Here is a 57,671-nt window from a genome sequence, read left to right as displayed (position 1 = left end):
CTTTAGATTTTTGGGATTCAAGTATTTAAACAAGGAAGCTTTCTTCACTTTTTCATTCCGTACTGACATGTTTCACCTCCTCAGATTTTTAACGCTGATTCAAAAGGTGCACAGATTCCCTGATGTTCAAACTTTCTTTTAACATTCACTGGCATTTCCCTTGACACCACTTTTCCGTCCTCTACCACCATCTGGATTATATTTTCTTCTCCTACACGATCAAACAAGCAGATCTGATCGATACATCGTGTTACTTCTTGATTCTCAGAAACTCTCTTACGGAGCAGTACCCCTACATTTAGAAAACTGTAAATATCATTTTCTAGTCTGGATGCAGCATATGCATCTTGCATCATATTTTTTATGCGGTCAGGTATTTTCCTGGTGTCATCCGTATGGAGCGTTGTGAGACCGTGGAGTCCTGTAGAGAAACATTCCAACAGATATTTCACTTCCGCCGAACGTGCCTCTGAGAGCAGAACCCATTGCGGGTTTTGCCGCAATGCTGTCTTAATTGCTTTTGTATAGGAGAAAAATTCCTCATCCACCTTCATTTCCACACAATTTGCCCCAGGATTTATATCTTTATAATGGATTTCCAGGTTATCTTCTATGGTCATCACCTTTTCTTCCCTGGGTATATATTGAGTAAGAAACTTTAAAAGTTCTGTTTTCCCTGCACCTGGCTGTCCGCAAAAAACTATATTCATCTTCCCGATCACACAATTAGTGAGAAAATCCAAGATTTCATTTGAGCAATATCCTGTTTCCAACATGCTTTGAGATGATAATCTCATCACTACCGGAGTTTTCCGTATAGATATAGAATATCCGGTATTCGTCGCACTGGGGTGTATAATGGAAATCCGGAGAGTATCCGTTTCTGCTTCCAACACATTATTGTACTTATTGATCTGCTGGCTTACTACATTTGCAATACGAATACTAAATTGACTTACAAATTCCGGCGAAAGCTGCACAGGCGCTTTATATATACCTTTTTGTAAGTGTTCTACCCACACATCTGAGCCATTGTAATTAATATCCGTAATCATATCATCCTGTATATACGGTAATAGCTCACCAAAATTTTCATCCTTAAAGTCCCATTCTTTCTCTAGTTTCATTTCAACCTCCTGCTCACCTTTAAAAGGCAGCTCATTACAAGCTGCCTATTCTATGGTGCCACTGTAGTTGCAAGTGCAGACGTCAGTTTAGCTACTGCTTCTGTAATTCCGCTCTTAATTGAATTTCCAAGTGGAGACGCCGCTACAACGAGTATCATGATGATAATTGCCGCTACGATAATAACTCCATATTCTTCCATAAATGATTTCATATTAATTCCTCCTCGAATTAAACTTATTTGTCCTTTTATTCAACATAATTCTGTTTATGTACTTTTTCTTAAGTCACAGCTGAAGTTGGCTTATCTGTCTATTATTTTTTTGATTTAGCTTTTTTTCCTGTGTAATATTGGGGCTTTCTTTCCCTCTAACTGTCTATTTTCAGCAAAGCTATACATTTTTTTGTTGGTGCCGCCGATAATTACATGGTCCCTAACAGGAATGCCCAAAAGCTGCCCACATTTTTCTAATTGTTCTGTAACTACGAGGTCCTCATGAGATGGTTGCACAGAACCACTAGGGTGGAAATGTCTATGTTCCTTTTGGACAAGTTCATACAAACTTATCTCACCATTAGAAAAAGCCACTGTTTCCAGTAGCTTTTTCCAATATTCTGTATTTAGTTTTTTCAATTATTAACCTCCATAAATATTGATAAAAATTCGATACGTACAGCTATCACAGTTCTTAATCTTAGAACTTCTGACACCATTTTTCTGTATCTTATAATCCCAACCGTTAAATACATTGGAATTTTTCACTTTCTTTTATGATCATACTATAGTATTTTCATTCAATATCTTAATAATACTAGCAGAACAACATTTCTTTGTTGGACTTAATTCTTTACATTTACCCAAAGTACAAGCACCAGTCATATCCCTAATGTCTTGAAGCGATTTTGCTCCGTTTCCTATAGCTTCTAATATTTTCCCCTTACTTACATTGGAGCAATAGCATATTATTTCATCTTGCATACCTAACACCTCACTTAATATAAATACTATTTTGTTGTTGTATTCATTATACTATAAAATCATTAAATCTCAAAATTAATCTTGACATCTACCTCATTTCATAAAAGGCCTCAATTTAAAGCTTTATCTTTATAAGAACTTCTGAAAATTTGAACCGTGCTCAAGCCCTCCATAATTGAATTAAAATCTATTCCTTCCACACAAAGCAGATTTGTCGCATCAAATAGCTCATCTTCTACATCTAACGTTAAATCCATCTCAAGCAGAGCCTCGTGATACCACTTTGTAACTTCTTTGCTTAATACTTCCGCTTTTTTTATCAACGCATTTAGTTCTACAATCTTATCTTTGATATCTTGTGGTACAAATGATTCATCCATATCGATTACACTCCTAACTAAAATCTATTTCTTTCAATGCTTCTTCAACCAAATATTCTTCGTAAGATCCATATCTGCCAGCATGGGTTCCTGATATTCCATATGCTTCTCTCAAGAAATTAGGTCCATTTAGTGCGGCCATCTCCTGAAGGCAAGTAATCCTTAATGTTTGTGGTCCAAACCCACTAAATGATTGAACCGACTTTGTAATAAATGTTCTTGTTACTACTTGGTCAGGAAGGTAATCTCCTCTATTTCTTCTGATAAACAAATGACTGTTTGTTACATGATTCGGGAAACCTTCTCTTAATAAAAGATATTCTTTAAGCAGAACCATTTCCATTGACATTAGAAAAACATCAGGTATATTTTGCATATGAATAAGTCGTCTCTCAATATCTATAGATTCAATCTTTATTTCCGCTATTCGCATAGGCTGGATTGCGTGAAAAAAGCATAATGATGTCAGAAACGCTTCATATGGTGATGAAGTACCTTCCATTTTAATTTTTTGATATAATAATCTCTGCTCATCATTCGACAATGCTTCACATACACGCGGAATCGCTCTCGTCTTATAGTCTGTCATTGGGATTGTGAAAATACACCTTTTTCGTTTTGCAAATTTGAAGAATTGGTATAAATCTTTTCGCGTACATTCTCTATTTGAAGCTGGTAATGATAGTAAATAACGATTAACTATCGCTTCATTAAAATCAGTCCAATGTCTTACTTCCTCACAGTTTTCAGTTATCCATCGTACCATTCTATATAAAGAACATGCATCTGTTTCAATCGTTCTTGCTTTAATCGGACTACTTGCATTATTAGCAATTTGGCGTTCCTGCAATGCAAATTTATCTTCTATATACCAATTTATGCATTTTTGAAAGTTTTCCGGAAGTTTGATTACATACTTCATACACTGTTTTCGATATTTCGAATTTTCAGATGGCATTTGTATCAGTTTTTTTCTAACCAAAAATCCTGTCAGGCTTTTCCATGACTTTGCTTTTCCGTAAGTTTCAAAACTACTTTCAAGCCAGTCATAGGTTAGTTCGTTTGGAAAAATATCTTCCATTGCAACAAACACCTTTTCCGAATTTCTAAGATGGTGAAAAACTGCTTTCTGCTCATTATGATAGTCCATCAAAAAATCTCTGTACTCCTCGATAATTCTCATTACCCATGATTTCTTGACTGGTATGATAAGCGAATTATAGACAAACATTTATAGTGGTGGCATCTTCCCATTTGCAACTTTTTTGATGGGAATAACCTTTTCTTGTTTCTTTTTTACATATGGTGTCGGAGTAAATAACCATAAATCACTCGGAGTGCATTCTAAAGCCATGCAAAGAGCATCCATTGTTTCTGTTTTAACCTGCTTCGGTTGCTCATTAATTAATGCACTTATTGAAGGTGCCGATAGCTTGTAACCCGCCAGATCTAAAAGCAATCTTCCAAGTTCTGCTCCCGACCAAATATTCTTCTCTGCCATTACTTTTCTTAATTTCCATTCCAATGACATCTTTACTTAGCCTCCTGTTTTTTCTTCATACGTTTCCAATTGTTTTTGCCATTTACTCTGAGCCATGCGAATCCTCTTTTCTAAAAAATCATCACCTGGTGACACATATGCAAAAGTAGTCTGAATCTGACTATGTCCTAAAAGTGTTTTTAAAGTAAGTAAATCTACCCCCATTTCGGTAAGATTTGTGGCAAACTCATGACGCAGCTGATGTGGACTGAAGATTTCATCATCAGTAAATCCTAATTCCTTCTGTCTTCTTCGTAGCGAATTTCTTGACACATCACGTGATATTCGTCGTTTTGTTTCACTTAGAAACAAAGGACCAGTTATTTCCTCTGTAAATAATGGTCGTACATTCTTTAAATACCAATGCATCAACTCATCTAGTCCCATCAGCATTGGAACTAACCGCTCCTTATACCCTGTGCCATTTGACCCTTTTGCATATCGGATATGAATTTTACCCTTTTCTCCCAAATCAAATCGGATATCCTTCACATCAAGCATAACGCATTCAAATGATCGTAGTCCTGCTTTCTCCATTGTACGAAACATCATATAATCCCTTGCTATTGTCCCATATTTCCTTGCAGTTGACATTTCCTCCTTCAAGCCATTCCAAAATCGTTCTAATACCTCTGGTTCAGGTGGTAGCACGGGCATATCAACATCATCCTTACGGTGCATATGTCTATTGAACTTATCAATTATATTTGGAACATTAACACCATACTGCTTATAAATATCCTTGCTATGCCTTGCTTCTAAAAAATCTAAAAATGCAGAAACACACGATTGATATTTGCGTCTTGTGGAATAAGATAATCCTTTTCCTACAAGTTTTTCATAAAATAAATCCATATCAGAAGCTTTCAGTTCCCATATAAACTTTTCGCTTATATCCAAAATTTCATTCAGATTTCTCAGGTTTAATGCTATTGTTGCCTTTGTGTAACCGAGTACTTGCTGTTGTTGTTCCCATAAGCCAATAATTCTTGCTTGAAACCTTACAGATTCTTCATACGTTGGTTCCTCTCTTTGAGGGTGTACGCCACCATTGACAACCTTGATTCCATCGTTCATAACAGGAACTCCATTCTCTTAGGTATCCCCTAATATATTTAGGTATTACCTAATATAACATAGCAAAATCAGTATGTCAACATACCCTTTCTCCGATGATTATGTAGCAAAATGACATGGGACGCATTTGCTAAAATGGCACTTTTAAATATTTCCCTTGGGCTTATAAGAGTATGATTAATCGCACCCATACTAGCAATGTTCATATTAATACACTGTCCGTTCGTTTTCATATTCAGCACACACATAACTTCTCTGTCATATTTCGAGAGCTCATCCGCCATAAGTTCCGTAATTGCTTGAGGAGTATTCAATGGCGTTTCGCTATACAAAGAAGGCTCTCTTACTAACCTGACATTTACAACCTCCAATTCATGTTCATTTTGCATTGTCTATCTCTACCTCCAAAATCTGATTTTCCTCCATTATTTCCACCAAAGACCTCAGCTGCTGTGACGTCAACTCAAATTCTCGTTTCTCAATTAATGCCGCCTTTGTCTGCTGTGAATACAATTCCTTATTCTCTATACACATGAATTTAATGCTCCTTCCTGAGGACAACTTATATTCTTTTTCATTATTAAAGTTTTCTCTAAACACCCTTGTTGGACTTCGTATTCTCATATATCTTTTCCTCTTACTTAGAACTGCTGAACATATATGCACGTCGGTATTGATTCATTTTTTCTGCCGGCAGACAAAAATAGGACTTTATCTGCTTTTCACTCAACCCAGATTCAAGTCCCACCAATATCTCATTTAACTGCGCCTCACTCAGCTGCACTGCATATCTTTTTATACATTGAAACACACTGCCGGAAAGATCCCATTGTGTTTGCACTTCCGTACCGGAATCCGGTACGTTCTTCTGATCTCCTAAAAGTTTTACATCCTCTGGAAGCTCTTCCTCCTGTTGTTCATCATTGTTTTTCTCTGCTTTTGCCTGTTGGAATATTTCTGTTACTTCTTCTTCCGAAAGCGGCGGCTTCTTTCTCCAGTTCAAGTAAAGAAAATCCTCCTCATCCATTTCAAATACTCTAATGGTGGAATCGGTCTTTTCAGCTTCTTTAAAAAACTGTACTTCCCTTTTATCAAGAAATTGGATAGTTTTCTTTGTCTTCAAAGTGCGATAAGTCATGGTATTTTCATTATATATAACTCTTACTGGGTGTTTATAGCCAAATGGTAATGCCAGCGCTGCAGATTCTATCCACCGTTGTGTTCTAAATGGTAGTGCCTTCTGATCGTAGATTGGATATTGTCCCTCAATAAATAAGATACAATCTTTCCTGGACATTCTTTTTACCTCAGCCGGAGTCATAAGTGTTCTTCCGTCTCTACCATTATTTAGGCTGGTCTGCCCTTGCATTCCCAGCTGCCGGTTGTCATTGCGGGTATCAATTGTCATGTCCCCTAATAGATCTGAAATATATTTGTGTGTAGAATGAGCCATTGGCCCAGATCCCAGATAAATGGCGGCTGCACAATTTTCCATAAATATTTCCCATTTATCTTGTGGAAATATTGCTTTGATTTGTGAAACAGATTGAAGGATCGGAACAATTGACATGTTACGGCTTCGTATGGTACCCATAAGCTTTTCTGTATTGTTTGGTTTTGGCCCTGCATAAAACTCATCGGCCCAGAGCCGCACATGTATCGGCAGTTGCCCGTGACACTCATGATCTGCCGTATATAGTAGCACGTCAAAAAGCTGTGTATAAAACATGCTGATAAAGAAGTTGAAAGACTCATCATTGTCAGGCATAACAAGAAAAAGTGCCGTCTTTTTATCTGGATTTCCATTTATGCCCAGCCCCAGGGACTTAATATCCAGGTCATCATCAGAAAGTATCCTTTTTATTGAGGCTGTCTCGCACAAACGCAGCATTGCATTCACCATGATTACAATGCTGCGTACTGTTTCACTTGCTCCTTCTTTTAATTTCCGGTAATCACGTACCGGAGGATAATCATCGCCCTTTATAGCTGCAAGCCTATTCATTTCCTGCTGCAGTGCTGTAGTCCCTTCCTCATCTACGTGTTTGCTCTCCATATTTACAAGGACCAAAATATTATTAAAGCATGCTTTTCTTCCCTCATCCTTAGCCTGCAGCCATTCATAATAAAACATTGCCTGCAAATATAATGCTACTCCGTCATCCCAAAACGGATCCCCTTTCATTGCATCTGGAGGTTTTACCGATAATTGGGTATTGGTGATTAATTTAATCAGATCTGTCTCCCTTGCTACATAAGCAAACGGATTATACCGATCTGATTCCTCCGGATTAATAAAATTTAAAGACTTTACAGTCACTCCGTGCTTGATTAAATATTTTCCGTGCTTTCTCAGCAAATCCCCTTTTATATCTAAAATCACGTTTGTGCAGGAAGCCATAAGAATATTAGGGGTAAGTACAGAAGTAGTCTTATAACTACCGGAGCCACCAATAACAAGCATATTTTGGTTAGACAGTAATGAGTTTGAAATTGCAATATTTTGGCTCAGATACATGTTTTTCATTTCATCTTTGTCACGCAAGGTTTTGCTCAATTTTTTAACATTTCCCCATTCTTCTGTCCCCTTCTCTTTTCCGGACTGATAATTACGGTTATTATCCAGGTACCAGGCAACAAACATTACCCATATCAAAAATGCTACACCGATAAAGCCAACTGTCTTATCATTCCACCAATTTTGAAACGGATGAAGAAGGATATACAGCAGCTTATCTTGAAAATTTGTGAGGTTTACCCCTGACAACAGGAAGAGTCCACAAAGAAAATAAGCAAGCACACACAGGAACACAAGCACTGATAATAGAACTCCCCAGGGTGTTCTTTTTCTTTGAATCATATGTACCTCCTACTTTATTTTTATTGGAACAGAGGGTATTTTTTCTGTGGCCATGCTTTTTGCAGATTCCTGTACCTTATTGGCAGTATGCGAAAGTTGCTCCTTCTTATAGAATTCACGTTCAACTTTATCATAATAGTCTCGGAACAACTTCTCTCCATTCTTTCTTTCAGTTACTGATACAGGCATTCCATTTGCCAGCATCACAAGCGGAGATTTATCTTTTTCAAGAAAAGCTATATACGTCTTTCCATCGTCTGTCAGAAATACCTGTTCATTCGGTAAAATTAGTGTTTGTTCGTCCTTTCCATAGGTAGTTGGTATGCGGCTGGCAAACAGACCAGATTCCTTTATTTTTTCATTCTGAGCAAAAGAGGATTTCTCAACCAACGTTTCCTTATTAATCGTAATTTCGGTAAAGCCCGGATTGTTATGATATTGCTCATAGGCAACATCCTCTGTACTCCGAATTCTGTTTTCCTGCTTTATAACGCTGTTTTCAATTTCTCCATATTTCCGATTCTCATACTTTTCATTAGCCTTTTGCAGCTCAGGGCTGGCAGTATTGATATATTCCTCCTCGGTCATATTACCAGTTTGTGTGTAATCTTCCATATTGACATAATTCATATCCTTTACTTCATTTCCTTTTGCCAATTGATCATTCTGATACATGCCATACCAATACTTGACTGTATCAATATCGCTGCTGGCTACCATGATCTGTATTTCTCCATCTCCAACATTCAGATCAGGTAATATGGAATAGTTGATACCAAGTTTTTCAAAATCGTGTACCAGTTTACTTTCATTTTCCTCAAAGGGAATACTCACCAGGGTTGTTTTCCCATTCGTCAGATTCTGTAAATCCTGCGTTAGGTGTTCACCTCCCCGCATCTGCCTCTGCAAGTATCTCTCATACCAACCGCTGAAGAGCTCCATATCATCACTTTGTATCATAAGTTGTTCGAAGCCATCTGACTTATTTAAATCCGGCATTAACTGAACACGGACACCCATTTCTCTCAAACTATCCATTTCCTTTCCGAAGCCTTCTGATCCAAGCCACTTTAATCCGTCTGCCGTTGTTGGCACCGGCACATTCACAATATTATATTGGCCGTCCGTTGCCTTCATAAATTCCTGCACATTTTTAAATTCTCCTTTTTTTATTTTATGTTCTTTGACCATACGTGCCAGATATGTTATTAGCAGCGCAGCTCCCGCTGCAGTCAGCTTAAAAACAGGGTCCATAAGCACCGTTGCTTTCTGAACCGCCATGATGATCTGCTGTGTATCTCTCTCACTCATATATTTCCTTTCCGTACCGGAATTTGGTACAAGCTAGTGTTCCATCCATATCTACGAATAAACGGGGAGGGCCGGAATTCATTTTATTCTCCATAAAATGTTCCTCCTATATCCTGGGTGCAAGTGGAGAAGGGCGCTTCTCATTTGTCGGTTTACCTATATCTTTAGTTTCATTGACCGTCCCCACTTCTTCTCCTATCTCTGTCATTTCATTACTTAATGATTCTGCAATTCCTTCTGCCTCTTCCCGGCTCTCAGCTTGTATCTCCTGTCCATTCCTATCTGCAACAGTTTGACCAGTTACTTGATCATCTATCACATAATATTCCCTAACAGATTTATTAACTTCTCCGCTATCTCGTTTTAGATCATGGACCATGCTTCTTTCAGGCTCTATCCCGTGTTTTTCCATAAATTTTGAGAAATAATTATTATCATTCTTAATCTCTGTTACATACCCACTTATATCATGGAGAGCCTGATTTAAGTCTTCCCTGGACTTTTTAGGGACAATATTTCCGCTTTCCAATTCATTGGCGAATACACTAAAAATATTGCCAAATAACTGCAAGGTGTCTCTATCCGGATAAATAAGGCCTGCCTCAATGGCTTTCAATTCATTGCTGGCAATCAATACCATGCTGGAGAGAGATTCCATATCATAATTTTTACTTTCTCTGATTGTGTGAATAAGCTGTCCAAACTTTCCCTCGTTTTCTTTCGCTTTGTGGATACGGCCCACAGCGGACTCCATATCATCCCTGGACCCTCTTAGAACTTCATCGCCGGTATGTGACAAAATGTACTCATTGTTCGTCGTTTCAACAATACTCCAACTTTCAGGAACTTCAATATTTTCAATATTTTCTCCCATATTATAATCCGTCCTTTCCCTTACTTGATCTACTAATTTTTTATTTGTAGTACTTTTATCTATGTTCAACAAGGCGTTTAATTCAGATAAACGTTCCTGCATCCGGTTCAGTTCGTCTTCCTGAAGAAATGGTCTTGTAACCTCATCTTTAGCGCTTGCAAGCTGCTTTTCCGCATTACTCAAGTTTTCCTGTGCCTGATCCAATTTCTTCTCCATAGCGCCCAATGTATTGGTTATACGGCTTAAGTTGCCAAGAACATCCGTGCCTATCTCCAGGGAGTGGGTTAATTCACCTTTCAGGTTCAACGTGTATTTATGATAAAAAGTGTCAAACTCCACGCTCATCTTATACCCCATATATTCACCAATTGGCGTTACAACGTTTGGGGTTTTGACCTGTTTACAGAAAGCAAGAAGAGCAGTACCGGCTTCCTTCTTATCTGTATACACACGTTCTCCAATCTTCATGGAAAAAGAATCTTTTTCAGAAGGAGCAGCCTTTTTATAACGTTCCATGTCAGCCTGATATCCAGAAATCTTTTCCTTTAATGTACTGATTTTCTTTGGGTAATACTTTACAATATTATCTTCCAAATGATACATCTGACTGGTATGGTTGGATTTTAACAATTTCAATTTCGATACCTGTATATCCAGATCCATTTTTTCTTTGATAAAAGGATTTCCCGTAGCCAATGCTTTGACCTCAGCATAAGTTAAACTGGCTTCATCAATATCATCACAACTCCGAACCGGCGATTTACTGGTCATAATCTGAGATATAAATTTCTGTTTATTTTCGATAACTTGCCAACTATAGGTATCAAAGGTGCCTTCTGTCACATAGCGATAAACGTATACTTTTTCATTCTGATTCCCCTGCCGGATAATTCTCCCTTCCCTCTGCTCAATGTCTGAGGGCCGCCAGGGCACATCAAGATGATGTTCTGCAATCAGACTGTCCTGCACGTTGGTCCCAGCGCCCATTTTGGCGGTTGATCCAAGCAAAAAACGGACCCGCCCGCTTCTTACTTTTGCGAACAACTCCGCTTTTCTCAACTCTGTATTTGCCTCATGGATGAATGCAATCTCTTTTTCCGGTACACCCCTCGCAATCAGTTTCTTTTTTATATCTACATAGACATTTTCAAAAATATCCGCTTCTATAGTATTACCAGCTATTTCTACCTTCGTTTTCCCCTTAGGAGTAGACAGGTCGCAGAATATAAGCTGGGCGGATTTATTCTCTTTTGTCTGCTCCCATATCTGATACGATTTATTTACACAGGCACTAACTTTCGAGTTTTCATCATCCGGCAGCATATCATTGATCAATCTCTGATCTAGAGCAAGTTTCCTGCCGTCATTGGTTATCTTTAACATGTTGTCTACAGTGGCATCTATGCTACCGTTACGTACATCCTCCGCCCGAACAGCAAGGCTTTGTACCATTTCACGTTGATATTCACTAGGCTCCAACACCACATTTTCATATATGGCCTCAGGCACTGGCAGATCCAGCATGTCCGGTGTCTGAATATCAGCAGATTCCTTGAAAATAGAAATCAGTTCCGGCAGATTAAAGAACTTTGCAAATCTGGTCTTTGCCCTGTATCCCGTCCCCTCCGGAGCAAGTTCGACCGCCGTAACAGTTTCACCAAATGACGCCGCCCAGCTGTCAAAATGACCCAGCCCTAATCTCTGCAATGTACTATATTGAAGATATCTCATATTAGTATAAAGTTCTGTCATAGAATTGCTTATTGGCGTCCCCGTAGCAAAGGTTATTCCTTTTCCACCAGTTAATTCATCCATATACTGACACTTAGCAAACATATCAGAGGATTTCTGTGCCTCTGTCTGTGCAACGCCGGCTACATTTCTCATCTTGGTATATAGAAACAAATTTTTATAGTTATGACTCTCATCCACAAAAAGCCTGTCCACTCCTAACTGCTCAAAGGTAACAACATCGTCCTTTCTTGAATTATCATTTAACCGCTCCAACCGTGTAGACAAAGATTTTTTTGTCTTTTCCATCTGTTTAATAGTATAACGTTCTCCTTGATGTGCCCTTAGACTTTCAATTTCCATTGTAATCTCATCTATCTGGTGTTCTATCATCATTGCCTGGCGTTCTTTAGATAATGGGATTTTTTCAAATTGACTGTGGCCGATAATAACTGCATCGTAATCTCCTGTAGCTATACGTGAACAGAACTTCTTCCGATTGGCAGGCTCGAAGTCCCTTTTTGTTGCCGCCAAAATGTTTGCTCCCGGATATAGTGTTAAAAACTCACTGGCCCATTGCCCGGTCAGATGATTTGGAACTACAAATAATGACTTTTGTGCCAATCCTAACCGCTTACTCTCCATTGCTGCCGCCGCCATTTCATATGTTTTACCTGCCCCCACACAATGTGCAAGTAGTGTGTTATTTCCATAAAGTTGGTGCGCTACTGCATTTTTCTGATGAGTACGCAAGGTAATATTAGGCGCCATTCCAGGAAAAGTCAGATGATTTCCATCGTATTCTCTTGGTCTGTTAGAATTGAAAATTTCATTGTATCTTTCGCAAAGTACTTCTCTCCGATTAATATCCTGAAATATCCACCCCCTAAAGGCTTCTCTTATTGTTTCCTGCTTCTGACTTACCAACATAGTTTCCTTTTTATTAAGTACACGTTTTTCTTTGCCATCTTCTATGACAGTATCAAAGATACGACTATCACGTAAGTTCAAAGAATCTTCCAATATTTTATAAGCATTGGCCCTTCCAGTCCCGTAAGTAGTCTCTGTTAGCGGATTGCCAAAATCAACACCTTTCCCTTTAATATTCCACTGACCACTGGTTTCAGAATATTGTACTCCGATAAGGCCTCTATCAATTTTGTTCTGTGGTGTCCCAAATATTTCATGCATAAAGTCATTAACATATTCGGTGTCTACCCATGTTGCACCTAGCCGCACTTCAATCTCTGATGCATCCAGCGTTTTAGGCTGTACTTGTTCTAATGCTGTGACATTAATTGAATATTCTGGATGATTCTCTGCACATAGTTTGGCAATCTCCAGTTTTTCACGAACGTTTCCAGACAGGTATTCATCTCCTGTCATCCAGCCCGAATTGAGATCATCCAGGTCACTCAATGGATCTTTAAAGATAACACTGCTAAGTCCTTTTATCACTCTATCAGTATTTTCGGAGTCTCCTAACAGGAAAGCCATATATCTAATGTCTACATTGCCCTTCTCATTCAATGAAAGAGCCAAAGCTTCTGTCGGAGTATCCACTGAGGTAATGGCTTCCCGTCTTTTTATTGTGCGCTTGGTAAACATATCTGCTTTCCTATTTAGCGTACCATCTTCATTCAATACTTCCAGGGAACAAAGTAAACAATAACTAGAATCCTGATTAAATGCCCGCTTATTAGTATGAGAGTTTATCAGACCAAACTGTTTTATGAAATTATCATACAGATCAGATAGCTCTGACTGCTTTTCTTTTATAGCAGAATCATCGTATTCCTCTAATTGATAATTAATTACAGTCTGAGTAGCATTGCGAAGAGCAACCATTCCCTTGATTCTCTCAACCAAGGAGTCTGCCCTCTCCAAAGGCTTCATTACAGAATCTTCCCTGTAGTACACATCGCCATCCATAATGGTATAACTATAATTCTTAACGTCAGGATCTGCCGGAATCGCTGCTTTTTCCAATTCAGTATCCAATTCATATAAACCAGCATCTTCAATAGTTGCATGAATACTGCTTATTACTTCTGAGAGCTGCTCAGCAAGTGTTTTTCCCTCCAATGGACTGCAGGTAGCCTCCATTCCGTAAGGACCGGACACCAGTTCCATTTTTCCAAGGATCATCTCCGGATGAGTGATAAAATACTGATTCATGGAAATATTATTCTCATTCTCTCCCAGATGCACCCATTCAGGCTCCAGATCCATTACACGATCTCGTTTTTGAAAAAACAAGATATCAGAAGTTACTTCAGTTCCTGCATTCTGTTTAAATACGGTGTTTGGCAAACGAACAGCCCCTACAAGTTCTGCTCTCTGTGCAATATATTTTCTAACAGCAGGATTTTTCTTATCCATTGTTCCAGAAGATGTAGTAAATGCAATTACACCGCCAGTTCTTAGCTTGTCCAATGTTTTTGCAAAGAAATAATCATGGATAAGAAAATTGTGCTTGTCATAACGTTTATCCGTAACCTTAAACTGTCCAAAAGGAACATTTCCAATCGCTGCATCGAAGAAACTGTCCGGAAAATTAGTTTTTTCAAAACCTTGTACCATGATTTGAGATTTCTGATATAGCTGAGCTGCAATCCTTCCCGATATACTATCCAGTTCTACTCCATAGGTTTTACAATGGGAAAGTCCTTCTGGCATCATCCCGAAAAAATTTCCAATACCACAACAAGGTTCTAAAAGATTTCCCGTCTTTAAACCCATGTTTTCCAAGGTCTGGTGCATAAAGCGTATAACAACGGGCGGCGTATAAAACGCTGTCAATGTGGACTCCCGGGCTGAGCGGTATTCTTCCGCCGTCAATATGTTTTTTAATTCATAATATTCTTTGCTCCAAGAAGATTTAGTTTCATCAAAAGCTTCAGATAATCCGCCCCAGCCAACATACCCAGACAGGATTTCCTGTTCTTCCTTTGTAGCGTAGCGTTTCATTGCCTCACATTGTTTCAAAATCTGGATTGCATTTATATTTGCTTGAAATTTCTCTTTCGGTGTACCTACTCCCAATGAATCATTATGAATCTTGTACTGATATCTTTGTATTTGTTGTTCTTCTGAATGAGAAATACTACGTCCTTCTTGTATCTGCTCAAGATCCTTTGCTTCTTCATCTATTTTTGATTGTGAATCCGAAATAATTACTTTTTCTTGTTCTTTCGCATTTTTCCACTTTTCATATTGCTCCTTTTTCTGAGGAGTTAAAAAGCGGTCAGTATCAATCAGCTTCTGAACTCTCTCCGCAACCTTGGGCCAGGCAAATAGTACTTCTGCAGTTGGGTCACAAATACTTCCCTTTTTTAACTGAAACCCTTTTGAATTATAGTCAGCAAAACTGGATGTTGCGCCTGCTAAAGCACCTGAGAAGCCACCTATTCCATATTCATGCTTTAAAAAGGATGCCTGTTCTACCTTATCATGACTATCTAAAAAATATTCATAGATTCTAAAAAGCCCGTTTTCAAATCTGCTTCCTCTGCTCAAAGTATAATCAATCTCATCCTGCGTAATAAAAGTTTCTTCAGGTATATCAATTGATGCTGCAATAGGAAAGGAAACTGGTTTTCTTGTTAATTCTTTTACGGATTCCCGGATGTTCTCTGGCCGATATATTAGCCTAATCTGTGGTTCAACCTCCCCACTGCTTAATTTATCCATAGCTTTGTCTAACTCTTGTAAAATGCGGTTAATTCCATCCATAGTAGACAGGTGTTCTATGATTTCAGCCTGGGCTTCCGGATAACTATATGGCTGCTTTGTAACATTTGCCGGAAGAGATCCATATTCGTCACGAAAGAAGAAATATATTTTAGAAGAAAGTTCTTCTTTCTCTCGTAGCGGCACCTGCCATAGTTCTGCTTCATCCATGTATCTTCCTGAATTAATCAGATCGTAGGTACGTTGTTCCACCTCCGCCCATGTCAGAGTCCGCATTGGAGTATATCTCGCTGACGTTCCCCTTGAAAAGTTCATACTCTTTTCTTCATACCAAACACAAAGAGGATCCTTCTCAAAAGTAAAGCCTTTCCCCCCTAACCGGTATTCACGTTTCAAAAATCCTGTCATAGTTTTGTGGTCTAATCCCTTTTGATATTTTGAAAAGATTCTGGATCTGCTATTACTCTCTCCGCCTCCACTTAGCAGTACATAATCTATCATTTCATCAGATATCAAATTTTCCATGGACAAAGCAAATAAGTCATCAGCATGATCTAAAGTGATGTTTCCAACCTGTTCGTCCATACTCGGAAAAAGACTAATCTGCTGATATTCATCGACCTCCTCATTCTGCCGGTCGAAATGGTCAAAAAAATCGGGCAGTACACTACTGTCCGATTTTTTTATATCCTCAGTCTTTAATTGTAGATCAGTTCCTCTAAAATTATTTCCTCCGCCGACTGTCTGATATTGTTCATCATCTGTACCCAACGCATCTGATCCATGCTTTTTAGCTCCTCGTCCACTCCCGCTGTCTTTGCCATCTGGTTCGTCAACATTTCCATTCGCTGATCCGCTGCTTCCTGAACCTCCAACAAATGTTCCATCAGTTTGCCTTCCAGCAGCATCCCCGAATAGATTCCTTTCTTGTATTCCTTCAGATAATTCTTTCTCATCAGCCCGTATTTTGTTAAGTCTGTCTGTGGCTGTTCGTCCATTTTGATATTCGGAATGTAATAATCTCCGTTCTTCTGATACATCAATTCTTCGCTCATTATTTTCTTCCTCCTTCTCCTCCTGCCTTTGTCCTTCCAATAGATGTGGTGTTTTTCTTAAAATAGGCTGCCGCCCTTCACTTTCACGCTTTAAAGCATTATAGCTCTGGTTTGTAGTATTTGCAATACTTTTTTTAGATATTTCCAAATCATATGCATGTATGGTCTTGCCTATTTCCATTAATACAGGTTTGCACTGTTCGGTGATGCTGGTGCCAAGCTGTGACAACACCGGAACCGAATTGAAGTCAGAAATGTATTGGAAATTCATTTCATCTGCATAGATATCTGGTTCTACTCCGCATCGTGACAACAAAGTGTAAGCAATACTCGCCTGCAGCGTATCTCTCAAGCGAACCTGTAACGAATGTTCATCCAATTCTTCTAAAAAGCTGCCCTGCGTCAGATAAGCCATATCATCCGCAGCGTCCTCATAGCAATCATAGGCAATCCTCTCTGCTATTTCCAACAATCTATCAGGAAACCCGTGTGACTGATCCGTGCTGCCATAGATGTTTTCCAAACGAGCTATGATTGCATCTGCATGTTCCTCCCGCATTTTCCAAAGATACGGAGTACGTCCTATACGCTTGGCCTTATGTACATCGGCCACATCAAATACATACTTTAATTTTGGATATGGTGACTCTTCATCGATTAGAGCGATTCCGGTAGCTCCTTTATTTACCCAGCAGTTCATTTTACCGTTCCAGATTTCAATACTTGCACAAGCTGCAGCATTCGGTCGTTGAGCATAGATTAACAGTTGTTCCTGAAATGGATACTTATAAAGCCTTGCAGCTGTGTCCAGATACTGCTTCCATGCAGCCTCATTTTTAATAATATTTTTTGCTGTTTTATCGGCCAGTTTAGATATATATTCAAATTTTCCTGCCAAATATATGTACCTCCTTCATAAGTAATAAATTCTATGTTCTGAGTAGCTCTCCATTTATAAAACGGGTTTTACAATACCTTATTTACTGTTTTCAAAGGCGTAGCTGTTTTTATTTTGTCTTTATACACACTTAAGATTGCTTTTTCCATTTTCTGTTGTATTGCTTTGGATGTTCCATATACAATATCCTTATATCCTGTATCATTTTGATATTGTGGCATATTTATAAAAAGGCCCTTTTCGCTCTGCTTGATTGTAATCCCATGAATGGTAAGTCCACTTATCTTTACAGTCGCCAAGCCACATATTACCGCCTTTGCACCGGCTATATTTTTAGGGGTAACAGGCGTAACAGAAACAACATCCACCTCCGGCAGATACATATCCTTAGCAAGCTCTTTCTTAATTGCATTGCCGGCAGAAGCCGTAATTTTCTTATGCAGTTCTCGCTCCGGATGCACTGTGTCTTCCCACTGTCCCTTGACCAATCTTCTAGGATAACTTAAAAAACTTTTTTCTTCCCCACTTTTTTCATCCTTATATTTTCTTAATTGCACAGGAAATTTAATGCAGTTATCGATTGTTACTGTACCATATGCTAAAACATTCCCCTGCCTTGCTAAATGCATCTCAGTCTGGATATCCCACTTCTGTTCTTCATAATTTACATATGGAAGAGACAGCTGAGATTCTTCTAAAGTATCCGGTTCTTTTTCCCCGTCTTCCAAAACATCAAGCAGCTCAACCAATGTATCCCTGCACCATTTGTTATCGTCCACCTTAACGGAGATATTATTGGCTGCTTCCAAAATAGCCTCCCACTCTTCATCCCGTAGTTTCCTGCCAGAATATTTTAGATAGATGTCGGACATTTCGCTCACAGCATCCTCCAAGCCCCCCTCAATCATGTTCTCTGGGGAGGCCAACATGCTTAATAGAAGTGGGTGGTTATTGTGTTTTTCGAGCAGTGCTTCCCTGGAGCAGCCTTTGCCTGCAATGTACATCTTATAATCTGCAAATATCTCCTGTATCTCTTTTTGGGTATTCATCCGCTCATTCCTCCCCGTAATCCTTTTGGCTAAATTTCTTAAGACGACTCATCATCTCAAGCGAAAGCCCAGGAGCTGCAAAGGCCTCTATATCCTTAACACTCATTCCCTCTTCCAGACAGTCAAGTAGAAAATTCGTCTGCTCTGTGGACATCTTGTCACTTTGTATGTAACGTTCAATAAATTTCTTTGTTTCCGCATTCCGGCGTATGAGAGACAGGAGTTGTCCTGCACCAGATTTTTTCTTTGTTCTATGTAATGTTTTTGCACCAACATCCAGAGCTTCTAACACTGTATTATCTGTACCGGATTTCGGTACAATTTCTTTTTCAGATGGAAACGCTTTCCTGTCCTCCTGTAAATCCAGAACCTGATTTTTCAGCATTGCAATTATTTCATCTTTTACATGGATAGTTTCAGTCTGCGCCTGGGCCTGCTTCTTTAAAGCATCCTCTAAACCATTTTCTATTGTAGACCGGGCCTGTCTGCTTTCCTGGCAGACCTCCTGAACTTCCTTTTGCAGTGTTTCAATTTTCAACTGCAGCGGATCTGTCTGTACATATCTATCTCTCAGAAAAACCATGCGTTCTTTCTTAATTTCCAAAACATTTGTTTTTGTCTCAGCAAAATTTTTCAGTTGTTCTGCCGGCATACCATCTACTGCACAAATATATAGCCATTCCCGAACATGCCAGTCAGCTACAGTGTTTAAAACATACAACACAGCTTTCTCCACTTTCATGCTTGATGCAATTGCAAGCTGCTGTTTTTTTACCCTTTCTTCTGGTCTGATTTCTTCTGGGTTTGTATCTTCTGCCATTTTTTTTCTCCTCTCGCTTTCTCCATAATCTGCTCTGCAGTGGGCAAAATATTTATTCGTTCCTGACGCTCTATTATCTGCAATTCACCATCCCTTTTCTTTATACGCCGGATGATATTTTTTTCCTTTCTTATTGACTCCAACTGATCCTTTATCTTGGTAGTATCTGCTTCGATAGTTTCTTCTCCCAAAGGCAGTTTTTCTTCCAGTGCCTCCAACGCATCCTGCACATCTTCAAAGCGATCATCCCATTCAGATATCTCCTGTAATTCCTGTTGCAGTTTCAGATACTCCGCATATTCTTTATCATCTTCCAGAACATGTGCAGCTGATATTAAAGCTGATCGCTGATTTTTCAAGGTCCTTTCTTCTTTTTTCAGTAGTTCTTCTCGCTGCGTCAACTCAGATTCATTTTTAATCTTCATTCGTAGCAAATAACGGCAATCGCCTGTAAGCTTTTCAATCTGCCGCATATTTTTTCGGATGTTAGACTGGTTGACCAAAAAAGGATTCTTTCGTGTATAAAAGGTTTGTACTTTATAGATTTCACGGACCTTTCGTACCTGGTATCGGGACGCCTGAGGTAATTTCTTAACCGTAAATTTCATAGTGCAGCTTTTTACTGCCGGTAGCTTTGGAGCCTCAATTCTAAACTTCACTTTTCCAATACGCTCCTTGATGTCCTTAAGCCTATATCCCGCTCCCAATTTGTTTGTTCTTCTTGCTCTTTCCTGCCCCGGAGCTGTCAGTGCAAGTTCGGGTACTCCGCCTATGAGTCGTGGTTCTATTTTGTACCCAAATTTTCCCATCACGCTCAAAAAGGAAGAGTAAGAATCCGATCTGGTAATAGCTGAATCAATATCGGCTTTAATAATTTTTATTCCCGTGGTTTTGCCATTCTTCTCGCTATACCATTCACCATAAGATTTCCCCTTACGATTAGACCCATATTCTAACTTAGGAAGGCCATGACTCATACACACTTTATCAGTGATAGGCTGGATGAACTTTTCCCAATCGCCTTTGATATAACGATATTTATAGCCGTCTGTTCTTCTGACAGAATTGAAAACAATATGCCCGTGCATATGTGCATGATCATCGTGTACACTAAACACATAATCATACTCTTCTCCTAAATATTCTTCACAAAATTCTTTTATAATCTGGACGGCATTTTCCTCTTCGATTTCTCCTGGCTTCCAGCTGATAACAAAATGGTATCCCTGCCTTCCATCCATCTTGTCCCAGACTCTTTTTGTCTCCATCATGACCTCATATACTTCATCGCACACAGCACCAGTATTGCCGCCCACCAAAAGGCCGCCCTTAGTCTTTTCCGGATTTAAAATATATTGTATTGAGTTGTACAAATGTCTGCCGGCACCATAACTGCTTGTCTTAATGTTCATCAGCTTGGTTATTGCCACAATGTGCCTCCCTCCAATGTGATTTTATCAATAAATTCGTCAAAGCTTTTAGTAAGATGAGCCATGTCAGCCTGCAGTTCCGATACTGCCTTTGCTGTACCATATCCGCTATTGATTTTCCTTGTAGCCTGATTGATATTTACACCAATCTTACGTATCTGGTATGCCATATTTTCAATTTCTTTTCGAATATGGATATCTCCGTATCCGGCTCCTTTTAAAACATAGTTTCTTATATAACCGGAAAGGTTTTTATCACCGTTTTTATAACGTGTATCAGGATCCTGTTTTGCTTTCTTACATAAGTACTCATATTCTTTCTGCGTCAAACGAACACCAATAATAACATTCCGGTTAATCAATCACTCTACCCCCTTATCAAACCCCTGACGTCACACCATGCTCCAGCATTTCTTTCTGTCTTAAAATTTCTTTTGACTGACCCTCCATTACCTTTTGGAAGAGCTCAAGATTATTCTCATCAACTTCCCCGAAATTATCTTTTATGATTGTGAGCACCTTTTCAGCTTTTTCAGCTTCTAGCTGCGCAATCTGCAATTCAATTTCCGTTTTTTTGCCAAGCAGGTCCTTTTTCTTCTCTTCATTTTTTTTAAGCTCATTTTCTGTTTTCTTTAACTGGATTCTTAATTGATCTAATGTCATTTTATTATGCTCCTTTTCTTTTAAATGGTTGGTGTAACAGGCAGGTCGAAAATGTTCTCTTCCGACCCCTTATTTACTCCTAAAGTATTTAAGGTCTCTTTTAACGATTCTATCTCCAGACGTATCTGTTTAAGCTCTAGGAGTATTTTATTGCTCATTTCTTCATCTGGTAGATCCATAATTCTCATCTCAATAAAATCATTGGCATTAGGATATTTACTTGTATCACGATTTTCAATTATGGAAAGTGCCTCTTTTGTCAGCCTATAAGTCCGTGATATTTTCTTGCTCATTGATTGTCTTCTCCTTTCCTATATCCAGGCGCAAAAAAAACACCTGTTTTCAAAACAGATGTTTCTATCTTTTTTCCCTTTTTACAATAACATTTTGTACAAGGGAAAACAAGGTTACTTTAGGGTACCTATATTTTTTTTGCTCCAACGCACTGTATTGCTATTTGTATTTCACTCCGATATAGTGTATTGCTGTATGTATTTCACTCTGATTCAGATGTATTGCTTTGTGTATTCCACCCTGATTCAAATGTATTGCTATTTGTATTTCACCTCTGTTTTCACTGTATTGCTATTTGTATTTCACTTTCTGTGAAAACGTATTGCTCTTTGTATTGCAAATCCCTTTGGGATTTGGCAAGATACGCATTATGTTAAACATAATGCCAAATCTTGTTAGGGAGCACCCTAAGACCCCGATATATATAATATGGTAAATAAAATAGTTGCGGAAAGCCATCTACTTTCCACATATAAAAACCCCTGGAGCATTAAATGCCAAGGAGTTCTGTCTGTGTTTTGAAACTCTTTTTGCTTCCTGCAGCCACTGTTTGTTAGCTAAAACTTCCCTCTAATGTTACCATCTCTTTTGAGGGTGAATTCTCGCTTGTGAAAATATAAAAAATTTGCTAAAATGAATCTGGCACTGCTTAAAAGCGGTAGGCGGTTGGTCCTTCAACAGAGGGACTGCACCCTCTGATTACATAGAGTTCTCTGACATGAGAAATCTAGGAAAGGAGGCTACTTTTTATGAGCGATTATGAAATGCTTTCGACCGTTCTGATGATTCTTGGAATCATCGTTACGATTCTAATAGCCTACATAAATCAAACAAAAAAGTAACCGCCTCTAGTCAAGGTCACGGTTACTTTTTTTAAACCCAAATCTGGACTGACCGCCTATCGGCAGTGTCTTTTTACAACTTCATCTTAGCAGATTCCTTCATAATTGTCAAACTCACATTTTGGGAACATATTCCTTCTTTTTGCCGGGCTTAATCTGCTGGTTTCTTTTTTTTACAAGCTCTTGAATCTTATTAATTGACTCCATCTCTCCCTTACATAATGTGTAGGTCATCAAGGAAATATCTTTGTTTTTGTCATATTGCCGGAATGCTTGGCGGTATTTTCCTTTCGGTTCAATTGCTAATGGTAACAGACCATGATTGATCAACTGTTGATTCAATATCATCCGGCCAACTCTTCCATTACCATCCTGAAAAGGATGAATTCTTTCAAACCGGATATGAAACTCTGCTGCTCTCTCCAATACCTCCTTTACAGAATTTCCTTCGCATGGAATATCTACAATAAATTGCTTCATTAATGCAGGTATTTCTTCATAGTCCGGAGGGTAGAATATAGCTTCAACTAGTGTCCCGATATATACAGGGCTTTCTCTATAATCACTCTTCTTGCCTAAGATGATTCCATTTGCATCTTTCACCCAATCTTCAGTGATTTCTTGTTTTTTGAAAGGGACAAGCAACTGACTAATGGCCTGATACAGGTTCTTTGCTTCATGGTACTCCGAATAGGTATGTCCACTTCTCACTTCATCATATTCAATGACAGAAACCGTTTCTTCCAGATTCAAAGTATTTCCCTCAATTGCATTACTGCTCCAACAGAACCGTAAAGAAAAATCCTTTGCAAAAGGCTCTTGAATAAGCGGATCACTCTCTGCCTTTTCTATAAGATTTAATCCCATTTCAATTTCTCGAATTTGATTTTCATTATCTATGATCGGCATAATAGCTCCTCCCTATTATAGCTTTGGGCCTACATTTGATTCTCTTACTTTTTTGAGAGAAGTGTCTTTTTGAAATCCCAATTTTCTCAGAATCTCAACTTCCCGAGTCTCCAAATCTTTGAAATAACTGGACATCGCTTTTAAATCACATGCAGCCAGCATCTGAAAATACTGACTTCTCTCCTCTTTTGGAATCACTATAGGCGCATAATTTTCTCTCAGTAATTCATAATTCAACAACAGCCTACCCGTTCTTCCATTCCCATCAGAAAACGGATGTATCCTTTCAAAGTTGATATGCATATCAGCCAGCTTAACGAAAATATTTTCATAATCCGTATGTGAAATATTGTAGACAAAATACATCATTGCCTGTGGGACTTTTTCCGGCTCAGGCGGAATATGCTCAACGCCTCTTATCATCACTGGCTCTTTCCTGTAGCCTTCAATCTCATTGATGTTTTTATTTACAATCTGTCCTAAATCCTTTATCATCTTTTCCGATAGTGGCTCACCTACATGATGAAACAAATAGTCTAATGCATATTTATGGTTGATTGCTTCATATAACTCTCTGGGCTTGGCATTTACTGTAAACTCATTGTCATTAAAAATGATAGCATATGTTTCCGCATAACTCAAAGTATTCCCTTCAATCCCGTTAGAATGATAGGTGCTGCGAGTAACAAAATTTTCAAAATAATCTTTGTTTCCTTTTATAAAATCAATGATTTCTCCCATATCCTGTCTCCTGTTTTTCTTTTCCTGATTATAGCACATATTTCAGTTACAGAGTATTTTATATTTCAGCTTATTAAATCCTATTCCCGACTGTAAACAGAATTACTCCCATCTCATCTAACCATTTTTGAACCACATTTTCCAGACTTAGTCCTAAGTTTTCATAATCCTTTGCATACCGGTATATCTCTTCCAAAATGTTGTCCAACTGAATTAGTTTTGCATAGGGGATATTATCTTCAACAAGTTTTTTTCTTAGAATGATTATAAGCTGCTTTTTCAATTCAATTTCACCACTTCTGGCATATACTCCCGACCTGCTTAACCTCATACAATCGAGAAAGAAAATTTCATATTCATACATAAGTTTTTCTCTTATTTTATCACCCATTCTCAGTCCTCCTGCAAAGCGAATTGGAAGTTCTTTCCACTTTTATCATATATGATGTGTAACTCCTTTTTATCCAGTCTTGGCGTATCAAATCCGCCCCAAAACTCTACTACTTCTTCTGTTTCTTTTACAGAATTTTGAATTGAAATTTCACGCCGAAGCTCACTATTTTCTTGTAGGAATTTAAGCATTTTTCCCCCCAGCAAATCAAGATTTTCTTTAGGAATTTTTCCGTCCAGCAATTGCTTTTGAGACAGATCCACAGGTACAGGCTCCTTATCTTCATATTCCCATTCACTAGGAAGTTTTTCTTCCTCTTCCCATTCTTTTGTCCCCATAATGGAATCTTGTTTTTCTTCCCAGCTTTGCTCAATTTCCTCGCCGGAAATCACTTCTGTCCAAAATCGGAATTTCTCACTGTTTCTATCATAAATTGCTTGTAAGACAGTGCTGTTTTCATCATTCAATATACAGTAAAACTCAATCCTATTTTCAGTCTGTACTGCTTCCTCCTTGCAAGTGACTGTTGTAACAGAATTATAGGCTACGTCCTGAGATAAAAAATCTGTAATCTCTTTCTCCAGCTCTATTGTCTGTACCTCAGAAAAAGAGGATTCTAAAAACGAAAATCCCTCGAAAGTGAGTTCTTTATTTTTCATCGGCGCCTCTGATTCCCCAGTATCTTTTGTTGCTGCTTTCTTTACTTCCTGCTTAGTCTCTTTTCTTGCAGCCTTTTGCGCTGAATTTTTTATATAAAAAGCGTTGCCAACGAAAAATAGAATAAGACATATAAAAATGCTGCTGATGAAAATAATTTCTTTCTTTTTAAGTCTCATTTCCTACAACCTCCGATCTGTTTCTTCACTTATTTAAAATAATTCTTACCCAGCTTTACCGCCTTAACCACTCGTGAATTCCATTCCGGGTGGCAGCCTGATGATCCCGGGTTTGCATGTATCGGATACCATGTACTTTTCTGTACTACATACTCAACAACACACTGACCATCTGCATGTCCATATTTGTTACAGCCCGGATCATTCTGGTTCTTAATATCTCCGATTACAGTGTGAACGATAGAACCATCTTCTCTATAGAAATCCACATAATCACCAACGCTACCAAATGTGGTTGTGCAGGCAATCACATAGCGCCCGTCTATTTTCGCAAAGCCCTCTGTATCGTAATGTTCTCGGCTTGCTTCACGCAGCTGGTACTGTAAGCTGGTTGGGCTTGTTATAGTCTGCCAGCCCATATATGTATGATATATTCCCATACCATCCGGTATCACAATCTGCGCACCTTCCGGATATTCTGGAGCACAATATCCTGTAATATAGGAGCTGCCAAGTTCATAGCTTCTACTATGTACTGCATCCGATGTATTACCTTCAATTGTTATGACTCTTCCGCCTTCTGTATATTGGACAATTCCTATATGTTCATCTGCTCCAAACAAGATTAAATCCCCAGTTTTGGGGATATAGCTTTTCTCTTCATGTAGTTGATTTTTCTCACGGAAAAATCTCCGGTATGTTGCAACCGATGCTGATTTCGGGAATGTACCCTCATCTAGGTAACCACATTCATTGGCACACCAGGAAACAAAACAGGCACACCATGGTGTTGCGTTTCCATCTGAAAAAGCATTTCCCATAGTATACGTCCAATATTTTGTTCCGTCTGTAACTCCTTCCTCAGCAAGTGCCACCTTTACAATCTGCTCTGCACCACCCGTTCCAGTCTTATCTAAACTAGATACAATAGCAACGATTATAGATGCCAGAACTCCAACAATAACGACCGCAACAACAACGGTTACAGCTACTGTTACCAGCACGGCCAGTAGAGAGGTTACCAGAGCCACAGCGGCCTGAACGATTACAGCTGCTACCGATAAAAAAGCAGCGGCCACAGCGGCACCAATATAGGTTACAGCCGAGGGCAACGTTCCCATTTCCTTATTCTGCGCTTTTACTGCCTGCATTTTTTGCTGGGCTGAGTATATAGCTTTATCTGCAACCACGGCATGTGCTTCTATAGATTCTTTGAAGGCTGACGCTGCCCTTTTTCCTGCTTCCAGAGCAAGATTGACACCTCCTGTGGCTGCTGCTTCACTTGCCTGAACCGCAATCGCACCTGTCGTTTCAGTTCCGATTATTTTTGACGCAGCCTGACCTCCTGATTCTACAAATTTACTTGCATCGCCCTGTGTTGTAATACCTTGGGCAGGTATCTGTGAAGAAAGGATGTTTTGCTGCACGTTTTTTTTCCGTCCAATATCCGCTTTCTTTCCTGGATAACGATCCGCCCTGTTGCTTTTATGGCTTTGTGGCAGATGAGAAACAACCGCCATATCCGTTTCTAATTCTTTATCCTGCAGGTATTCCTGGAATAATCTGCTTGTTGTCTTACCTTTACTCTTAGCCCTAAAAGACCTCTCTGCCTCCCTTATACCATCTTTAACAAATTTATTCTTTTGGGAATCTGACAGCCTGTTCCACTGAGCCGCCTCCTGTCTTGTCATAAAGCAGCTGGGATCTATATTCAGGTTTCCATGCTCATCTTCTTCCTCCTCATCATCAAAGTCATTCCCCATATTTAGGGTTTTAAGATTCTGCTTTGCAAACTTTACACTCTTTCCTGCCACCTGAAGGGATCCATTTATTAACTGTAATTCCTTATCTTTGGATTCATTGATTTTCATTAGGCCGCCTTTCGGTATCTTCCTGCCTCCGTCTTATCTGCTATCAGAAGGTGCGTGTCCACCATGTCTGTCAGAAGTTTCAGGCTTTCGTCTTTAGACAAATGCAGAACCTCCATTACATCCTGCACATCAATTGCAGATAACTCGGCAATCTGCAATAGCTGCTGATATTGTTTTCTCCGTTCATCATTTTCGGAAGGAGCATCTGTATTTGGGGCTTTCTGCCTGACAGTATTTATCTCAGATATTTCATGCTGTGTACCGGAATCCGGTACATAATCTTTTACCTCCAGCGTACCGTAATCCGGTACATTCTTTCCGGCCTCCTCATGAAAGTTTGTCGTATATTGCGTAAACAAAGGATTATCCTTCTCAATCCGTGCATTAAACAATGCTATCCTTTTATTCCACACCATTACCCCGCAGCCTACTTTCCCGGAACCTAATGCCTTGTATTCCTTTGCACTTAATTCCTGTATGGCAGCAAGACTCTTTGCATCTACACCACCCTGATCCAGAAAACATTTGTAAGAGCAATTTTGAAACAGCTCCGTCAGCTTAGGATTCGACAGAGCCGCTGTTACATTCTGCATTGCTATTGTTACAATTCCGCCAAACTTACGGAACGTCAGAACCGCATTATTTAACTGATCAGCAGAGCCCGGCTTTTTTGATACGTACTGTGCTTCATCCACGATCAGATGCGTTGCTTTCTGTAGTTTTTTGTTATAGTCCATTCTGGTTGATAGGTAATGCAAAATGGTGACCATAACTGCTTCCCAGTTATTTTCCGGCACGTTCGCTAAACCAAAGCCCACCAATCGGTTGTTAAACTCAATATTTGAAGGATGTGCAAGCATGTCACAGCTCCCGGATGTATACTCTTCTAGGCAATTATAGATTGGCCTGATGATCTCCTCATCATGAGGATTTTCCACCTTTTTTAGCTCCTCACCGATTTCTTCCCTAAGCCAGATAAGAGTTGGTTGATTTTTTAGATTTTTCTGTTCAAAAACCTTTTCAAACATGCGCTCTGTACAACGGCTTATCACAGAATCATGTTCCTGTGTGACCTGAATGTTTTTCATAGCGGCTGCACAGAGACTTTTAGCATATTCCGTTTGCGTTGCAATAAACTCATTGCGTACTTTTCCCGTGCTACGAAATGCTTCCTGTGATACCTCAAATCCATTCAAGTAAATTCCGCTTTTGGGTGTCAGGTCAAAATACACGCCATTATACCGTTCTACTATATCCATAAATTCGTTTTGCGGATCGAGGATTACAATGTCATCTGATGTTGAAAGCAGCGTCTGGGACACTTCTGTCAACTTTATTAGCATGGACTTGCCTGAACCTGAAAAGCCGACAATAATGCCATGTGGATTAGGCAGCCCTTTCCGATTCCCAATGATAAAGCGTTTTGTAGTCAGGTTTAATCCTAACATCTGCCCTCCTGGTTCGATGATGTCCTGAGCGTGATAGGGCTGAAATGCAACTAAGGAAGAGGTAAGGAAAAACCTCATGTAATCTACCTGTCTTCCGCCCACCGGAAGCGCTGTGTTCCACGCTTTCAATTGTTTCCAGTCACAGGTTTCAAAAAGACATCCTTCCTTTTTCCCGAGCTCCTGCATTTCCTGGATCCGGGATGCCAATGTATCTTCATCCGGAGCTGTAATAATGAGCAGTAGATTCATAAAAAAACCCTTTTCATCATTTTCATCTACCTGGTCAATATAGTTTTCAATTTCCCTGCTTCGCTTTTTCTTTGGAAAAGAAGGCTGTGTAACTAACTGGCCGGCCTTATTCTTCTGTTCAAGTTCACCTGCGATCGCCGTATCATTATTCATTTGAGCCGCAATCAGCTTATCGTTCACGACTTCCGTTCCTACAGGAGCAAAATCCATTGTGATAACCGACGGGTACGAAACATTTGACAGATTGCGAATGAAAGTGTCGGAGTCGACAGTCTTTCGATACTTAGAACCAAAAAGTATCGAAACGTAAGTATCTCCCATGATCATAAAATTCTTATATTGTTTTATGCTTCTGGGTAGGACATCATTTTTCCAGTCTCTATGCTTATCTAAAGAGGATATATACTCTTTCTCATCTTCTCTGCCAGGCTGCGTGATCTTCTGTAATGTATAAAGCCTTTCCTCCGCAGATAATTTTTCAATTCGGCTGTCCCATCCTGAAAATGCCTCAAAAATTGTACTCTCAAGGGCGTTTAAGTATACTCTGGCATTTGCTTCAGTATCTGCCCGGCAAGTTACCGTAAGATACCGCAATGTAGTCACATTCGGATTTACTTCATCCAGATTATCTTCCTGCCATTTTCGGATTCCCTGTGCGATATCCGGATACTTCTCTCTGTTCTTTTCCGAGCGTATGGCTGCCAGAAAGTTCTCCATACTCTGATGTTCATTTGCCAAAGTAATTTTAAATTCAACATCAATAGAATTAAGCCACATCATCAGATCCAGTAAAAATGTTTTCTGTTCACCCTTATTTTTATTAATATAATTTATATCCTCGAATATATAACACCTGTCATATAGGGCCTGCCTGCTTTTAGGCTCTATCTTAAATATTCCGTTCCTAAAGGCACGATCTACATTAAAGGCCTGCTTAACATTCTTAGGTATTGGTACAGCAGGGATTGATTTCTGCTTTTTTGAAGAAAATGCTCTGTTTCCGTTATATACTGCCACCTATCGTCTCTCCTTTCTCCTGCGACTTGCCATTGTAAAAACATGTAAATCTTCCTTGTGTTCCTCTGCTTCAAATGGTAATTCACTGGTTTTAAAAAAATATCGGAAGTTTTTTACGAGTTCCCACAAAGATGCGCCCTGATATTTTACAAACCCCATTGCCGCAATCGGTAACATTATCGGTATGCCCATGTATATACATACGTTAGGAGGAATTCTGGTAAAGTACCAAACTGCAATGGCTACAGCCCCTGCAGTTAAAAGTGCAACTGTAGCGGACAGCAACTCCATGCCCCCCAGCCCCTTCCATATCGTGCTTTTAAAATCCTTTTCAAAATCTTTGTTCATATCTATCTTCAATTTATATCTTCTCCTCAAAATCTACATCTACAGGTTGAACGCTTTATTTATAAACGCCGGCGTTCCCTTTACGGATGTTGCCATTAGTATCATATATATAATGGAATGCATCCCTTGTTTAAAGCCATCAAAATTGCTTGCAAATCCTGCATCCGGAAGTGTAATGCCGCTGATCAGCCTGCCTGCAATAGACATCGTAAGGGCAATCGCCACAATCTCAAATACATTGGACAAGAATGTTTTTAACCACGCATAAGCAGTGGAGTCTACTCCCCTTCCAGCAACAATCGTGGGCATTGCAATGGGGTAGGTAATCAGTAGCATATACAGTTTGATATACCTGCCATAAAGCGTCAGGAAAATAAGAATTGCACACACCACTGCAACAAGAAAATACCCAAACCCAAACAGCCACCAAAATAAATTAGCACCTATATCATGATCCGAGGTAAAAAACTCAGGCTGCTGGAAACCAGCCACCTGCCCCGCCAATGCGGAAGCCATGGTAAAAAATGTGCTGATAAGCTTAAGACCGGCCTGCAGCAGCGCATTGACTGCTACAAGCCGAATCATCGCTTCCACACTCATCTCCAGTGTAATATTTTCTTTTAAGTTTGAAGATGCCTTTAAAAACCCGATGATAAAAAACAGATTCAGACAGGCTACCCCGATTGCCAAGGACCATGGATACAGTGTTTCCGTCACGAATTGCCACGTTTCTGCTGAAAAAGTCTGAGGGGATTTTGTCATGACTCCTGTGCATAAGCCCATGCACCAGTTCCAGATCCACTTTGCAGCCACAAAAAACGGTCCCATGAACATGTCATTTAAAAGTTCGCTTACCCATTCTGGCATAATTATATCCCCCTAAGCTTTTCCTATTGAGGAATTGATGATCGGAACCAACTGTGGCCCCAATGTGGCTACCAATCCTGAAGCAATACGCTTGAAGGCCATAGACTGTGCACCTCCATCCTGAGTATTAAGTGATTGCGCCCATTCAAACAACCCCCAAAGCAGAAGTAATGTACCTATTGAAGATACGAGGGCCGCAATAATTGTATAGATTTGGTCAAAACCGTTCGTTACGATTGACGCACCACTGCCTGCCGCAAAAACCGGCATAGTAAAAAGCAATGTAAGTGAAGTTGCCAAAAACAAAGCTTTTCCGGAACGTAATACTCTTTTCTCAAATTTTTTTCGCATGTATCTAGTCCCTCCCGATTCCCAGAATTTTCACTCCTACTGCAACAATCACAATTGTAATAATAGCTAATACTCCAAAAAAAGCCAGTCCGGTTATCTGCGGATGTGTTTCATTTATCGTAACAGCTGCAACAGCTCCTGCGGCAATCCCTATTAAAACCGCAAATACAATCAATACTTTTGATTTCCAATTACTTTTTCTCATATAATTCTTCCTTTCAAATTTTTCGCAATAAAAAACACCGAATGAATCGATGTCTTATGCTTCTATATTCAACCTTTGCAGACCAATCCTTTTTGTTTTCGCACCTCCTTTTCTAATATCTTCTGCAAAATAGTATCAACATCTGCAGACTGGTCAGATAGATAAAAAAAAGTTGTCTCATAGTCACGGTAACGGCTGTTTTCCAGATAGTCCAATGCTGCAGGTATTCTCTTCGCAGCCGTCCCTTTTTGCCATTTGCTCTGTAATAGGAGCAACATCCCTCTTATATCACCCGTTGTATGATATGACCTTCTGAGGGCATCTGCAAACTCTTTCGGGTATGGTTTCTTAGGTAGCTTTCTTAGATAGAGTGGCTTTTTGTTTTTGGTTTCGCTGCGTATAAGATTTAATAAACACACAACCATACAGCCGCCGGAAAGAAATGCTAAGAGTATACCCAGAGTTATATAATTATGTGCCATACTGTCCCCTCCCGCATTTGTCTAATCCTGGTGAAAGCAGTTGCTAATCTTCTTTACCCGTTCCATAAGCTCATACGAATTTATATCCTGGGTAAAATAACCTGTGGCAAAAACACAGCCCTCTGCCTCTGCATATCGGAACTGAACGCCTGGATGATCCTTGTTCAATTGTTCCAATACCTTTCGCAATTGAGAATTCTTTTTTCTCTCTGCAAAGAGGTCAAATTGGGCTGGCTTTGTAAATAAGAACCTATATTGCAGTCTGCCGCAGGAAGCCTGGAGCTGCTCACCGTCATCTGAATGTTTGATTGAAACATTTTCAAGTTCCGGTTCATTCTTCTCCAGATAATGCAGGAGTACTTCTGCAGTTAGTTCTTCATGGGCTTCATGCCCCGGATTCTGTGCCTCCTTAGGTTTTTCGCCCTGTCCAGTATCAGACTGTGAGGAACTTACCTGCTGTTGAGGGTTTTCCAACTCAGGCGTTGCAATTGATTGCGTATTTAACTCCACAATCTTTTTCATGAGAGTAGTTCTATCAGCATGTGCACCCTCCAGCTTCTTATTTAAATCAATAACGGTTTTCTCATGTTCTGTCAGCAGAGTGGATTTCTCAGCCTGTAAGCTTTGTATCTTTTTATTTAAGTCAGTAACCATTTCATCATGCTCTTTTAGAAGCATGTATTTTGTCAGATCTGCCTTATCCCCAGTGTGCTGCAAAGTTTCTACCATGCCTTCATCCAACAGAGAAAGTTTATAGTCATATTCTTCTGTCAGTCGCTTGAGCCGCATCTCTTCATTTCGTACAGTTTCCAGCTCCAAGTTATGTTTCATGATCAGGCCTTTTTCCTGTTCCCTGATTTTTATCTCCCGCTCCTGCACCTGTGATTTTCTGACTTCCAGTTCTTCCACTTTTTGCTTGAAGTTTATCTCTTTTTGGTTAATTTTCTCCTGCAGAGTATTCATTTCTTTTTCCCGCAGGTCCAGCTTATTCCTACTTTCTGCAATCTCTTTAAGCATACCTTTAAGCGCTGCATCTTTCTCCTGATGTGCATGTTCCCGGAGTATAAACTCTTCTTCACGCTTATCATATATCTCTCGCAGTTGTTGTAAAAACTCTTCTGGATTTTCCAGACTTGTAATCTCTTCCATATTGACCTCCTTATATTTTTTTGTAACTTACTTTACGATGCAAGATGACTCCAATTGCTGCGGAAGAAAAGACAATTAGAATAACCTGTAAAATCATCTTTCCTGTGTCCCCTGTTTTAGGTGCCCCAAAATTGGATATCGGTAAGTGGCTTTCGTTTAGCTTATCGGATTCTGGCACAACTTCTTCTTCCTGTGTACCGGATTCCGGTACAATTTTTTCATCCTGTGTATCTAATTTCGGTACGTTTTTTTCTTCCTCCACCCGGCACTTTATTTCTTCCTGATACTTTTTACCATCATTCCCTGAATAAGAATAATAGATTGGATATATCCCTGGAATATGCGTCTGTACCTTGCTTGTATCAACGGTAAGCTTCCTAACCGATTCTGTTGCTTTTACCCTGCTCACAGATTCAGGCAGAGAAGCCCCTGCCTGAATCGTAATGTCTGAAAGACCAACTAATTTTGGCTGCATAGCCTTTTCCCTTTCAGCTTGCACTGTATCGGTGCCTTGCCTAAAAAAGAAAAATGCCCCAATACCGCAGCCGGCACAGAGCATCAGAAAAAATATACTGATTATCCATTTTTTCAATTTTTCCTCCCCGTACCGGATTCCGGTACGTTTTCTTAATTCAAATAAAATGTCCAACAAAAAGGTAAGTCTCGTCTGAGCTTACCTCGCTGTCTATCCACTACTAAACTTAACCGGGACACCAAATCTTAAATCTTACCGTCATCTTTAAACCTCCTGTTATGCTTTATAAGTATTCCTGCAATCGCCAATAAACCCACAGCAATTCCTGCATATACTCCCGCATGGTTTTTAATGCCTGTTTCTACGGCTTCTGCAATAGTTGGAACCTGTACGTGTGCTTCTACAGTTACTTCCTCCGTATTGGATCCCTTTGCAATGGCAATATTCTTAATATCATCACCGGCATGAACATCTTCCAATCGTGTCTCATATACAACAGAGAGGGCTTCTCCCTGTTCTAGTTCTTCGTGGGTATTAATCTGAAAGTCTCTGTCATTTACAGTAATCTCGCAATCTTTTGTGATATCCTCCATATCTTTATCATAGACTTTAATCGTATCTTTTAAATAAACGACACCCTCATGCTCCAGTGAATCGCTTATGCTTACATTTTTTGCTGCCCCGTAGTTGTTTTTCTCTTTTACAGTCAGCGCGTATGTGACAATGTCCCCTTTATTTGCCTCAGATCTATCAGCTTCCTTTAGTAGTGTCAATGTTGGCACAGGCCGTTCTACCGATACAGTAAGCTTATCCACCGCTTCTTCCCCATTATCTGCATTGGCAGTCGCTGTGTTCGTAGCTTCATCCTTATAAATAGGTTGTCCAAATTTTACATCATAAGTAATTGTCAATATATCAGACTGCACCAGATTCACACCTGTTTCTATGGTATAACTGTTTTTTTCAGTATTAAGACTGACAAGCTGAGGAGTGATTTCCTGATTATTGACCTTTATTTGAATGGACTCTTCCACAATGGACATTCCTTCCCGGTCAAATCTGTCTTTTATGACAACCTGTTTGGCAACAGCATACTCTTTTGCCTGTTTCACAGTAATCAAGTATTTTGCGGTATCCCCTACCATGTAGAATTCTTTATCAGAAGCTTTCTCTACAGTCAGAACAGGTATGGCATCCCTTACCACTACAGAATGATCAGCTTGGCTTTCTGCTGCATTTGCGGCATTAGCTACAACCGTATTCGTGGTTCTTCTATCCTCTACAGCTTGTTGAAATTTTACATCATAGGAGAGCGTCATCACGTCCTGCTTTCCTAAATCCATACCCGTATCGACGACATACCCGTTTTGAGCTTCATTTAGAGTAATGGATTTAGGTGTAATGGATTCGCCATTAACTTTCATGACTATGGAATCTTCCTCTATTATCATCCCTTCTTTATCAAAGGCATCTGTTATGATAACCTGCTTTGCAACACCTCTTATTTTGGTCTGCTTTATCGATATAGTATAAGTTCCGGTTTCCCCTACTGTATAATCTGCTTTTTCAGAACCTTTATCCACTTTTAATACAGGGATAATTTCTTTCACAGTCGCTGTGAAGTCCGTGGTATCCTCATTACTGTTATCAGCTTTTACAACCGCTGTATTGGTCGTTTCTTCACTTTCTAGCGGCTGATTGAATTTCACATCATAAAATACTTTCATTTTATCCTTCCAGGATAGATCCACCCCAGTTTCAATCACAAAGCTATTTTTGGCCTCATTTAGGATAATGGATTTAGGTGTAATAGTCTCACCATTGACCTTCACAGTGATTGAATCTTCAATGATCGTCATGCCTTCCTTATCAAAGGTATCTTTTACCGTCACCTGCTTTGCAGAGGCTCCGTCTACCTGTTCCAATATTAGGAGGGTGTACTTTCCGGTATCACCCACAATATAATCATTCCTGTCCGCCTGCTTTACAACTTGCAAAGCAGCATCTCTTTCTGTCACAGCGACCTTATTATCGTCCTGGCTAGCGTTTGTATTACTCCCCTTTGCAATTGCTGTATTGGTATATTCCTCATCTACAGTATCTATCTCTAGGGGCGCAAATTTCACGTTATAGGTTATTTTCATCTTATCCTCATCAGATAGATCCTGTCCGGTTTCCATTTTGAACCCTGCATTATCCTCTTCCATCGTTACCACATCCGGTGAAATCACAGTACCATTTATCTTGACTTTGATTGTGTCTGCCAATATTGTCGCCCCAGGCTCCTGGATATGATCTGTGACTACCACATCTTTTGCGCTGTATCCTTCCCGTGTCTGACGAACCGTCAGTAAATACTCCGCAGTCTCTTCCGTCGTGTATGCTTTTTTATCAGAATCTTTCACAACATCAAGATGTGGCCCGTTTACCATAACTGTATCCTTATCCTTTACCGATACACCTTCATCACAGGAAGCCGCAGCTGTATTCTTAATTTCCTCCCCAGTGGCTTCATCATTGGTAATCTTCACCTGGTACTCAACTGTAAGGACAGATTCTTTAGTCACACCCTTTGGGTTAAGTTTACTGCCCTCTGACATATCTTTTGCATTGTCTATATCCCAGATTCCATAATATTCTTGTGGGCATACCAGCATACGACCGGTTTCAATCTTAAAGGAATTTCCCTCGACCGAGATTGTAGCATCCTCAATTTTCTTACCGTCCGAATCAGTTAAGGCAATGCTGTTCTTTTGCAGCTTCGCATACGCAGCGGCCTCATCATCCAGAGCATCCTCAATTACAACATTTCTTGCCAGTGTCCCTGCTTTCGTATTTCTAACCTTCACTGTGTATGTAATGAGATCACCGACTTTTACCTTGCCAATGTCTGCACTTTTATCAATTTTAAGTCCTGGCGTGTTAATCCAGATCTTTGCGGCAGCTTTTACTTCCACAGCATTATCAGCCTTTGTCCTTGCTGTATTTTGTATTTCAGTCCCATTTACATTTTTGTCCGCAGTGCAATGGAAGGTAATAGTCGCTTCCTGATTTGCTGCAAGGTCGGAAATGCTTGCTGTCCAGCCGCCTGTACTTTTCGCTACACTGCTGATTACCTGTTTGCTCTGTGTCTCCCCAGCAACCGTTTTACTGCCGGAAACCGGATTTAAAATGCTTGTAGGTGCTGATAATGACGGAGCGGTTTTCAGATTCAGTCCATCAGGCAGCGTTAAATCAGAAATCCTAACATTTCGTGCAATGGACCCGGCTGCAGTATTTTTTACCTTCACTGTAAAATCCACTTCATCCCCGACACGCCATTCATACATGGAAACATTTTTTCCTATCTGTAGTGTTGCCGTGTTCACATAGATTTCTGCCTTATCCTGTACTTCAGGAGCATTGTCCGCCCTTGCTTTTGCAATATTAACAGTTTCCTTACCATTTGCGCTTTCCATAGCCGTACAGTGATAGGTGACAGTGAGTGATTGTCCAGGTTCCATCCTTGCCGCTTTTGCAAGCCACCCATTCCCGGATTTTTCTACAGTTGCTCCGGATACTCCTGCTACGGAATAATCGGTTGCTACTAACCCGTTTGGTAACGAGATGTCGGAAACAATCATGTTCTTAAAAGGAACTCGTGAGCTGTCAATCGCATGTGTCACTTTAACGGTATAATTAACTTTATCACCAACCTGCCATTCATATTTAGAAGCAGACTTTGTAATAGCTAAAGTCGGCGGCTTGGCTGTGATCTTGATAGAGTTTGTATTGGCATCATCACCATCTACAATCGTTGATCCTCTGTTTTGGAAAGCACTTAAACCATAGGTGGATGAATTTACCAAAGCCTTTACAACAAGGGAATAGGTTTCTCCTTCATACCTCATACCATTTTGAAGAAAATTTGACGTAAATGCCGCATTTATGCTTTTCTTATCTTCTGAAATATTAAGTGTATAATTTGAAGCAGCAACCTTTTTACCAGTGCCTTCATCCAAAACGTAAGCTTCCTTGTAATCCAGTTCTATAGGTAAACTGTCTTTCAGAGAAAAAGAATCATATTTAGCACTCCCGTTCATGCCAAGAATTTCAACTTCCTGTTTCACTTTAAAGAGCAATTCGTCTCCTACATCGACATTATCTATATTAGTTGCTTCTTTACCATTTACAATGACTGCCTTTTCCGGCAGCGGTGCTACTGATGACCTCAAAGGCGAAAAGGAGATTGCATTCCAAAAATCACTATTAGGCCCATTCCCTGTTCCTGTATTTGGCTCCGTTTCCCAACTTACACCGTTTACAATCAGATCACTGTTCTTTATACTATTTTGGAATACCGTATACGATACAGAATTTCCTGTACATTTCATAGAAATTGCATTTGCGTCAAAGGGCCTTAATACTTGTCCATCAGTAGTGGTCTTAGTCTCTCCACCAACAGTATCATTAAAATAACTGGAATGGCCGCCAAAAACTCCGTCCGTTGGTTGGTAAATATTATTATCAGCTAGCACATATAATATTGTTGCAGTAGAAGGCGATATAATTCCTTCCCCTAAGTTCATTGAGCCATTATACAAATAAAACTCCGCAACGTTTGCCGGAGCACCGTCCTCATAGACAAACTCCATGTTGATGTGAAACTGTTTAAGAAACATACTCCAATATCCATCTGTAATACTATGTGAGATGTCAATGCACGGATAGGAATATCCCTGCCATATGACACTATTATAGTCATTAGTAGGCACAAATCCGCTGTATGTCACCTTGCAATCAACAGACTTTCCGTTTTGCATACCCATATTTTTATATGTATAGGTAATTGTAGAATTCAAATTTCTTATTTCAAACAGTGTTGCTGGCTTTCCCTCCCTTTTAGCCCGAGTAAAAATACTGTTATTATACATGGACTTCCACCTACTTAACGAAAAGTGATCATTTTGATCAATAAGCGACGGGGCATCCATACTATTCGTCCTAGTGGTTGTCACAATGTTTCCAGTAGTATAATATTCTGCCGAATTATTATATCTAAAGATTAAATCATTTAATCGCTCAAATGTTTTCTGGTTCATGGCAGTTACATCTTTTGCATGGCTAACAATAGGGCTGATGACAAACCCAATTAACATAAATGTAACTGTAAAAGACAATGGCAAAATACGAATCCACTTTCTCAATATTCTGTTTACATTCAATTTCACACCTCCTTATGTATTTTACGCTTTGTGACGGAAATAATAGGCGGGCTTTTATTGTTTTTCATAACTACTGTTCCTTTCCGCATAAGAAAAAAGAAGCAAGCAAATGCTCACTTCTCTCATCATGTTCTTACTATTCACTTTTTTAACGAATTTACTTACCAGCCAACACGATCTAAATCTGCGTTAACCTCAGCAGAACCATCTTCCAAATCATCCGTATTAATTGGATTAAGATTTCCCCAATCAATGCCATCGGTTACTCCCACATTTGACCCTGCTGTTTGTGCTGGGGTAGGAGTTTGTGTCGGTTCCGGAGTTGACGTGGGTGCCGGTTCTGGATCCGGAGCCGGAATTGATTCTACCACCGGTGTAGGAGCTGTTGTGGGTTCTACAACTGTTGCTGCGGCCGGAGCTGATTCTGTTGCAGGAGCTGCAGCCGGTTCAGAAGCATCATTTACAGAGCTAACAGCACTGTTTCCATTAGAAGCTGCTGTATTTGCATTCTGAGTATCTTTTGCTGTCTGTGTTCCAGTGTTGTCACTCTTTTTAGCCGTATCTGCCTTTTCCTTTGTTGTGTTTGTATCAGTTGACTTTACAGATTTTTCAGTTTTACTATTTGATTTTTTACTTTCAGAACTCTTGGCATCAGATTTTTTATCTTTCCGGGATCCTTCTGACTTATTGGTACTCACGCTCTTTTCGGATTGCACTGTTTTTGCTTTCTGTGCATTAGTGGATCCATTCGCTGCCTGTACGACACCGACCACCGCTACTGCAATAACAATTGCCCCTACTGACGCTCCCATTACCACTTTTATACTAAAGAAATTTTTCAACTCGTCTCCCATTCCCATTTAACGAATTTATTTACCAGCCAACACGATCTAAGTCTGCATTCACTTCTGCCGAGCCGTCTCCTACAGGCACAACACTGGTTCCACTTGCCCAATCAATATCGTCCGTTACCCCCACGTTAGACTCAGATGTTTGCGTTGGTTCTGGAGCCGGTGTTGGCTCTGGTGCAGGTGCTGGAGTTGATTCTGCTACTGGAGCAGGGGCCGGAGCTGAATCAACTACCGGTGCAGGAGCCTGTGCAGGCTCTGCTACTGTGACCGCAGCCGAAGCTGATTCCGCTATAGGCGCAGCCGCCGGTTCCGAAGCATCATTTGAGCTGACAGCACTGTTTCTATTAGAAGCTGCTGTATTTGCATTCTGAGTATCTTTTACTGTCTGTGTTCCAGTGTTGTCACTCTTTTTAGCCGTATCCGCCTTTTCCTTTGTTGTTTTTGTATCAGTTGACTTTGCAGATTTTTCAGTTTTACTATTTGATTTTTTACTTTCAGAACTCTTGGCATCAGATTTTTTATCTTTCCGGGATCCTTCTGACTTATTGGTACTCACGCTCTTTTCGGATTGCACTGTCTTTGCTTTCTGTGCATTAGTGGATCCATTCGCTGCCTGTACGACACCGACCACCGCTACTGCAATAACAATTGCCCCTACTGACGCTCCCACTACCACTTTTTTACTAAAGAAATTTTTCAACTTGTCTCCCATTCCCAATCCCTCCAATTTCCTTTTTAGTATATCAAGTTGTTTTTATTTCCTGTTATCTTTTTTTACAATTATATAATACCACACTTAATCTAGGAAATCTAGGTTACTTTGGGTTACCCTTTAAACTTTTTGTCTGTGATTTTTTTGAGATTATTTTATGTTTGGTTGAATACTTCTTGCCTCTGCTCTGCATAAAAGATTCTTTTAGAAAATTGCAGAATTACATCCAAAAACAGGATTTGGCTGCCGCCAAATCAAGGCAATTATATGATAGACTTATTGTACTAGGAAAATATATGTGTTAAAATCATTGTTAGGAACAATCGTGTTACAGGGTGGCTGACCTCCATTTTACAATAGAATGGGGGTGGTGCATATGAAGAACAAATTTAGTTTCAATGACTTAATGCAGTTCGGATTATTTCTACTGGCACTACTGACATTCATTCATTTGATTAGTCATTAGTTACATATAGAAAAACCACCCTTGAGACTTTGGCAAGTAAGAGGGTGGAATTTCTATCTCTACAGGTCAAACCACCATTGTGGGCGGTTGTTCCTTTTGTAAATTTAATATAACACTTTTTATTTCTTTTGTAAATCATAATCAGCTTGTATTCCCACCAAATGAATCACCACTCGGTCATTATTATTTTACCGATGCGTCAGTACCGTCACGCATCTCATCGATCGGTCACTTTTATTTTACCTATGTGTCAGAACCGTCACACATCTCATTATTAGTGATTCCTTTATAACATGGATACAAATATCTGTGATAGCTGCCTATCTGTTTCAAAGTATAGCTGTAAATAACCTATTTGTCAAGAAGCCGCCCGAAACAGGCATGTTTTAAAGCATGACATATCCTTTTATTCGTTATGATTGTATTTTTATACATTTGTCATTTTTCCCCTACTCGTTTTGAGATTACTCCTGTGAACATTTGTATGTGTTTTTACTTTCTGTGTTTTTCTATTTTCCTTTATCATAAGATTATATAGAGTTATGTACTACATATAGGATAAATCTACAATATAGACCCACTTGTATAACCGGCGCAGCCGGGCGTCAGTTTTTAATAGAAGATTGAATTTACTCGATAGAGAATGAATATAATAAGATATAATATATAGAGTATAAATATCTCTGAAAACCCCCGAAAATACGCACTTTTAATAGGTCCTGCCCCTGCATAGAATTAGACTGAAACTTGTGGTTTCCGTCTTGCTTTTTGGACTACTTTTGTCAGCTCACGGAAATATGACTGCAATATTGGACTGGAAAAATTTATAGGTGCACAAAATTAGACCGCTATATGTAAAAGAAATTCCGGGAAGACTTTCGTTTTCTCGGAATTTCTGTATGCTGGAGGTTCTGTTTTTTATTTTTATCTTGTGGCATTGTATTTTGCAGTTTAAAGCATGTTTCTTTTGTACGCCAAGAAATCCTCAAGTGCATCTGTCAAGAAGCATATGAGGGTAAATCAAGAGCTATGCGCACCAACTTGTGTATGTAGTCAGGTTTCAGATACCTTTCCTGTTTCTTTAGCTGGCTTACGCTGCTTTCGATGCAGGTACCCAGGACAAGCAGCATTTCTTTTGTGCCGCCCACTTCTTGGCGGTATTGCTGTATTAATTTTGCTGTGTCCTGTATGGTTTGCTGATCATATTGGATGTACCGGCGCTGACATTCTTTTTTTACCATGTGATCTAAATGCTGCAGTTCCTGTGACCTGGCATTGTCATCCTTAAAAACTGAAAACAGATATGTAATAAAATATTTACCATTCTTAATACCTATAGAAAAGAACTTTTTGAGGTGATGCAGATAGCTCCGGATCATTCTCTTTGTCACGCCCAACATCTTACAGTATTTAGTAAAAAAATTTTCTTTTGTCATCTGGTAAATGGACGCATTTTCATGTGTAATCTTCAAAAATTCCAATACCAGAAACTTTTCCTTTGCTTTAAGTTGCTTAAACCGTATTTTCCTGAAGATTTTACGGTTCAGCTTAATATATCCTTCCCTGAAGCTTTCTTGCGTCGGAAATTCATTTTCCAAGATGTGAATATCGTAATCAATCTCACTATTTTTACAGTAAGAGATAATCTTTTTAGTTTCAAGTCCTTCAAGGGCGTTATAAAAAGACTGTTTGCACATGCCAGTGTTTTTCATCACATCACGGTAATATACTCCCTCTACGCAGCCCATGCGGTCCTGATATCGGCCAATATAAAGCAGGAAATCCCATTCTACATTTGTTAAATTTGCAAGCTTACCTATGATGCTGTACTTAATTCTCATGCTTATCCTTTCCTGCAGGTCTTTCTGAATTTTTATATCTTATCTTCACTGCATTACTTTATCAGGGCATCATTTTTTTATAATCTGGTTTATGATGCTATGTACTACAAATCTATAACTGCCGGAATCCGTGCAGGTAGATAATGTCAGAACATAATCTTTTCCCCTCGGATCCATAACAGTATAATTGCTGTTTTTTGTTGTAAAGCTGATCCACTTCTGAAATTCATTCTCGTCAGCGTAGGTCATCTGATAGGTTTCTGTTCCATCCAGACATTCATAAGCACTGTATATTTCATACTGGATTGTCTTTTCCGGCAGATAAATATAAATATAAGGTTGTGCATCCCTGATATTCTGATTAGCATATATGGAAAGAGAGCCAAACATCTGATCATCCACAAGGTTATGGCCATATATAATTGTGTGTTGCCCCTCAAAAGCGGCATTTTCCGACTTCTGGATAAAAATGGCACCTAATTCGCTCCACCCTCCAGTAAAATCATGTGTTAAATAATAACTGTCATAGAGTGAATTCTGTAATATGGGATAATCAATTGCAGTTCCTGGTACAAATATCCAGCCAATAATGTCAGGATTTATAGCCTGCAGTGCTGTAAAATTAATTTCACGATCACGCTCCTGCTTCTGATCGGATACATAGTCCTTTCTAATATCCTTATTTTTTTCTTTTGCCTCGATATATGGCAACTCTTCTTTTATGGCCAAGTTCAAGAAAAATAACGCAGTTATTAGGATAATACTAATGCTCAGTTTTTTCACTTTGTCTCACCGCTTTTCCTGCTTACATTTATTTGTAATTGTCCTATCAAAGCACTTCCTATGTATCCAGTATCCAGTATTCATTATCCCTTTTCGTTTTCACGTAAATAATATGATTACCTGTTTTACTAATCTGCTCACCACATAAAAGGCAAGTTGACATCACTTCTTTTATTCCTGGCCGCTTTTTGGCTCTGTTTTGTATTTTTATCATGTTATTCCCAGCCTGTTTTTTACGTACCGAAATCCGGTACAAATATTATCTTCCAATCTACATATTTTTTGATGCCAAATAACTTTACATATTCGAAATATCCACTGCACAGTCAGATTCTGATTTCTTCATAAAATGTATTGCCAAGCATCCCATATCAGAATCAAGATCCTCTAACATGGCATCATGTGTCCAAACAATTTTTTCAATGTTCTTTTTCCCGCAATACGGGCAGCATGGGTATCCGCCGCTGCAATTCTCGCTTAATTTTTCCCCCATTATGAATTGTTTATCACAGGATAAACATTCATATTTCATATGATTATCAATATAAAATCCTTTTGACCAAGAATCTTCTCTATATGCCATTTGTATAGTTCCTCCCTATTTTTAACGTTTCAGTTTTGTTTTCCAACCAATCAGGATTTTTGTATATGTTCCCGACAACTTTTGCATAATCACCCATTGGTCCAACCGGCATGTGCGGATAACCGGCAGATTCTACATAAAATCCTATGATATCCATATACTCATTATCAGCTGGACAATATGCTTGGGATACACCATATTTCACTAGCATAAGGATATATAATATACATCACACATCTTTTTTTGGTTTTATACCAAGTTCTATATTCATATGTCATTTTTCATACCTCCTCATAATCTGCTCTTAAGAAAGCATAATTCGGCCTTACATTGAATCCTAATTCCCCTTTCAGTAAATTTTAAAATAATTAACTATCATGGGCAGAGTAAATTTTACATTTATAAAAAGCGTAAACACTATAATAGAAAATCCCACTGCTATGTGCAAATAAATGTCCACCAATGACCCGCTATCTATCCTGCTTTTGTTGTTCTTATTGATTATTACTATACAAATAGGAAACCCTATAACCCAAGCTATCCATGCATAAGTCATCCAATTTAGAAATTTTCCAAGATTCTCTATAATAATGCCCACTACATCATATCTCCTCCTAAATTTCAGTTTACTGACTAAGCCTTACCCTTACATGTTTGACATTTACTCTTGCCACATTCTTTATTTTTCTTATCGCTTTCAAATCCGCACCTTCTTTCTACTCACAACATTAAAATTTGCACTGTTTCTAGAACTTTACATATTCTATTATAGAGGTGATATCATGAATATTTATGATTGTGGGGATAACCCATTTGTTACAAATCTCAAAAGAGAAACTTTTTTTAACAATAACTTTCGTACTACCAGATGGACAGGAACAAATCTCCAACTTACTTTAATGTGTATACCTCCAAATTCTGAAATTGGATTAGAATCGCATCCTCATCTTGATCAATTTCTTTATATTGAATGCGGGAGTGGACTTATGCTAATGGGCGATCAAAAAGATTGCCTTAATTACCAGCACTACGTTTATAGCCAATCAGCCATTATTATTCCTGCCGGAACTTGGCACAATCTAAAGAATACTGAATGTTGTGATTTAAAACTTTTTTCAATCTATGCTCCTCCACAGCATCCATTCGGCACGGTTCATCACACAAAATTTGATTCAGATAACTCTGGGTACTAATCTTTCTGGCGCATCACTTTTATTTTGATGCGCTAATCATTAGTCACTCTTGTCCTAGTTTTGTTTTCATTTCTTCAAATCAGCTAAATTTTAATTTAATTACATCAATTTTAGATTTTGTATTGCAAACCCAGCACATTTTTTTATTTGTCTCATACATATCTACCTCTTTCCCCGGCTCAGCAGCCGGACGCTCTTATATTGCTTGTACATTTTTTGATTGAGTGGTACGCTCTACCACTCGATTCATGTCAAATCAGTTCAAAATTGGTGACATTAATATCCGCTACTGTTAAATTCATCCTTGGATTACCCAATCTATACCTAACCTCTTCAAGAACTGCTTCATATGCATTCCAGTATTCCGTTGAATTTGCTATTTCATGGGGAACTCTTGTACTTTGAATCGTAAAAATAATAGTGTTGTTAAGTTCTTCATCATCTTGACCAACAATATAACTTTCTTGTATCTCCCCTGAAATGCGAATACCGGTTTCTTCATAAACTTTATCTGCAGCTATATTCCAGATATTTCCGATTATAGCTATTGAGTAATATCGGGGATCAAGTCCAAAAAATGAAACAGAGTAATTTTCAGTAATCATAATTCACCTGCAATACGCTTTCATAACAGTATATGTCTCTCTGACAAAACGGTTAAATATCAGTGTAGTTTACAATTTCTTGTGTCCCAAAAGTCGCAACTACAAACATCTTTTCTGCATTGCTCCTCGCACTCAATTACCTCAAAATACTCAAGCAATCTTTCCTTTGATATTTCAATCCATTCAGTACCTGTAAGATTTTCTAAGTGCAAGTCAGCTCCGGTCAAAGTAATACAATCTTCTTCTAGCTCCCACATACTACCTTTTCTAACACGGCGATTGTTTTCGTGAGTACAGAATCCATTTTCATCTATGGTATCAACATGAAAGTCTTTTACGCAATTAAACTTCATTGATTTTTCCTCCTATATTTCAGTTTTGCAAATTACTGGACATCTCGAAGCAAATCATCAAGTCCAATCGTGTCGGCGGACACAGGCATGTCTGCTTTTAAATAATTCCACTTACTTTTTATGTTTGACAGTGTTCTTTTTAGCTCATCACACTCTCTTATTGTTTCAGGTTGTACCTCAACTTTTTCCTCGATGTGTAAAAATGCTTGGAGTTCCTCATATTCTCCATCTAACTTATCCATTTTTTTCTGATACCTGTAATATCCTGTATCGTTAAGCCAGTCACGTGCCTCATTATAGGCTTTTCGGTTTTTATCCATTGCCTGTACTATCTTCAATGTCGCATTTTCAATTACTTTTTGCATAAGTCGTCTCCTTTACAAAATTTTAATCTTGTGTTAGCATCCACATAAGAGCTATATCCATATCACACGACAGCTTTGCTATCTCTTGCCTCTATGTACGCACAAATTATATTATCTATTTCTTCTCTTAAGGCAATGGACTTAACTCTGTCCGAACAGTCTAAAGCATTTATCTGCTTAACTGTTGCTAATAATAGTTCACCCTCTGTCTTATTTTCAAATGCTCTTTTGTATTCCTCAATAACTTGACCTCTAGTTTTCATGATTCACCTAAACCTTTCCCTTCCTACAGCAAATTCTAATTTACCCGAGTATTCCAGACTTTTGCATTTGCCTTTTTATTCTCTGCATCAGTTCCCTCACGGCGATTATGCCTATATCCATCAGTACTGCAGTGACAGTCAGCACATTCAACATAGTAAAATTATTTAGGGTTCGCAAACTGCTTCATCAGTGCTATGCCTCCACAAAAGGGACATGGCTTTAATTCTGTAATTTTACTCATACAATCACCTCATCGCATTATTTTAATAGCCGCCTCAACTATTCCTACCGCTCTGTACCGAAATCCGGCACAATTATGTTCATACTGAAGATTTAGGTATTTCTTAGATACCGGCAGAAGGAGAACTTACTGCCGGCGATCAAAACATACGTGCACAACCCTGGAATACAGGTATGTGCAGTCCCCCTTGCGCCTTTGCGGCCACGGCAACAGGTTCTTAAAACGCATTCCGCAAGGTGGTATCACTCTTTTTAAGCATCTTTTCTTCTAAATTTCTTTATCTTCTTTATCTGATCCTGGCGGGGTGATAATAAGGTCTAAAAATATGCAAATCATTCCCCCGCCTAAAAGTAGTTTCAAAACCATACTCCACAATACATTTGTGAAGAAATGATCCAATAGAAGAAAAACAGTATACATCATAAGAGCTATTAGAAGTTTAATCAACTTTTTCATTGTCTCCCTTTTTATCCTTATAGTCATAACTGATTGTCCTTTCTGATATCCTTTAAATGTTCTTTGATTGAGGTCATATTTGAAACTGCATCACGGAAATGCTTATGATCCTGCTTAATTAAAAATAAATCTATCCCCCTCTCTTCCCCTTTACGCCAATATGACGTATAAGGATATTCTCTGACCACGATTGCACTTCCGTCAGGCAGATCAAATCTATAATAGGTTTCCTCAGTAAGTAAATTGCTTGTCCATATTGGCCAGGAGCGATAAGCAAGTACAAACTCCTCCCGCTGCTCCATATTACGCATATCAGGGAATTCAAAGCGGTTTATTTGCAATTCTGTTTCGATTCCATCCACTTTTGTACCGAAATCCGGTACATCTTCTATTCTTTCGCCATCCTTTTGCTCTGGTTCTACAGGTTCTAACGTTACTGCGACTTCTTTTGCCTGGGTCATAGGTTCCTGCGTAACCTGAAGATCTATTTCATCAAGTACTGGGGTCTTAACCTCCCAAGGGCCATAAATACTTTCCAACGACTTTACGAATTCTATGTAAGATAGATGCAGCTTTTGTTTCCCTTTTTCAAACTCAACGCCTTTCCCCCATGAAAGAAAAGTAGTGTAAAGCCCCAGTGGAAAATTTTGGCTGTGCAAACCACAAGGAGCAATGAATTCCTGTATCTTTTTTCCTCGAATATCATTTTTGCTGTTCTGGTTGCAGAGTTTAACGAATTGCTGCAGGTGAGAACTATTGTTTTCACAATATTCCGTTACAAACCATTGAGCGTCATGATATTCTTCCTCCTTCTCGCCCCGCTCCTCTTCCAAAACATATCTTTGCTGCTGCTTATGTTCTTTAATATCTTTATAGGATGTCTTTCCCTGATCCAATAGTTCTTCCTGTTCTTGCCTGGGAAGCGCAGCCAGTTCCACCGCAGCACTCTTTTTCAATGTACCGGTGCGGAATTCATCCATTGCCTTATCCCCAAGATTATTGGAAATAGTCTGGTATTCGCCAACCGTTGTTTTCTTCATGTTCATTTGTTTGGCTAAACGCTCAACCATACGACCGCATTGAAGATCAGGAAACTCTTCTGGATAAGTTTCTATCAGATGCTTCATCCCCTCCAGCTCACACATGATCTCATAATCTGTCTTTTTCCCGTAACCATTTGAAGAAAATAACTGAAACTCAGCACGAACATCAGAAATATCCTTTACAATACAGGGTAATAAAGCAAATCTTTCCATGTGTCTCTCTTCTACCAACAATTTACATGCATCCCGTCGTGTATGTCCTGCAATAATCTCATACTCATCAGTATCAGCTTTTCTCACAAGCAGATCCTGAAGTACTTCTCCGTCAAGCTCAATCAAGTCTGCAAGAGCCTCCACTTTCTCATGTACTCTTGCCTTTTCTTCCGGCGTGTTTCCGTTTTTATACTGGGCCTTATTCTCATGCAGTTTAGAGTAATGGATCCATTTGGTTATTCTTTTGGGATGTAAATCAGCCTTTTTAGTTTCTTCCTTGAAGATACGGTCAATTCTCGCCATGCTCCAACACCTCCAATAACTCTTTAGCCAGATCTATGTAATCCTGTACAAGTGGACTTCCTGATCTATGTCTGATAACAGGTTTATAATAATCCAGGGCATTGCTCATCACTGCGCCATTACTGATACAGCAGTCCAGGAAAGGCCACGCATGATATTCCACCATATCTTTATATATCTGGCGTTGTGTTCTCTTATTCTCCACCTTATTGGCAAAAATCCTCCATTCCAGCTTTATCCCAGTTGTTTGGAAGATACCGTCAACCTGTTCCTCCACAGCCAGAAGATTGTCCCGACAGAACTTATCAAGGCATACAGGAGTAACCAACATATTACTTACATATAAAGCGCTCATCGTAAGGTTCTCAAATGCCGGTCGGGTATCTATCAGGCAAACATCATACTTATCTGTTACAAGCTGCAATACAGTTAGCAGAGCCTTTTCATCTGCAGCATCGTTTTCTCTAAGACTAGTATCGCCCTTGATTATGTCAATGTCTTTATATTTGCTTCTGTAGATTGCTCTTCCGGACTTTTCAGGACTTCTATAAACCGACTTTATTGTATGTTCCCCATAGTTCACCTTTCTGAAGAAAGGTGTAAGGTTCGCCTGTGGATCTAAATCGACTACAAGAACCCGTTTGCCGAAGGCAGCCATGGTACACGCCAGATTTACGGTTGATGTGGTTTTCCCAACGCCACCTTTTAAGTTTCCAATTGTCAACACCTTCATTTTTGTTCTCCTTTTCTGTACCGAATTTCGGTACGTTTCATTTTTTCGTATGTTTTTATAGATAAAAATTAATAATTAATCTCATATAAATTTTATGTATAGATCCTATATTCGTTGCTATGCACCTTTTAATCCCGTATAATATGTATAAGTTTCCATACTTATTGAATTTTTAATACTAAGGAGAAAAAATGTCTGCATTCATTAATAAAATCTTTGATATATTTGCCCAGGAAAAACAGCGGCTTCCCCATGCTTTAATAGTTATCTTTATTTTCTCATACCTTTTTCCTAGTGAATCGCTCAAAATAGTACTGATCATTAGCTCTAAAATACAACTGCTGATCCCAAAAGCATTTGTGAATCTTTTTATAAAACTCCATTTATCTCATGCGGATCTGTTGGCCCTTTGGGCATTTTTATTAGTTATCTTTGCCATTACTGTTGTGTTGGACTTCGCAGGACAAATATTATCAGGGAAAAAAGAGTTAATTCTCCATCAGGGCAGTCAATTCCTTATGGAAGTAAATTCAGTTATCTTTTTGTCAATCCTGATTTATAATACAATTAATGATCCAGGAATAAGAATTCACCTTAACGCTTTTGATCCATACGCTTTTTTGGTAACAACTTCCGCCTTTATATTTTTCTTTATTTTTTTCACAACATACTGTGAAGGATTTATTATGATTTGCCAAAATATAGTTGCCTCAGATCTTTCAGATAAGATAAAAAATATTCTTATCTTTATTCTATCCACTGTAATTGCTGCGATTATAACAACAAATATCCACCTGCTTCTCATTTAAAGAGTAAAAAGTGAAAAACCAAAAAGCAGCACAAAAAACATAATGTGTAGTATAAGAAATACAATTATTGAGCGCTTAAAGTCTAATTCGTATCTTCTGTCAAAGATCGGTATGAACATACAAGCATTAATAGTTGCACATAGAAATGCAAAAATAATATTTTTACCAAAATACATTACAAGTTCCTCTACATTTTTTGTGAATGTTTGCAGCATTTTCTACTTCCTTTTCTGTACCGGATTTCGGCACGTTTTTTTCGTATGTTTTTTAACTTATATTTTCAGCGTAAGCTGCTCATATCTTACATGTGATGAACCTGTATCAATTGGCTTGTCTGACAGCTTATTACTGAGATTAATTATCTGCAGGTTACTGATTTCGCTTTCATACATCCTTAATATCTTTTTTAAGGCCTGCATTCTGACTTTCTCGAATGTTCTGTGACTTACATGGCTGTCTTCCTGCACTGCCTTGTATGGTAATTTCTGCACATATAAACAATCAAGAAGTATGTACTCTCTTCCACGCAGAGCATGAAAGCAAACCCATACCCTGTTAATACTCTCCTCCTCTTCCGTAAGACGAAACATTTCTGTCCTAAGCTCCAATTCACGCTCCCTAGCCAGACGCTGATGCATTAGCATGGCATCAGTCAGATCCTTTTTTATGCCACCTGAACCCCCACCCTCTTTGTCCCAATCAATTTTCTTAATAGAGAGTGATCGAATCAGACCATCTGTGTCCAACAGCTCACTGTGGATATCCAAGATTCGCTTATGTATGTTCTCCAAAAGTATTGTATGGTCACCCAAGATTCCCTTTATATAGACATCATTAATTTCTAACATGCATACCTCCCATATGTATCTCACCACTGCTTCTTGTGATAACAACGCTATCCTTTTATCAGTTCGGCAACAGAAGAATTGTTTAGTGCAATTAAAAAGTGTAACATTGTGCAACAACTTCTTTTGATTCTCATATGAAATTGTGCTGTTTTTTTAAACAATTTCATATGAGAATATACAGGGGTTTGGGGGTGTAGCCCCCAAGGTCTTTATTAATTGTATGTATATTTATATGCATTGCATTTTGTTACACTCTTACATTGCAAAAAACAAGAAGAATTCCGGTACATAAAAAATTACAGTTGAATTTTACTAGCCTGTATGCTATATTTAAGATACACAGGATATACCAATAAAGGTTGTCCTAGATGTTATAGAATTACCGCCAAACTTGCCAAAGTCTTATGGGCGGTTTTTCTATGCCTAAAAAATTGCTTTTTATTATATCTCATTAGATACCAGCACCTTACAATCAAGCCATTCTGCACCACAACGCCCGCATACATAAAATCCCGGATCATCAGGGTATTCCACTGGTCTGGTATAATCACAATATTTACATTCCCAATGCTTGCTTTTTTTAAAATTTTTCAGCTTCTCTCTCACATCCGCTAAGCACTTATGGTTAAAATTATGTATTTTCAGCAGTTCATCGTCTGACATGGTATCCAAAACTTCCACTGAATTCACTCCAGCTCTCAAAAGCACATTATGCGGTCTAACATTTAATTCCAGTTCATCTATTTTCATACAAATCTCCTCGGCTAAAATTCAGTTACCACCATTCCAAGTTCCCTTTGTTCACCCTGTAATGCTATCCAACCAGAGTTTGAAGAAATTCCTGTTTTAGCCGATCCGCCTTAGATGTTTTTCTTCTTACATGAGCAATTTCTTTCTCTTTGTGTTCTTCATAAAACTGGCTCATAGGAATCCGCAGGGCAGTACCTAAATTGGGAAGGGTTTTGATTCTCCCCTCTCTGATCCAGCAGTATACTGTATTCTCATTCAATTTTGCACGTTCTGCAAATTCTTTAGGGGTAAGAATCTCATCTGCCGATTTTGCTTCCAGAGATCGGATCTCCTGTTGCAGATTTCCAATTATTTTTTCCATCGCCTCTAATCGTTCTTCAAGATACATTTTATTTATCCTCCCTGGCTATTTATCTCATTTATTAAAACAATTTCCCTTGAAATCAAGGACATTCTACTCTATTATGGAATAGAATCTATTTCGATAGTATTTGTATTACGGTGCAGTTTGTTCGATTGGTCGTCTGGAAACTGCACCCGCTACTGACCTGTTTCTGAACTATTCTTTCTTGGCGGTCGGAATAGTTCTTCAACAGTCACATTTAATGAATAGGCTATTTTAAAAGCGTTTGATAATTTAGGATCCTGCCCATTTTTCTCAATCTCTATCAAACGTCGTTCGCTAATGCCTATTCTATCTGCTAATTCCTTTTGAGTTAGCTGTTTTTTATTACGATAATACTTAATTTTATTATTAATAGTCACCCTCTCCTTTTTACTAAACATGCACTTTAGTTCATGTTCTATATTATATTATCATGCACTTTAGTTCATGTCAATACCAAATTGTTTGGAGGCACAATTATGTCCATTTTTTCAGAGCGCATAATACAACTTAAGAAAGAAAAAAAATTATTACAAAAAGATATAGCGCACGATTTAGGCATTTCTTTGCGAGCTTATCAGCACTATGAACATGGTGAAAAAGAACCAACGTTAAGTAATATTGTCAAAATATGCAACTACTTTGATGTGTCAGCCGACTATCTTTTAGGGTTATCCGATAATCCTACTCGTCACTGACACTAGTTCGTTTCCGCATTTTGCCGAACCATTTTTTATATCTCTGAAGGAGCCGCTTTATGAATTTTTCGAATTTTTCCGAGCGTATTATTCAAATAAAAAATGACCGTAATCTGCTACAAAAGGATATTGCAAATGCCATTGAACTTTCAATTAGGAACTACCAACGGTATGAAAAAGGTGAACAGCAACCTACATTACCCGTTTTATTAAAACTAGCAGACTACTTTGATGTCTCATTGGATTACTTCTTAGGACGTTCTGACGATCCTACACGTTATTAGACCGCCTCCGCTTTTGCGGAATAAACATCCCTGATGCATTCTAATGAATAGTACTTATGCTGACTCCTCATCAGTGCTACATTTATTCCCTCTGGCACAGGGCTGCCGAATATGCTGCCCAACTTCTGCTCCCTGATTGGCAAGCATGAGTCCTGATACAGTAATCAACAGATATCTGTTGGCTGGGGTCAATTGTTTGTATAGGTCTGTTATATTTTTTAACTCATCTAATTTAAGGGTTTCTTTTTTTTTGCTCACATTATCATCCCTTTCTAAAGTTCTATATGAATACATTATAGTTTTGTTTGTATACTTTGTCAATATAGACCGTTCTCTTTGTATACTTTTATTGACTTATAATTTTTTATATGAGATAATACACGCTGAAAGGGTGGTGTGCTATGGCTGAAGAAAGAATAAACGATCGTTTTCGAGCATTACGCATAGAGTGTAATAAAAGTCAAGAGGAAATGGGACAAATTTTAGGTCTTTCTAAATCAGGTATTAGTAATATTGAAAAGGGAAAGAGAAAAGTTACAAAACAGCATCTGATTATGCTATCAAACTGGCAAGAAAGAAAAGTTAATATAAATTATCTTGAAACAGGCAATGGCCCTATGTTTTTGGAACCGGAAACAAACGATCTTGTAGCCAGAGCTGCAGCTTTACTTGGCACAAAGGATCCTCTATTTGAAGCTTTCATCATTACCTACAGCAAATTAACCGTTGAAAACAGAGAAATTTTATTTGATACATTCAAAGATTTATCGAATATAATTATAGATTTGTCAAAAAAGGAAAAACAAGAATAGTTCTACACTACTCTTGTTTTTTGCTTTTATCAGGAAAATTCATAGCAAAAGTACAAATGGCAATCAGATACTCAATATCATAACTTCTAGTTACTAAATCGAAAATAATTTCTTTATATTCTTCTATTCTCATAGCAATCCTCCTCGTACTCTCAACAATTTTACTAATTATACACTATTATTGTATGATTACCATGTGATTTATATAATTGTCCACTATAGTGGACACTTATTTAAATCTCGACTTATATAGATCCGCTATTGTTACCTTAAGACCACTGGCCAATTTTTCCATTGTATCCATCGTTGGACTTTCCTGATTATTGATAATTTTTTGTATTGCAGATTTCGATATTCCGGTCATCAGTGAAACTTGGCGGACTGACAAACCTCGTGTGTACATTATATCGCCTAATATTATTTTCATATATTTTCAGATAATCCAATCTATTTCAATTCTCTAAGCAATCATTGGAATCACGTATGAATCTTATGTAATATAATTATGTTACATGGTAAAAATCAAATAAACAAGATGTGCTTTTATATAAATGCCTTAAAAAACCCCATAAATCAAGGAAAACTACGTGACAAGCCCATTATAAGCCGTTATAATTAGAAAGATTGAATCGGCTTTACTCACTTATAATATATATTTATCTAAGTTACTCATTACAAAAAAGCCGATTAGAAAGGGTATACAATATGAGCATCCAGGAGAAAACACTACGACAGGGTGGAAAAAAAGTAACTTATTATTATCCCGTTATTTCAACATACAAATATACAAAAAGTAAAACCCCACTGTGGGGGCCTGGCTTTTTGAAAAAGAGTGATGCTAAACATGAGGAAGCAAAAATGCTGCGGGATCTGGAAAAAACACTTTCAGCCAATAAAGCAAAGAATAAGAAGTTAAAATTTAGAGATGTTAGAAAGCACTGGCTAGAGACAAGGAATACTAAGGAAAGCACAACTTATGAACGGGATGTGGATTACTGTAATTTATACCTCTCCGTGTTCGATGATATGCTTATCACAGAAATCACCGGAATCCATGTACAGAATTTGATAACCCTCTTATCTAAAAAATATAAGCCCAAGACTGTGAATATGGCCTTCAATTTGTTATCCCAAATAATAGACTATGCCGTAAGTCCGTTGAAAGCAATTGACTCCAATCCCTGCAAGGAAAATATACAACGTCCCAAAATACGAAAAAAGGGAATGGAATCAGACAAGTTTTGGACCGAAGAGGAATTGAAGTATTTCTTAAACCATCCTTACACACAAAATGATACCCTTTATTATAATATGTATGTAATACATTCCATATTGGGAATGAGGCCCGGTGAGCTTTGCGGAATTAGCATCTATGACTTGATTCTACCATTAAATTTACTGAGCTTAAACTATGGCCTTGATAAGAAGAATCGGCTAACTGACTTAAAAAACACAGGAGCCCAGCGCACTCTGAAATTCCCACATCATCTTATACAACATTTAAAAGGCCAAATACAACTTAGTAACCAAATCCGTGATAAAAGCCTAGATTATCCTTTCTTATTTGTGCTGGATAATGGATCGTCTATTAACCCTGATACCTATTGCCAGCATTTTCAAAGATTAATTGAAAGAATAAACAAAGACTCTGCGGATATGCAAATAAAGCCGATCACACCTTATGGATTACGTCATACTTTTGCTACACTATCACTTATGAAAGGTGTACACATAAAAGCTGTTGCAGAAGTAATGGGTGATTCTGTTGAAACTGTCATGCAAAATTATGCGCATATATTAGAAAATATGGCCGGAGACTCATTAGAAATGATGGCCAATTCTTTATTTTCCCTAAAGGAAGAAAATAAATATGGTACAAATGGGTATATGCAATTTTCAAAGCTTTGGGATCTTCTCAACGAGAAAAAATTAAAAAGTGAATGGCTAGAAGAAAATGGCCTAGATCATTGTATTGTTGAGCAACTGAAGAATAATAACAGTGTAACCTGTGAAACACTCTGCCTAATTTGTAATTTATTTGATTGTCAGCCAGACAAAATCATGGAATATGTCCCTGGTACTCAAAAACATTAATGCCTGAGATTAGGTCTTTTGAGCATAGAATAGCCAACAATAGAGAAAGAAAAGAGAATAATCGTATTCTAAATTATGTACCTCTGCATTTTCTGCTGCTTAATTGGGAAAGCAATCATAGATTATATCACTTATCCTAATTTTGAAAAAAATCTTAGGTAAGTAACTTGTGAAACCCTGTGTCTACTTTGTAACTCATTGGATTGCCAGCCGGATCAAATTATGTATTATGCCCCCATAAAATAGATAATGATATTATAATAGAAAACAGTTGAAAATGTTATTTGAAGTGTGTTAGAATAAAATCATAAAGAACAACCGCCACTGAGTGGTAACCATTAGTCTAAGTAAATTGCCTTAAGGCAACGACCTATCCTGTTGGCCGACAGGGTAGGTCATTTTTATTTTCGCTTATTATTCCTATCTATGTAGGTAAGCAATGCAATTAAGAATAAACCAAAGGTCAACATCAACGATATTGCATCTGATATATCCATTTGCACCACCTCCCCTCTTTATAAAAGTTTGGGAGGCTACCACCCTGTACACGGCTGTTCTGATGTATTATAACAAACAACCATCCAGTTGTAAATTAAAATTCTACTTGAGTTTCCGCAGTTTTATCCACATAGACCTGAATTAAACCATGTCTTTATAAACAACTTTCAAAAAATGCCCCAAATATAAGGAATCTAATTCCTTTTTGATGTAAAATTAAGCTATCAAAGAAAAATCTTACTAAACAAAAAAGAAGGAGATTCCCTATGGCTAATTATACATCAAATACCTATGCACTGAAACGAAAAATATTAACTTTTACAA

At 38.6% G+C, this 57,671-nt stretch carries 60 protein-coding genes (1 of these 60 running past the window's edge); 6 read left to right on the top strand and 54 right to left on the bottom strand.

Annotated features, from left to right (window positions below; translation table 11 throughout):
- The 41 genes from BN3456_RS05665 to BN3456_RS15825 all read right to left on the bottom strand — a co-directional run.
- Nucleotides 1-69, bottom strand: partial view of a hypothetical protein gene (locus tag BN3456_RS05665; RefSeq protein ID WP_242862811.1) — the start only. 1,455 nt of this gene lie to the left of the window's left edge; the window shows 69 of its 1,524 coding nt (coding positions 1-69); it begins with the start codon at nt 67-69; its stop codon lies off the left edge, out of view.
- 11 nt (nt 70-80) lie between these two features.
- The gene (locus BN3456_RS05660; RefSeq protein ID WP_089983171.1) at nt 81-1,127 is read right to left on the bottom strand and encodes an ATPase, T2SS/T4P/T4SS family; all 1,047 of its coding nucleotides are present in this window, start codon (nt 1,125-1,127) and stop codon (nt 81-83) included.
- Between the two features lie 50 nt (nt 1,128-1,177).
- Nucleotides 1,178-1,339: a hypothetical protein gene (locus BN3456_RS15835; RefSeq protein WP_176699110.1), complete on the bottom strand. Its 162-nt coding sequence runs from the start codon at nt 1,337-1,339 to the stop codon at nt 1,178-1,180.
- A 114-nt stretch (nt 1,340-1,453) separates the two neighbouring features.
- The gene (locus BN3456_RS05655; RefSeq protein ID WP_089983170.1) at nt 1,454-1,759 is read right to left on the bottom strand and encodes a JAB domain-containing protein; all 306 of its coding nucleotides are present in this window, start codon (nt 1,757-1,759) and stop codon (nt 1,454-1,456) included.
- A gap of 141 nt (nt 1,760-1,900) precedes the next feature.
- Entirely contained in the window at nt 1,901-2,104 is a 204-nt protein-coding gene (locus tag BN3456_RS05650; protein ID WP_089983169.1) for a (2Fe-2S)-binding protein, read from the bottom strand.
- A 110-nt stretch (nt 2,105-2,214) separates the two neighbouring features.
- Complete coding sequence (locus tag BN3456_RS05645) at nt 2,215-2,484, bottom strand: hypothetical protein (RefSeq protein WP_089983168.1); 270 nt, start codon at nt 2,482-2,484, stop codon at nt 2,215-2,217.
- 13 nt (nt 2,485-2,497) lie between these two features.
- A complete protein-coding gene (locus BN3456_RS05640; RefSeq protein ID WP_141654499.1) occupies nt 2,498-3,667 on the bottom strand; it encodes a hypothetical protein in 1,170 nt (389 codons plus the stop codon).
- 48 nt (nt 3,668-3,715) lie between these two features.
- Nucleotides 3,716-4,015, bottom strand: coding sequence for a helix-turn-helix domain-containing protein (locus BN3456_RS05635; RefSeq protein ID WP_089983166.1), 300 nt, complete (start codon nt 4,013-4,015; stop codon nt 3,716-3,718).
- Nucleotides 4,016-4,021: 6 nt separating this feature from the next.
- Nucleotides 4,022-5,101 (bottom strand): tyrosine-type recombinase/integrase, encoded by a 1,080-nt coding sequence (locus BN3456_RS05630; RefSeq protein WP_207644086.1) that lies wholly within the window; start codon nt 5,099-5,101, stop codon nt 4,022-4,024.
- A 68-nt stretch (nt 5,102-5,169) separates the two neighbouring features.
- Nucleotides 5,170-5,490, bottom strand: a complete 321-nt coding sequence (locus BN3456_RS05625) for a JAB domain-containing protein (protein WP_089983165.1) — start codon at nt 5,488-5,490, stop codon at nt 5,170-5,172.
- Nucleotides 5,480-5,635 (bottom strand): hypothetical protein, encoded by a 156-nt coding sequence (locus BN3456_RS15830; RefSeq protein ID WP_176699109.1) that lies wholly within the window; start codon nt 5,633-5,635, stop codon nt 5,480-5,482. Before BN3456_RS15830 ends, BN3456_RS05625 begins: the two co-directional genes overlap by 11 nt.
- A 103-nt stretch (nt 5,636-5,738) precedes the next feature.
- Nucleotides 5,739-7,961: a VirD4-like conjugal transfer protein, CD1115 family gene (locus tag BN3456_RS05615; RefSeq protein ID WP_089983163.1), complete on the bottom strand. Its 2,223-nt coding sequence runs from the start codon at nt 7,959-7,961 to the stop codon at nt 5,739-5,741.
- Nucleotides 7,962-7,970: 9 nt separating this feature from the next.
- A complete protein-coding gene (locus BN3456_RS05610) occupies nt 7,971-9,272 on the bottom strand; it encodes a hypothetical protein (RefSeq protein WP_089983162.1) in 1,302 nt (433 codons plus the stop codon).
- A 106-nt stretch (nt 9,273-9,378) separates the two neighbouring features.
- Nucleotides 9,379-12,648, bottom strand: coding sequence for a DEAD/DEAH box helicase family protein (locus BN3456_RS16235; protein ID WP_242862815.1), 3,270 nt, complete (start codon nt 12,646-12,648; stop codon nt 9,379-9,381).
- 3,620 nt (nt 12,649-16,268) lie between these two features.
- Nucleotides 16,269-16,568, bottom strand: coding sequence for a TnpV protein (locus BN3456_RS16230; protein ID WP_334159672.1), 300 nt, complete (start codon nt 16,566-16,568; stop codon nt 16,269-16,271).
- A gap of 1,023 nt (nt 16,569-17,591) precedes the next feature.
- Nucleotides 17,592-18,572, bottom strand: a complete 981-nt coding sequence (locus BN3456_RS05600; protein WP_089983160.1) for a septation protein SpoVG family protein — start codon at nt 18,570-18,572, stop codon at nt 17,592-17,594.
- 4 nt (nt 18,573-18,576) lie between these two features.
- Nucleotides 18,577-19,392 carry a hypothetical protein gene (locus BN3456_RS05595; protein WP_089983159.1) on the bottom strand — a complete coding sequence of 272 codons (816 nt, stop codon included), beginning with the start codon at nt 19,390-19,392 and terminating at the stop codon, nt 18,577-18,579.
- Entirely contained in the window at nt 19,344-20,822 is a 1,479-nt protein-coding gene (locus BN3456_RS05590) for a relaxase/mobilization nuclease domain-containing protein (protein WP_089983158.1), read from the bottom strand. The genes BN3456_RS05595 and BN3456_RS05590 overlap by 49 nt, the downstream gene beginning before the upstream one ends.
- Complete coding sequence (gene mobC, locus BN3456_RS05585) at nt 20,813-21,184, bottom strand: plasmid mobilization relaxosome protein MobC (protein ID WP_089983157.1); 372 nt, start codon at nt 21,182-21,184, stop codon at nt 20,813-20,815. The genes BN3456_RS05590 and mobC overlap by 10 nt, the downstream gene beginning before the upstream one ends.
- 16 nt (nt 21,185-21,200) lie before the next feature.
- Nucleotides 21,201-21,485: a hypothetical protein gene (locus BN3456_RS05580; protein ID WP_089983156.1), complete on the bottom strand. Its 285-nt coding sequence runs from the start codon at nt 21,483-21,485 to the stop codon at nt 21,201-21,203.
- A gap of 20 nt (nt 21,486-21,505) precedes the next feature.
- Nucleotides 21,506-21,778, bottom strand: coding sequence for a hypothetical protein (locus tag BN3456_RS05575; protein WP_089983155.1), 273 nt, complete (start codon nt 21,776-21,778; stop codon nt 21,506-21,508).
- Between the two features lie 957 nt (nt 21,779-22,735).
- Nucleotides 22,736-23,530, bottom strand: coding sequence for a Fic family protein (locus BN3456_RS05570; RefSeq protein ID WP_089983154.1), 795 nt, complete (start codon nt 23,528-23,530; stop codon nt 22,736-22,738).
- Between the two features lie 15 nt (nt 23,531-23,545).
- Nucleotides 23,546-24,271, bottom strand: a complete 726-nt coding sequence (locus BN3456_RS05565) for a Fic family protein (RefSeq protein ID WP_176699108.1) — start codon at nt 24,269-24,271, stop codon at nt 23,546-23,548.
- 73 nt (nt 24,272-24,344) lie between these two features.
- A complete protein-coding gene (locus tag BN3456_RS05560; protein ID WP_089983152.1) occupies nt 24,345-24,662 on the bottom strand; it encodes a hypothetical protein in 318 nt (105 codons plus the stop codon).
- Nucleotides 24,663-24,664: 2 nt separating this feature from the next.
- Nucleotides 24,665-25,498, bottom strand: a complete 834-nt coding sequence (locus tag BN3456_RS05555; protein ID WP_089983151.1) for a hypothetical protein — start codon at nt 25,496-25,498, stop codon at nt 24,665-24,667.
- A gap of 29 nt (nt 25,499-25,527) precedes the next feature.
- On the bottom strand, nt 25,528-27,369 hold the full coding sequence (locus BN3456_RS05550) for a CHAP domain-containing protein (protein WP_089983150.1): 1,842 nt from the start codon (nt 27,367-27,369) through the stop codon (nt 25,528-25,530).
- Nucleotides 27,369-30,083, bottom strand: coding sequence for a VirB4-like conjugal transfer ATPase, CD1110 family (locus BN3456_RS05545; protein ID WP_089983149.1), 2,715 nt, complete (start codon nt 30,081-30,083; stop codon nt 27,369-27,371). Before BN3456_RS05545 ends, BN3456_RS05550 begins: the two co-directional genes overlap by 1 nt.
- Nucleotides 30,084-30,443 (bottom strand): PrgI family protein, encoded by a 360-nt coding sequence (locus BN3456_RS05540; RefSeq protein ID WP_089983148.1) that lies wholly within the window; start codon nt 30,441-30,443, stop codon nt 30,084-30,086.
- A 27-nt stretch (nt 30,444-30,470) separates the two neighbouring features.
- Nucleotides 30,471-31,298, bottom strand: a complete 828-nt coding sequence (locus BN3456_RS05535) for a hypothetical protein (protein ID WP_089983147.1) — start codon at nt 31,296-31,298, stop codon at nt 30,471-30,473.
- A 12-nt stretch (nt 31,299-31,310) separates the two neighbouring features.
- Nucleotides 31,311-31,649, bottom strand: a complete 339-nt coding sequence (locus BN3456_RS05530) for a hypothetical protein (RefSeq protein ID WP_089983146.1) — start codon at nt 31,647-31,649, stop codon at nt 31,311-31,313.
- Nucleotides 31,650-31,653: 4 nt separating this feature from the next.
- A complete protein-coding gene (locus BN3456_RS05525; RefSeq protein WP_089983145.1) occupies nt 31,654-31,854 on the bottom strand; it encodes a hypothetical protein in 201 nt (66 codons plus the stop codon).
- 68 nt (nt 31,855-31,922) lie between these two features.
- Nucleotides 31,923-32,336 (bottom strand): hypothetical protein, encoded by a 414-nt coding sequence (locus BN3456_RS05520; RefSeq protein ID WP_089983144.1) that lies wholly within the window; start codon nt 32,334-32,336, stop codon nt 31,923-31,925.
- Nucleotides 32,337-32,357: 21 nt separating this feature from the next.
- Nucleotides 32,358-33,485, bottom strand: coding sequence for a hypothetical protein (locus BN3456_RS05515; protein ID WP_089983143.1), 1,128 nt, complete (start codon nt 33,483-33,485; stop codon nt 32,358-32,360).
- Between the two features lie 10 nt (nt 33,486-33,495).
- Entirely contained in the window at nt 33,496-34,077 is a 582-nt protein-coding gene (locus tag BN3456_RS05510) for a hypothetical protein (protein ID WP_141654498.1), read from the bottom strand.
- A 128-nt stretch (nt 34,078-34,205) separates the two neighbouring features.
- Entirely contained in the window at nt 34,206-39,164 is a 4,959-nt protein-coding gene (locus tag BN3456_RS05505; RefSeq protein ID WP_089983141.1) for an isopeptide-forming domain-containing fimbrial protein, read from the bottom strand.
- Nucleotides 39,165-39,325: 161 nt separating this feature from the next.
- On the bottom strand, nt 39,326-40,006 hold the full coding sequence (locus BN3456_RS05500) for a hypothetical protein (protein WP_089983140.1): 681 nt from the start codon (nt 40,004-40,006) through the stop codon (nt 39,326-39,328).
- A gap of 31 nt (nt 40,007-40,037) precedes the next feature.
- On the bottom strand, nt 40,038-40,727 hold the full coding sequence (locus BN3456_RS05495) for a hypothetical protein (RefSeq protein WP_089983139.1): 690 nt from the start codon (nt 40,725-40,727) through the stop codon (nt 40,038-40,040).
- Nucleotides 40,728-42,191: 1,464 nt separating this feature from the next.
- Nucleotides 42,192-43,034: a hypothetical protein gene (locus tag BN3456_RS05490; protein ID WP_089983138.1), complete on the bottom strand. Its 843-nt coding sequence runs from the start codon at nt 43,032-43,034 to the stop codon at nt 42,192-42,194.
- Between the two features lie 69 nt (nt 43,035-43,103).
- Nucleotides 43,104-43,817 (bottom strand): class B sortase, encoded by a 714-nt coding sequence (locus tag BN3456_RS05485; protein ID WP_089983137.1) that lies wholly within the window; start codon nt 43,815-43,817, stop codon nt 43,104-43,106.
- Between the two features lie 298 nt (nt 43,818-44,115).
- Nucleotides 44,116-44,400: a hypothetical protein gene (locus tag BN3456_RS05475; protein ID WP_089983135.1), complete on the bottom strand. Its 285-nt coding sequence runs from the start codon at nt 44,398-44,400 to the stop codon at nt 44,116-44,118.
- Nucleotides 44,390-44,557 carry a hypothetical protein gene (locus BN3456_RS15825; RefSeq protein WP_176699107.1) on the bottom strand — a complete coding sequence of 56 codons (168 nt, stop codon included), beginning with the start codon at nt 44,555-44,557 and terminating at the stop codon, nt 44,390-44,392. The genes BN3456_RS05475 and BN3456_RS15825 overlap by 11 nt, the downstream gene beginning before the upstream one ends.
- A gap of 625 nt (nt 44,558-45,182) precedes the next feature.
- Between BN3456_RS15825 and BN3456_RS05460 the strand changes: the two genes are divergently transcribed.
- Nucleotides 45,183-45,593 (top strand): cupin domain-containing protein, encoded by a 411-nt coding sequence (locus BN3456_RS05460; protein WP_207644085.1) that lies wholly within the window; start codon nt 45,183-45,185, stop codon nt 45,591-45,593.
- 251 nt (nt 45,594-45,844) lie between these two features.
- Here BN3456_RS05460 and BN3456_RS05455 read toward each other — a convergent pair whose 3' ends face one another.
- From BN3456_RS05455 to BN3456_RS05425, 6 genes are all read right to left on the bottom strand, one after another.
- On the bottom strand, nt 45,845-46,198 hold the full coding sequence (locus BN3456_RS05455) for a hypothetical protein (RefSeq protein WP_089983132.1): 354 nt from the start codon (nt 46,196-46,198) through the stop codon (nt 45,845-45,847).
- 59 nt (nt 46,199-46,257) lie between these two features.
- Nucleotides 46,258-46,551 carry a hypothetical protein gene (locus BN3456_RS05450; protein WP_089983131.1) on the bottom strand — a complete coding sequence of 98 codons (294 nt, stop codon included), beginning with the start codon at nt 46,549-46,551 and terminating at the stop codon, nt 46,258-46,260.
- A 32-nt stretch (nt 46,552-46,583) separates the two neighbouring features.
- Nucleotides 46,584-46,916, bottom strand: a complete 333-nt coding sequence (locus BN3456_RS05445; protein ID WP_089983130.1) for a hypothetical protein — start codon at nt 46,914-46,916, stop codon at nt 46,584-46,586.
- Nucleotides 46,917-46,978: 62 nt separating this feature from the next.
- Complete coding sequence (locus tag BN3456_RS05440) at nt 46,979-47,179, bottom strand: hypothetical protein (protein WP_089983129.1); 201 nt, start codon at nt 47,177-47,179, stop codon at nt 46,979-46,981.
- Nucleotides 47,180-47,900: 721 nt separating this feature from the next.
- Nucleotides 47,901-49,436, bottom strand: a complete 1,536-nt coding sequence (locus BN3456_RS05430) for a ParB/RepB/Spo0J family partition protein (protein ID WP_089983127.1) — start codon at nt 49,434-49,436, stop codon at nt 47,901-47,903.
- The gene (locus BN3456_RS05425; protein ID WP_089983126.1) at nt 49,423-50,169 is read right to left on the bottom strand and encodes a ParA family protein; all 747 of its coding nucleotides are present in this window, start codon (nt 50,167-50,169) and stop codon (nt 49,423-49,425) included. The genes BN3456_RS05430 and BN3456_RS05425 overlap by 14 nt, the downstream gene beginning before the upstream one ends.
- 191 nt (nt 50,170-50,360) lie before the next feature.
- Here BN3456_RS05425 and BN3456_RS05420 point away from each other — a divergent pair, with 191 nt between their 5' ends.
- The gene (locus BN3456_RS05420; RefSeq protein ID WP_089983125.1) at nt 50,361-50,978 is read left to right on the top strand and encodes a hypothetical protein; all 618 of its coding nucleotides are present in this window, start codon (nt 50,361-50,363) and stop codon (nt 50,976-50,978) included.
- 272 nt (nt 50,979-51,250) lie between these two features.
- Here the strand turns inward: BN3456_RS05420 and BN3456_RS05410 are convergent, their stop codons facing one another.
- The 4 genes from BN3456_RS05410 to BN3456_RS05395 form a co-directional block, all read right to left on the bottom strand.
- Nucleotides 51,251-51,826 carry a hypothetical protein gene (locus BN3456_RS05410; RefSeq protein WP_089983123.1) on the bottom strand — a complete coding sequence of 192 codons (576 nt, stop codon included), beginning with the start codon at nt 51,824-51,826 and terminating at the stop codon, nt 51,251-51,253.
- A 441-nt stretch (nt 51,827-52,267) separates the two neighbouring features.
- Entirely contained in the window at nt 52,268-52,576 is a 309-nt protein-coding gene (locus BN3456_RS05405; RefSeq protein WP_089983122.1) for a DNA-directed RNA polymerase subunit alpha C-terminal domain-containing protein, read from the bottom strand.
- A gap of 64 nt (nt 52,577-52,640) precedes the next feature.
- Nucleotides 52,641-52,964, bottom strand: a complete 324-nt coding sequence (locus BN3456_RS05400) for a helix-turn-helix domain-containing protein (RefSeq protein ID WP_089983121.1) — start codon at nt 52,962-52,964, stop codon at nt 52,641-52,643.
- Nucleotides 52,965-53,116: 152 nt separating this feature from the next.
- Complete coding sequence (locus tag BN3456_RS05395; RefSeq protein ID WP_089983120.1) at nt 53,117-53,341, bottom strand: helix-turn-helix transcriptional regulator; 225 nt, start codon at nt 53,339-53,341, stop codon at nt 53,117-53,119.
- A gap of 99 nt (nt 53,342-53,440) precedes the next feature.
- Here BN3456_RS05395 and BN3456_RS05390 point away from each other — a divergent pair, with 99 nt between their 5' ends.
- Together BN3456_RS05390 and BN3456_RS05385 are read left to right on the top strand one after the other, a co-directional pair.
- Nucleotides 53,441-53,659: a helix-turn-helix domain-containing protein gene (locus BN3456_RS05390; protein ID WP_089983119.1), complete on the top strand. Its 219-nt coding sequence runs from the start codon at nt 53,441-53,443 to the stop codon at nt 53,657-53,659.
- Nucleotides 53,660-53,718: 59 nt separating this feature from the next.
- A complete protein-coding gene (locus BN3456_RS05385) occupies nt 53,719-53,943 on the top strand; it encodes a helix-turn-helix domain-containing protein (protein WP_089983118.1) in 225 nt (74 codons plus the stop codon).
- A 54-nt stretch (nt 53,944-53,997) separates the two neighbouring features.
- On the opposite strand, the gene BN3456_RS05380 is transcribed toward BN3456_RS05385, so the two are convergent.
- Nucleotides 53,998-54,201, bottom strand: coding sequence for a hypothetical protein (locus tag BN3456_RS05380; RefSeq protein WP_141654495.1), 204 nt, complete (start codon nt 54,199-54,201; stop codon nt 53,998-54,000).
- 143 nt (nt 54,202-54,344) lie between these two features.
- Between BN3456_RS05380 and BN3456_RS05375 the strand changes: the two genes are divergently transcribed.
- Nucleotides 54,345-54,755, top strand: coding sequence for a helix-turn-helix domain-containing protein (locus tag BN3456_RS05375; RefSeq protein ID WP_089983116.1), 411 nt, complete (start codon nt 54,345-54,347; stop codon nt 54,753-54,755).
- A gap of 7 nt (nt 54,756-54,762) precedes the next feature.
- On the opposite strand, the gene BN3456_RS16435 is transcribed toward BN3456_RS05375, so the two are convergent.
- Nucleotides 54,763-54,888, bottom strand: a complete 126-nt coding sequence (locus BN3456_RS16435; RefSeq protein ID WP_278280267.1) for a hypothetical protein — start codon at nt 54,886-54,888, stop codon at nt 54,763-54,765.
- A 572-nt stretch (nt 54,889-55,460) separates the two neighbouring features.
- Here BN3456_RS16435 and BN3456_RS05365 point away from each other — a divergent pair.
- Nucleotides 55,461-56,849 (top strand): tyrosine-type recombinase/integrase, encoded by a 1,389-nt coding sequence (locus tag BN3456_RS05365; RefSeq protein WP_089983114.1) that lies wholly within the window; start codon nt 55,461-55,463, stop codon nt 56,847-56,849.
- Between the two features lie 401 nt (nt 56,850-57,250).
- Here the strand turns inward: BN3456_RS05365 and BN3456_RS16225 are convergent, their stop codons facing one another.
- Entirely contained in the window at nt 57,251-57,346 is a 96-nt protein-coding gene (locus tag BN3456_RS16225; RefSeq protein WP_132379023.1) for a putative holin-like toxin, read from the bottom strand.
- Nucleotides 57,347-57,671: the final 325 nt, after the last annotated feature.

The sequence above is a fragment of the Clostridium sp. C105KSO13 genome (genome assembly GCF_001517425.1).
In the GTDB taxonomy this organism is placed as follows: Bacteria; Bacillota; Clostridia; order Lachnospirales; family Lachnospiraceae; genus Muricomes.
Note: the sequence above shows the minus strand (reverse complement) of the source record. Positions and strands in the feature narration are given on the sequence as shown.

Bases quoted from the DNA above. Each gene is read 5' to 3' on its own strand.
- BN3456_RS05660 (WP_089983171.1), bottom strand. From the start codon at position 1,127: ATGAAACTAGAGAAAGAATGGGACTTTAAGGATGAAAATTTTGGTGAG.
- BN3456_RS15835 (WP_176699110.1), bottom strand. From the start codon at position 1,339: ATGAAATCATTTATGGAAGAATATGGAGTTATTATCGTAGCGGCAATT.
- BN3456_RS05650 (WP_089983169.1), bottom strand. From the start codon at position 2,104: ATGCAAGATGAAATAATATGCTATTGCTCCAATGTAAGTAAGGGGAAA.
- BN3456_RS05645 (WP_089983168.1), bottom strand. From the start codon at position 2,484: ATGGATGAATCATTTGTACCACAAGATATCAAAGATAAGATTGTAGAA.
- BN3456_RS05640 (WP_141654499.1), bottom strand. From the start codon at position 3,667: ATGAGAATTATCGAGGAGTACAGAGATTTTTTGATGGACTATCATAAT.
- BN3456_RS05635 (WP_089983166.1), bottom strand. From the start codon at position 4,015: ATGTCATTGGAATGGAAATTAAGAAAAGTAATGGCAGAGAAGAATATT.
- BN3456_RS05630 (WP_207644086.1), bottom strand. From the start codon at position 5,101: ATGAACGATGGAATCAAGGTTGTCAATGGTGGCGTACACCCTCAAAGA.
- BN3456_RS05625 (WP_089983165.1), bottom strand. From the start codon at position 5,490: ATGCAAAATGAACATGAATTGGAGGTTGTAAATGTCAGGTTAGTAAGA.
- BN3456_RS15830 (WP_176699109.1), bottom strand. From the start codon at position 5,635: ATGTGTATAGAGAATAAGGAATTGTATTCACAGCAGACAAAGGCGGCA.
- BN3456_RS05615 (WP_089983163.1), bottom strand. From the start codon at position 7,961: ATGATTCAAAGAAAAAGAACACCCTGGGGAGTTCTATTATCAGTGCTT.
- BN3456_RS05610 (WP_089983162.1), bottom strand. From the start codon at position 9,272: ATGAGTGAGAGAGATACACAGCAGATCATCATGGCGGTTCAGAAAGCA.
- BN3456_RS16235 (WP_242862815.1), bottom strand. From the start codon at position 12,648: ATGGCGCCTAATATTACCTTGCGTACTCATCAGAAAAATGCAGTAGCG.
- BN3456_RS16230 (WP_334159672.1), bottom strand. From the start codon at position 16,568: ATGGACGAACAGCCACAGACAGACTTAACAAAATACGGGCTGATGAGA.
- BN3456_RS05600 (WP_089983160.1), bottom strand. From the start codon at position 18,572: ATGAATACCCAAAAAGAGATACAGGAGATATTTGCAGATTATAAGATG.
- BN3456_RS05595 (WP_089983159.1), bottom strand. From the start codon at position 19,392: ATGGCAGAAGATACAAACCCAGAAGAAATCAGACCAGAAGAAAGGGTA.
- BN3456_RS05580 (WP_089983156.1), bottom strand. From the start codon at position 21,485: ATGACATTAGATCAATTAAGAATCCAGTTAAAGAAAACAGAAAATGAG.
- BN3456_RS05575 (WP_089983155.1), bottom strand. From the start codon at position 21,778: ATGAGCAAGAAAATATCACGGACTTATAGGCTGACAAAAGAGGCACTT.
- BN3456_RS05570 (WP_089983154.1), bottom strand. From the start codon at position 23,530: ATGCCGATCATAGATAATGAAAATCAAATTCGAGAAATTGAAATGGGA.
- BN3456_RS05565 (WP_176699108.1), bottom strand. From the start codon at position 24,271: ATGGGAGAAATCATTGATTTTATAAAAGGAAACAAAGATTATTTTGAA.
- BN3456_RS05560 (WP_089983152.1), bottom strand. From the start codon at position 24,662: ATGGGTGATAAAATAAGAGAAAAACTTATGTATGAATATGAAATTTTC.
- BN3456_RS05555 (WP_089983151.1), bottom strand. From the start codon at position 25,498: ATGAGACTTAAAAAGAAAGAAATTATTTTCATCAGCAGCATTTTTATA.
- BN3456_RS05550 (WP_089983150.1), bottom strand. From the start codon at position 27,369: ATGAAAATCAATGAATCCAAAGATAAGGAATTACAGTTAATAAATGGA.
- BN3456_RS05535 (WP_089983147.1), bottom strand. From the start codon at position 31,298: ATGCCAGAATGGGTAAGCGAACTTTTAAATGACATGTTCATGGGACCG.
- BN3456_RS05530 (WP_089983146.1), bottom strand. From the start codon at position 31,649: ATGCGAAAAAAATTTGAGAAAAGAGTATTACGTTCCGGAAAAGCTTTG.
- BN3456_RS05525 (WP_089983145.1), bottom strand. From the start codon at position 31,854: ATGAGAAAAAGTAATTGGAAATCAAAAGTATTGATTGTATTTGCGGTT.
- BN3456_RS05520 (WP_089983144.1), bottom strand. From the start codon at position 32,336: ATGGCACATAATTATATAACTCTGGGTATACTCTTAGCATTTCTTTCC.
- BN3456_RS05515 (WP_089983143.1), bottom strand. From the start codon at position 33,485: ATGGAAGAGATTACAAGTCTGGAAAATCCAGAAGAGTTTTTACAACAA.
- BN3456_RS05495 (WP_089983139.1), bottom strand. From the start codon at position 40,727: ATGGGAGACAAGTTGAAAAATTTCTTTAGTAAAAAAGTGGTAGTGGGA.
- BN3456_RS05490 (WP_089983138.1), bottom strand. From the start codon at position 43,034: ATGAGAATTAAGTACAGCATCATAGGTAAGCTTGCAAATTTAACAAAT.
- BN3456_RS05475 (WP_089983135.1), bottom strand. From the start codon at position 44,400: ATGGCATATAGAGAAGATTCTTGGTCAAAAGGATTTTATATTGATAAT.
- BN3456_RS15825 (WP_176699107.1), bottom strand. From the start codon at position 44,557: ATGGATATCATAGGATTTTATGTAGAATCTGCCGGTTATCCGCACATG.
- BN3456_RS05460 (WP_207644085.1), top strand. From the start codon at position 45,183: ATGAATATTTATGATTGTGGGGATAACCCATTTGTTACAAATCTCAAA.
- BN3456_RS05455 (WP_089983132.1), bottom strand. From the start codon at position 46,198: ATGATTACTGAAAATTACTCTGTTTCATTTTTTGGACTTGATCCCCGA.
- BN3456_RS05450 (WP_089983131.1), bottom strand. From the start codon at position 46,551: ATGAAGTTTAATTGCGTAAAAGACTTTCATGTTGATACCATAGATGAA.
- BN3456_RS05445 (WP_089983130.1), bottom strand. From the start codon at position 46,916: ATGCAAAAAGTAATTGAAAATGCGACATTGAAGATAGTACAGGCAATG.
- BN3456_RS05440 (WP_089983129.1), bottom strand. From the start codon at position 47,179: ATGAAAACTAGAGGTCAAGTTATTGAGGAATACAAAAGAGCATTTGAA.
- BN3456_RS05430 (WP_089983127.1), bottom strand. From the start codon at position 49,436: ATGGCGAGAATTGACCGTATCTTCAAGGAAGAAACTAAAAAGGCTGAT.
- BN3456_RS05425 (WP_089983126.1), bottom strand. From the start codon at position 50,169: ATGAAGGTGTTGACAATTGGAAACTTAAAAGGTGGCGTTGGGAAAACC.
- BN3456_RS05420 (WP_089983125.1), top strand. From the start codon at position 50,361: ATGTCTGCATTCATTAATAAAATCTTTGATATATTTGCCCAGGAAAAA.
- BN3456_RS05410 (WP_089983123.1), bottom strand. From the start codon at position 51,826: ATGTTAGAAATTAATGATGTCTATATAAAGGGAATCTTGGGTGACCAT.
- BN3456_RS05405 (WP_089983122.1), bottom strand. From the start codon at position 52,576: ATGAAAATAGATGAACTGGAATTAAATGTTAGACCGCATAATGTGCTT.
- BN3456_RS05400 (WP_089983121.1), bottom strand. From the start codon at position 52,964: ATGTATCTTGAAGAACGATTAGAGGCGATGGAAAAAATAATTGGAAAT.
- BN3456_RS05390 (WP_089983119.1), top strand. From the start codon at position 53,441: ATGTCCATTTTTTCAGAGCGCATAATACAACTTAAGAAAGAAAAAAAA.
- BN3456_RS05385 (WP_089983118.1), top strand. From the start codon at position 53,719: ATGAATTTTTCGAATTTTTCCGAGCGTATTATTCAAATAAAAAATGAC.
- BN3456_RS05375 (WP_089983116.1), top strand. From the start codon at position 54,345: ATGGCTGAAGAAAGAATAAACGATCGTTTTCGAGCATTACGCATAGAG.
- BN3456_RS16435 (WP_278280267.1), bottom strand. From the start codon at position 54,888: ATGAGAATAGAAGAATATAAAGAAATTATTTTCGATTTAGTAACTAGA.
- BN3456_RS05365 (WP_089983114.1), top strand. From the start codon at position 55,461: ATGAGCATCCAGGAGAAAACACTACGACAGGGTGGAAAAAAAGTAACT.
- BN3456_RS16225 (WP_132379023.1), bottom strand. From the start codon at position 57,346: ATGGATATATCAGATGCAATATCGTTGATGTTGACCTTTGGTTTATTC.